The sequence below is a fragment of the Kiritimatiellia bacterium genome, from assembly GCA_026417735.1.
Lineage (GTDB): Bacteria > Verrucomicrobiota > Kiritimatiellia > PWTM01 > PWTM01 > CAACVY01.
The window spans coordinates 57672-115342 of the sequence record JAOACR010000020.1; the positions used below are offsets into that span (position 1 = coordinate 57672).

General features: G+C 67.5%; 49 protein-coding genes. 28 read left to right on the forward strand and 21 right to left on the reverse strand.

Annotated features, from left to right (window positions below):
• Nucleotides 1-16 precede the first annotated feature (16 nt).
• Complete coding sequence (locus tag N2652_10150; GenBank protein ID MCX7819546.1) at nucleotides 17-799, reverse strand: RsmE family RNA methyltransferase; 783 nt, start codon at nucleotides 797-799, stop codon at nucleotides 17-19.
• A gap of 107 nt (nucleotides 800-906) precedes the next feature.
• Between N2652_10150 and N2652_10155 the strand changes: the two genes are divergently transcribed.
• The 6 genes from N2652_10155 (at nucleotide 907) to N2652_10180 (ending at nucleotide 8298) form a co-directional block, all read left to right on the forward strand.
• Nucleotides 907-1335, forward strand: coding sequence for a glycine zipper 2TM domain-containing protein (locus N2652_10155; protein MCX7819547.1), 429 nt, complete (start codon nucleotides 907-909; stop codon nucleotides 1333-1335).
• Nucleotides 1336-1550: 215 nt separating this feature from the next.
• Entirely contained in the window at nucleotides 1551-2786 is a 1236-nt protein-coding gene (gene coaBC, locus N2652_10160; GenBank protein MCX7819548.1) for a bifunctional phosphopantothenoylcysteine decarboxylase/phosphopantothenate--cysteine ligase CoaBC, read from the forward strand.
• Nucleotides 2783-4474 carry an alcohol dehydrogenase catalytic domain-containing protein gene (locus N2652_10165; GenBank protein MCX7819549.1) on the forward strand — a complete coding sequence of 564 codons (1692 nt, stop codon included), beginning with the start codon at nucleotides 2783-2785 and terminating at the stop codon, nucleotides 4472-4474. The genes coaBC and N2652_10165 overlap by 4 nt, the downstream gene beginning before the upstream one ends.
• A 27-nt stretch (nucleotides 4475-4501) precedes the next feature.
• Entirely contained in the window at nucleotides 4502-5317 is an 816-nt protein-coding gene (gene srlD, locus N2652_10170; protein MCX7819550.1) for a sorbitol-6-phosphate dehydrogenase, read from the forward strand.
• Nucleotides 5317-6243 carry a hypothetical protein gene (locus N2652_10175; protein ID MCX7819551.1) on the forward strand — a complete coding sequence of 309 codons (927 nt, stop codon included), beginning with the start codon at nucleotides 5317-5319 and terminating at the stop codon, nucleotides 6241-6243. The genes srlD and N2652_10175 overlap by 1 nt, the downstream gene beginning before the upstream one ends.
• Before the next feature lie 36 nt (nucleotides 6244-6279).
• Nucleotides 6280-8298, forward strand: coding sequence for a PAS domain-containing protein (locus N2652_10180; GenBank protein ID MCX7819552.1), 2019 nt, complete (start codon nucleotides 6280-6282; stop codon nucleotides 8296-8298).
• Nucleotides 8299-8370: 72 nt separating this feature from the next.
• Here N2652_10180 and N2652_10185 read toward each other — a convergent pair whose 3' ends face one another.
• From N2652_10185 to leuS, 3 genes are all read right to left on the reverse strand, one after another.
• Complete coding sequence (locus N2652_10185; protein ID MCX7819553.1) at nucleotides 8371-8709, reverse strand: EF-hand domain-containing protein; 339 nt, start codon at nucleotides 8707-8709, stop codon at nucleotides 8371-8373.
• A 133-nt stretch (nucleotides 8710-8842) separates the two neighbouring features.
• Entirely contained in the window at nucleotides 8843-10030 is a 1188-nt protein-coding gene (locus N2652_10190; GenBank protein ID MCX7819554.1) for an agmatine deiminase family protein, read from the reverse strand.
• 98 nt (nucleotides 10031-10128) lie between these two features.
• Entirely contained in the window at nucleotides 10129-12636 is a 2508-nt protein-coding gene (gene leuS, locus N2652_10195) for a leucine--tRNA ligase (GenBank protein MCX7819555.1), read from the reverse strand.
• 161 nt (nucleotides 12637-12797) lie between these two features.
• On the opposite strand from leuS, the gene N2652_10200 reads away from it, so the two are divergent.
• From N2652_10200 to folB, 12 genes are all read left to right on the forward strand, one after another.
• Nucleotides 12798-13298 carry a Na+/H+ antiporter subunit E gene (locus N2652_10200; protein MCX7819556.1) on the forward strand — a complete coding sequence of 167 codons (501 nt, stop codon included), beginning with the start codon at nucleotides 12798-12800 and terminating at the stop codon, nucleotides 13296-13298.
• Entirely contained in the window at nucleotides 13295-13555 is a 261-nt protein-coding gene (locus N2652_10205; protein MCX7819557.1) for a monovalent cation/H+ antiporter complex subunit F, read from the forward strand. The genes N2652_10200 and N2652_10205 overlap by 4 nt, the downstream gene beginning before the upstream one ends.
• The gene (locus N2652_10210; GenBank protein ID MCX7819558.1) at nucleotides 13552-13842 is read left to right on the forward strand and encodes a monovalent cation/H(+) antiporter subunit G; all 291 of its coding nucleotides are present in this window, start codon (nucleotides 13552-13554) and stop codon (nucleotides 13840-13842) included. The genes N2652_10205 and N2652_10210 overlap by 4 nt, the downstream gene beginning before the upstream one ends.
• Complete coding sequence (locus N2652_10215; GenBank protein MCX7819559.1) at nucleotides 13839-14078, forward strand: DUF4040 domain-containing protein; 240 nt, start codon at nucleotides 13839-13841, stop codon at nucleotides 14076-14078. The genes N2652_10210 and N2652_10215 overlap by 4 nt, the downstream gene beginning before the upstream one ends.
• Nucleotides 14071-14493, forward strand: coding sequence for a PTS sugar transporter subunit IIA (locus N2652_10220; protein ID MCX7819560.1), 423 nt, complete (start codon nucleotides 14071-14073; stop codon nucleotides 14491-14493). The genes N2652_10215 and N2652_10220 overlap by 8 nt, the downstream gene beginning before the upstream one ends.
• Nucleotides 14494-14506: 13 nt before the next feature.
• Nucleotides 14507-14845 (forward strand): hypothetical protein, encoded by a 339-nt coding sequence (locus N2652_10225; GenBank protein ID MCX7819561.1) that lies wholly within the window; start codon nucleotides 14507-14509, stop codon nucleotides 14843-14845.
• Nucleotides 14842-15258 (forward strand): MnhB domain-containing protein, encoded by a 417-nt coding sequence (locus N2652_10230; GenBank protein MCX7819562.1) that lies wholly within the window; start codon nucleotides 14842-14844, stop codon nucleotides 15256-15258. The genes N2652_10225 and N2652_10230 overlap by 4 nt, the downstream gene beginning before the upstream one ends.
• Complete coding sequence (locus N2652_10235; protein MCX7819563.1) at nucleotides 15255-15509, forward strand: hypothetical protein; 255 nt, start codon at nucleotides 15255-15257, stop codon at nucleotides 15507-15509. The genes N2652_10230 and N2652_10235 overlap by 4 nt, the downstream gene beginning before the upstream one ends.
• Nucleotides 15509-15820, forward strand: a complete 312-nt coding sequence (locus N2652_10240; protein MCX7819564.1) for a cation:proton antiporter subunit C — start codon at nucleotides 15509-15511, stop codon at nucleotides 15818-15820. The genes N2652_10235 and N2652_10240 overlap by 1 nt, the downstream gene beginning before the upstream one ends.
• Nucleotides 15813-17315: a proton-conducting transporter membrane subunit gene (locus N2652_10245; protein MCX7819565.1), complete on the forward strand. Its 1503-nt coding sequence runs from the start codon at nucleotides 15813-15815 to the stop codon at nucleotides 17313-17315. Before N2652_10240 ends, N2652_10245 begins: the two co-directional genes overlap by 8 nt.
• Nucleotides 17316-17385: 70 nt before the next feature.
• Complete coding sequence (locus tag N2652_10250; protein MCX7819566.1) at nucleotides 17386-18624, forward strand: glucose-1-phosphate adenylyltransferase; 1239 nt, start codon at nucleotides 17386-17388, stop codon at nucleotides 18622-18624.
• Nucleotides 18621-19004 (forward strand): dihydroneopterin aldolase, encoded by a 384-nt coding sequence (gene folB, locus N2652_10255; protein ID MCX7819567.1) that lies wholly within the window; start codon nucleotides 18621-18623, stop codon nucleotides 19002-19004. The genes N2652_10250 and folB overlap by 4 nt, the downstream gene beginning before the upstream one ends.
• Nucleotides 19005-19025: 21 nt before the next feature.
• On the opposite strand, the gene N2652_10260 is transcribed toward folB, so the two are convergent.
• Both N2652_10260 and N2652_10265 read right to left on the reverse strand, forming a co-directional pair.
• The gene (locus tag N2652_10260; GenBank protein ID MCX7819568.1) at nucleotides 19026-19991 is read right to left on the reverse strand and encodes an aldolase catalytic domain-containing protein; all 966 of its coding nucleotides are present in this window, start codon (nucleotides 19989-19991) and stop codon (nucleotides 19026-19028) included.
• A gap of 48 nt (nucleotides 19992-20039) precedes the next feature.
• Nucleotides 20040-20663 carry a DUF1080 domain-containing protein gene (locus tag N2652_10265; protein ID MCX7819569.1) on the reverse strand — a complete coding sequence of 208 codons (624 nt, stop codon included), beginning with the start codon at nucleotides 20661-20663 and terminating at the stop codon, nucleotides 20040-20042.
• Nucleotides 20664-20775: 112 nt separating this feature from the next.
• On the opposite strand from N2652_10265, the gene proS reads away from it, so the two are divergent.
• Entirely contained in the window at nucleotides 20776-22302 is a 1527-nt protein-coding gene (gene proS / locus N2652_10270; GenBank protein MCX7819570.1) for a proline--tRNA ligase, read from the forward strand.
• A 2-nt stretch (nucleotides 22303-22304) separates the two neighbouring features.
• On the forward strand, nucleotides 22305-23804 hold the full coding sequence (locus tag N2652_10275) for a hypothetical protein (protein ID MCX7819571.1): 1500 nt from the start codon (nucleotides 22305-22307) through the stop codon (nucleotides 23802-23804).
• A 23-nt stretch (nucleotides 23805-23827) separates the two neighbouring features.
• Here the strand turns inward: N2652_10275 and cls are convergent, their stop codons facing one another.
• The 8 genes from cls to N2652_10315 all read right to left on the reverse strand — a co-directional run bounded on the left by cls (nucleotide 23828) and on the right by N2652_10315 (nucleotide 35644).
• A complete protein-coding gene (gene cls, locus N2652_10280; GenBank protein MCX7819572.1) occupies nucleotides 23828-25312 on the reverse strand; it encodes a cardiolipin synthase in 1485 nt (494 codons plus the stop codon).
• A gap of 25 nt (nucleotides 25313-25337) precedes the next feature.
• The gene (gene pyrF, locus N2652_10285) at nucleotides 25338-26045 is read right to left on the reverse strand and encodes an orotidine-5'-phosphate decarboxylase (protein MCX7819573.1); all 708 of its coding nucleotides are present in this window, start codon (nucleotides 26043-26045) and stop codon (nucleotides 25338-25340) included.
• A gap of 23 nt (nucleotides 26046-26068) precedes the next feature.
• The gene (locus N2652_10290) at nucleotides 26069-27436 is read right to left on the reverse strand and encodes a M48 family metalloprotease (GenBank protein ID MCX7819574.1); all 1368 of its coding nucleotides are present in this window, start codon (nucleotides 27434-27436) and stop codon (nucleotides 26069-26071) included.
• Complete coding sequence (locus N2652_10295) at nucleotides 27406-28089, reverse strand: peroxiredoxin (GenBank protein MCX7819575.1); 684 nt, start codon at nucleotides 28087-28089, stop codon at nucleotides 27406-27408. The genes N2652_10290 and N2652_10295 overlap by 31 nt, the downstream gene beginning before the upstream one ends.
• Before the next feature lie 49 nt (nucleotides 28090-28138).
• Entirely contained in the window at nucleotides 28139-28642 is a 504-nt protein-coding gene (locus N2652_10300; protein ID MCX7819576.1) for a ferritin-like domain-containing protein, read from the reverse strand.
• A gap of 132 nt (nucleotides 28643-28774) precedes the next feature.
• A complete protein-coding gene (locus tag N2652_10305) occupies nucleotides 28775-30190 on the reverse strand; it encodes an undecaprenyl-phosphate glucose phosphotransferase (protein ID MCX7819577.1) in 1416 nt (471 codons plus the stop codon).
• A gap of 67 nt (nucleotides 30191-30257) precedes the next feature.
• Nucleotides 30258-33134 carry a DUF6259 domain-containing protein gene (locus N2652_10310; GenBank protein ID MCX7819578.1) on the reverse strand — a complete coding sequence of 959 codons (2877 nt, stop codon included), beginning with the start codon at nucleotides 33132-33134 and terminating at the stop codon, nucleotides 30258-30260.
• Between the two features lie 35 nt (nucleotides 33135-33169).
• Nucleotides 33170-35644, reverse strand: coding sequence for an FAD-dependent oxidoreductase (locus N2652_10315; GenBank protein ID MCX7819579.1), 2475 nt, complete (start codon nucleotides 35642-35644; stop codon nucleotides 33170-33172).
• Between the two features lie 463 nt (nucleotides 35645-36107).
• Between N2652_10315 and N2652_10320 the strand changes: the two genes are divergently transcribed.
• From N2652_10320 to N2652_10330, 3 genes are read left to right on the forward strand one after another with little or no spacing between them, the layout of a single operon-like run.
• Nucleotides 36108-36686: an O-acetyl-ADP-ribose deacetylase gene (locus tag N2652_10320; protein ID MCX7819580.1), complete on the forward strand. Its 579-nt coding sequence runs from the start codon at nucleotides 36108-36110 to the stop codon at nucleotides 36684-36686.
• Complete coding sequence (locus N2652_10325; protein ID MCX7819581.1) at nucleotides 36683-37048, forward strand: hypothetical protein; 366 nt, start codon at nucleotides 36683-36685, stop codon at nucleotides 37046-37048. Before N2652_10320 ends, N2652_10325 begins: the two co-directional genes overlap by 4 nt.
• Before the next feature lie 9 nt (nucleotides 37049-37057).
• Nucleotides 37058-37327 (forward strand): hypothetical protein, encoded by a 270-nt coding sequence (locus N2652_10330; GenBank protein ID MCX7819582.1) that lies wholly within the window; start codon nucleotides 37058-37060, stop codon nucleotides 37325-37327.
• Here N2652_10330 and N2652_10335 read toward each other — a convergent pair.
• The 6 genes from N2652_10335 to msrB all read right to left on the reverse strand — a co-directional run bounded on the left by N2652_10335 (nucleotide 37314) and on the right by msrB (nucleotide 44078).
• The gene (locus N2652_10335) at nucleotides 37314-38105 is read right to left on the reverse strand and encodes a DUF3108 domain-containing protein (protein MCX7819583.1); all 792 of its coding nucleotides are present in this window, start codon (nucleotides 38103-38105) and stop codon (nucleotides 37314-37316) included. The genes N2652_10330 and N2652_10335 overlap by 14 nt on opposite strands.
• A gap of 95 nt (nucleotides 38106-38200) precedes the next feature.
• Nucleotides 38201-39457: a glutamate-5-semialdehyde dehydrogenase gene (locus tag N2652_10340; protein MCX7819584.1), complete on the reverse strand. Its 1257-nt coding sequence runs from the start codon at nucleotides 39455-39457 to the stop codon at nucleotides 38201-38203.
• Nucleotides 39454-40623, reverse strand: coding sequence for a glutamate 5-kinase (gene proB, locus N2652_10345; protein ID MCX7819585.1), 1170 nt, complete (start codon nucleotides 40621-40623; stop codon nucleotides 39454-39456). The genes N2652_10340 and proB overlap by 4 nt, the downstream gene beginning before the upstream one ends.
• A gap of 754 nt (nucleotides 40624-41377) precedes the next feature.
• Nucleotides 41378-41599, reverse strand: a complete 222-nt coding sequence (locus tag N2652_10350) for a hypothetical protein (protein MCX7819586.1) — start codon at nucleotides 41597-41599, stop codon at nucleotides 41378-41380.
• Nucleotides 41600-41739: 140 nt separating this feature from the next.
• Nucleotides 41740-43554, reverse strand: coding sequence for a hypothetical protein (locus N2652_10355; protein ID MCX7819587.1), 1815 nt, complete (start codon nucleotides 43552-43554; stop codon nucleotides 41740-41742).
• Between the two features lie 44 nt (nucleotides 43555-43598).
• On the reverse strand, nucleotides 43599-44078 hold the full coding sequence (gene msrB, locus N2652_10360) for a peptide-methionine (R)-S-oxide reductase MsrB (GenBank protein ID MCX7819588.1): 480 nt from the start codon (nucleotides 44076-44078) through the stop codon (nucleotides 43599-43601).
• A gap of 249 nt (nucleotides 44079-44327) precedes the next feature.
• Between msrB and N2652_10365 the strand changes: the two genes are divergently transcribed.
• The 5 genes from N2652_10365 (at nucleotide 44328) to N2652_10385 (ending at nucleotide 52985) form a co-directional block, all read left to right on the forward strand.
• The gene (locus N2652_10365) at nucleotides 44328-46076 is read left to right on the forward strand and encodes an NPCBM/NEW2 domain-containing protein (GenBank protein MCX7819589.1); all 1749 of its coding nucleotides are present in this window, start codon (nucleotides 44328-44330) and stop codon (nucleotides 46074-46076) included.
• A 110-nt stretch (nucleotides 46077-46186) separates the two neighbouring features.
• Nucleotides 46187-49663 carry an acyl-[ACP]--phospholipid O-acyltransferase gene (locus N2652_10370; protein ID MCX7819590.1) on the forward strand — a complete coding sequence of 1159 codons (3477 nt, stop codon included), beginning with the start codon at nucleotides 46187-46189 and terminating at the stop codon, nucleotides 49661-49663.
• 60 nt (nucleotides 49664-49723) lie between these two features.
• Nucleotides 49724-50287 carry a hypothetical protein gene (locus N2652_10375; protein ID MCX7819591.1) on the forward strand — a complete coding sequence of 188 codons (564 nt, stop codon included), beginning with the start codon at nucleotides 49724-49726 and terminating at the stop codon, nucleotides 50285-50287.
• Nucleotides 50284-51897, forward strand: a complete 1614-nt coding sequence (locus N2652_10380; GenBank protein ID MCX7819592.1) for a PEGA domain-containing protein — start codon at nucleotides 50284-50286, stop codon at nucleotides 51895-51897. The genes N2652_10375 and N2652_10380 overlap by 4 nt, the downstream gene beginning before the upstream one ends.
• A gap of 113 nt (nucleotides 51898-52010) precedes the next feature.
• Entirely contained in the window at nucleotides 52011-52985 is a 975-nt protein-coding gene (locus N2652_10385) for a putative porin (GenBank protein ID MCX7819593.1), read from the forward strand.
• A gap of 673 nt (nucleotides 52986-53658) precedes the next feature.
• On the opposite strand, the gene N2652_10390 is transcribed toward N2652_10385, so the two are convergent.
• Nucleotides 53659-55644, reverse strand: coding sequence for a glycoside hydrolase family 55 protein (locus N2652_10390; GenBank protein MCX7819594.1), 1986 nt, complete (start codon nucleotides 55642-55644; stop codon nucleotides 53659-53661).
• Nucleotides 55645-57671: the final 2027 nt, after the last annotated feature.

Here is a 57671-nt window from a genome sequence, read left to right on the forward strand (position 1 = left end):
CCTTTCGGCGGTGAAGTCACGCGGACCGCGAGTCCGACTGGCCGGGGTCTGCGCCGTCGATCGCCGGCGCGCAACGCGACCAGGCGCGGTCGCCGCCCAGCCGCCCGATCGCCACCAAACACGCGGTCTCCGTTCTCAGCAGCCGCGGCCCCAGATGCGCGCCCCGAAACCCCGCCGAGCCCAACTGCAACAGCTCTTCAGGCGCCCAGCCCCGCTCGGGGCCGACCGCGATCACGGCCGGCCGTCCCCCAACGCCGCGCAGCGGTTCAGAAAAGCTGGGATCCACCACCCACCGCTCTTCCTCGACCTCCGCCGCCGCCGTCACCTCCCGCAACGCGTCCTCCAGCCGCGCGCACACCTGCACCACCGGCGCGACGGTCTGGCCGCTCTGCGCCAGACCGTCCAGCAGCCGCCGGCGGATCACCGCAGCAGTCACCGCGTGACTCTGCAGGTATGCCGGCTCCACACCCGCCGAACCCGTCACCCACACCCGCTCAACTCCGAGCTCGGCCAGTTGTGCCCACAGTCGCTTCGCCGCTTTCGGGCGCGGCATCGCCAGCAACACCGAGACGCCCGTGCGGGGCAACGGAGGCTCACCAAACTGACAGCAAACGACCACCTCCCGCTCGTCCACCGTCTCCACTCTCGCCCACCCACGCCCGCCACCGAGCATCGCCGCGCGAAACACCGCCGACGGCCGGCTCCGCAACAGGCGCCGCACATGCACCGCACGCTCGTCTGTCAGTCGAGCACGGCCATCCGCGTCCACCTCAGCTGGCTCAATGATCAACCAGTTCATCCTTCCGTCCAACGCCGGCCCCACCCCCGGTGAATACTGATCGGATCGTTGCGTCAGTTCCAACCGGATGGCCCACCAACCAGGGCTGAGTCGGAAAGGAGCGCGTGATGAACCGCACACTTCGGTACGTCGCCATATCGACCGCGGCGGTACTCACCGCGGGGTGTGTCACCACCCGGACGGACCCCGCCGTCCAGGCCACCGCGCTGGGCGCCGGCATTGGCGCAGGCCTCGGAGCGATCCTCGGGCACAATCTTGGTGGCAGCCGCAACGACCGGGCGCTCGGCGCGGCCGCGGGCGCGCTGCTCGGCGGCGCACTCGCCCACCACCATGCCCAACAGGCAGCTCTCCAACAGCGCATCGATCATCTCCAGCAGCAGCAGCTGTACACCACCGTGTGGGTGCAGAATTCGAACGGCTCCCGCACGCCCGTGTTGCTGCGGATCACCGAGGGCGGCCAGTACATCGGACCTCGGGGCGAGTACTATCCTTCGATGCCCTCGGAGGAGCAGCTCCGAACCGTCTACGGAATCTGACCTCGGCCGCCCGGCGGCCGGGCTCCACCACCTCTGGCAGGGCGGGCTCGACGGCAGACGCCGGCGGGCCCGCCCGGTTCACACCTCTCTGTGGTGCGCGACTGCGGCGGCCCGATGAGAGCCGTCGCTGCCCCCATCCGCGCGACGCTCCGCCAGATCCTCGCGCCCTCGTATATTGAAGTCGGGCGGATGAATTCCTAGGATACCTTCTTCAAGTGAAATCATCCGGACACGCAGTCCACGTGCTGATTGGCGTCACCGGCGGCATTGCGGCGTACAAAACGCCGGAAGTGGTCCGGGCGCTCCTTCGCGCGGGTGTGGAGGTCACCGTGGCGATGACCCCCGCAGCGACGCGATTTGTTTCGCCGCTGACGTTCGCTGCGCTGACGGGACGCCGCGTCCGGCTCGAGCTGCTGCCGGACGGCACCACGGCGGATGGCGCCGACCTGTACCCTCATCTCGAACCCGCGACCCGTACCCACGTGTTTCTGGTCTGCCCCGCCTCGGCGAACGCGATCGCCCGTCTGGCCGCCGGATTTGCGGACGATGCGGTAACCGCCGCCGCTCTCGCGCTGCCCGCCGGTTGTCGCCGTTGGTTCGCACCCGCAATGCATCCCGCAATGTGGGCAAACCCGCTCGTGCAGGCGAACGTGCGCAAACTCGAGGCGGAGGGATGGCGCAGGATCGGCCCCGGCACAGGGCCAATGGCGTGCGGCGCGGAAGGCGAGGGCCGGATGGCGGAGCCGAACGACATCGTGGCCGCGGTGCTGGAGGAGACGCGGGACCTGGCAGGGCGCCGCATTCTTGTGCTCTCCGGCCCCACGCGCGAGCCGGTGGACGCGGTGCGATTCCTCAGCAATGCCAGCAGCGGCCGGATGGGACGCGAGATTGCGCTGGCCGCGGCCTCCCGCGGCGCAGCGGTCGTATTCATCAGCGGGCCGGTCGAGTCCGCGATGCTGCCCCAGCATCCCTCCGTTGAGGTGCGGCGCGTCCAGACCGCCAGGGAAATGCTCGCGGCCGCGCTCGCCGCGCCGCCGACCGATGCGGTGATCTTCGCCGCCGCAGTCGCGGATGCCGCACCCGCCCGGCCCGCCCGCGGCAAGCTGCCGCGCGAACGCCTGGGCCGCGCCATCACGCTGGTGCGCACGCCAGACATTGCCGCCTCGTTGCCGCGACGCCCCGGACAGTACCGCGTCGGCTTCGCACTCGAAACCCGGCCGGACCGGCGCCGCGCCGAGCGCAAGCTGCACACCAAACACTTTGATCTGATCGTATTGAACGGGCCGGAAAGCATCGGCGCGGACGTCGCGCGGTTCGCCTGCGCCGAGGCCGGCCCGCCAGTGCGCTGGACGGAATGGGGGCAACTCGACAAGCGCGAGTGTGCCCGGCGCATTGTGGAGTGGCTGGCACGCCGTCTCGGCGAAGGCCCAACCGCGACGGAGTTGCAATGACGATGCAGGTCCGCTACGTCCCATCGACGCAGAGGGCGATCCAGCTGGTTGGCCCCGATGAGCTGGTGCTGAACGAGTCGAAACCCGTTCCCGCGCCGGGACCGCACCAGTTTCTTGCCGAAGTCGTCGCCGTGGGCCTTTGCTACTCCGACCAGAAACTTCTCAAGCAGTTCTCCGCGCACGTGCGCAAAGGACCGGTCATCTCGGGGATTGACCCCGCCGTGCTCGCCGGATTTCCCGGTTATGTGCCGGGCGAGCAGCCGACTGTCCCCGGGCATGAACCGGTCGTCCGCATCGTCGCCGTCGGCCCGGGCGTGCACCGCTACAAGGTGGGTGAACGATATTTCATCCAGGCGGACTGGCGCTGGCTTCGCACCGAGGCCTCCAACGGTGCGTTCGGATACAACTTCGAGGGTGCGCTGCAGGAATACGTGCTGCTGGACGAGCGGCTGATCACCTCGCCCGAAGGCGAAAGCATGTTGCTGCGGGCGCCGGAGGGCGCGCGCTCCGCCTCCGCCTACGCGCTGGTGGAGCCGTGGGCCTGTGTCGAGCAGTCGTACCGCACCCGCGAGCGCCGCACGTTGCGGGAAGGCGGTCGGCTGCTGGTGATTGCGGACTCAACGCCGGACATCGAAAAACTGCGGCGGCTGCTCTCGTCCGGCCCGCGCCCCGCCCGGATGACCTGGGTCTCCTCGCGGCTGTCCGTGCCGGCCCGTTGGCCGGTGCCGGCCGAGCGGGCGAACAGCTTGTCCGAAACTCAGGGTGACCCCTACGACGACGTGATCTACTTCGGCCACGACCCAGACATGGTCGAGCGAATCTTCGCGCGGATGGCGAATGGCGCGCTGCTGGTGCTGGTGCTCGGCGGCTCGCGCTTCGGGCGCCCCGTCAATGTCGCGCTGGGCGCCATTCACTACCGCGGGCTTCGCATCGCCGGCACACGTTCGCACGACCCGGCCGACGCGATGCAGGCGATCCCGGACAGCGGCGAAGTGCGTCCCAATAGCCGCGTCCACGTCATCGGCGCAGGAGGCCCCATGGGCGTGATGCACGTGGTCCGGGACATCTGCGAGGGCATCGTGGGGTTGACGATGGTCGCCTGCGACCTGAGCGCACCGCGGCTGGCGGCGCTCGATCGCATCGCGCGGCCGCGCGCCAAACTCCACGGCGTCGTGTACGAATCCTACAACTCCAGTCGTGGACTGCGCAGCGGCCCGTTCGACTACTCCGTCGTGATGGTACCCTCCCCCGCACTCGTCGCCGCAGCGGTCGCCGCCTCCGCCCCCCGCGCGATCGTGAACATCTTCGCCGGCATTCCGGCGGACCACACCGGCCCACTGGACCTCGACGCTCTCGTCGAACGGCAGGTCTACCTGCTGGGCACCAGCGGTTCGGTGATGGACGACATGCGCGCGGTGCTCGCGAAGGTCGAATCGGGTTCGCTGGACACCAACGTCTCCGTCGCCGCAGTCGCGGGTCTCGACGGCGCGATCGACGGCATCCGCGCCGTGGAAACGCAGAGCATCGCGGGAAAAATCATCGTCTATCCCCACTGCCGGGGCCTCCCGTTGACCCGCCTGGAGGAACTTTCCGAACGATGCCCCGCCGCCGCCCAGCGCCTGGCCGACGGTGTGTGGACCCGCGAAGCGGAGGAGGCGCTTCTGGCCGCGTTCGCGAGCGCGCGTTGACCGTCGCGGCCCCCGGAGGATGTTCACATGAGCGAGCCGGTGCTGAGCGGGCAGATCGCAGTGGTGACCGGCGGCGCACAGGGCCTCGGCGAGGCGATTTGCCGCCGACTCGCTCGCGAAGGTTGCGACGTTGTCATCGCCGACGTGCAGGCCCGAGCCGCGGAAGCCACCGCGCACGCCATCGCCGCGGAGACCGGCCGCCGCACGCTCGCGATGCGCACGGACGTCACCTGCGAGACCGATGTCGCCGCGCTCTTCGAACGCACGCTCGCCGAGTTCGGCCGTGTGGACATCGCCGTCGCCAACGCAGCAATTCTCATTGCCGAACCGCTCGCGGAGGCCGACGCGGAGCGCTGGCGGGCGGTGATGACGGTGAACCTCTTCGGCAATTTCCTCACGTTCAAACACGCCGCCCGCGCAATGCTGCCCCGCCGGCGTGGCTGCATTCTGCAAATCAATTCCAAGTCCGGCAAAAAGGGCAGCGCCGCCAACTCCGCGTATGCGGCCAGCAAATTCGGCGGGATCGGCCTGGTGCAAAGCGCCGCACTCGAACTGGCCCCGCATGGCATCCGAGTGAATGCAATCTGCCCCGGCAACCTGTTGGACTCCCCCCTGTGGACCGACCCGGAACGCGGTCTCTTCGTGCAATATCTCCGCGCGGGCAAGGTTCCCGGCGCCCGAACTGTCGAGGATGTTCGACGGGCCTACATCGCGCAGGTGCCGCTGGGACGGGGTTGCACCTACGACGACGTCTGCAATGTGCTGGTGTTTCTCGCTTCCGATGCCGCCGCCTATATGACCGGCCAAGCGATCAATGTGACGGGCGGACAGGAAATGCGCTGATGCCGACTCCGACCCCGGCGCTCGAATATTTCACATTCTCCTACCCCTGGCGTTCGTCGGACTACTGCCTCATCGTGCGGCGCGGCTCGCGGGCACTCTACGGCGTTGCCGACATGATCGGCCATCCGCAGCGCCTCCGATGGCGCAACTACATGCGCGTGCTCAACCGTTACGTCGCCCAGTGTCTCGACGTGCCGCCGGATCACACTCTCGCCACCCTCGAGAGTCAGCTTCGGGACCACCTTCTGTGGCATGACCGACAGATCTTTAAGTTCCGGACCTCCCATGACCAGGGCGCGTTCGGGTTCTGCATTGCCGCCGCGCTGATGGATGGCCTCGGCGGCCGCCTGGTCTGGCTCGGCGACTGCCGCGCCTATCGAGTCCGGCGCGGCCCCCGTGGCGCGGACGGCCGCCGCACCTTCGAGGTTGCCTGCCTGACCAGCGACCACAATGGCCTCGGGGATCTCATCCGGACTCGCGGCGAAGTCACGCTCTTCCAGGCCGAGTTCCTGGAGGAAACCAAACGACTTGACGCGTTTCTGGGCCTCGGCGCAGAGGAGCACGTGCGAGAGCTGCTGAGCCGCTCCGTCCCGATCACCACGTTGCAGCCCGACGAATGCGTGATGCTGTTCACCGATGGCGTCTACGTCCCGCACCTCCGCGCCCAGCTCGATGCCGCAAACTTCCGGTTGGACCGCCAGATCGCCTATCTAGAGCCGTGGTTTGAGGCCTTCTTCGCCGACGCGGACCGTCGAATCCCGGATGATGAGTTCAACTACTGGCCGGAGTTGGCCACCATCCTCGTGGAAAGAACCCTCGAACTCATTCGGCGTCGCCGTCACTATCGTGACGACATGGCAATCGTCGGCATCTACCGAACCGACGAAGCCATTGCTCGTGCTCGGCCGGAGCTGACGCGGACCTAGCCAATCGAAATAGTTCGCCGAGAAAGGAACGTCGCGGTGGCCCTCCTTGACCAGACAGCGGACGCCAGCGAGAACCACCGACGGCCGGATTCACCCTCCACCGGCGCGACGACGTCCGTCCAAGCTGTGCCTGAGCTGCTCCGGCGGCTTGCGGAAGCGGCCAGCCTCGGTCTGGTGGTCTGCGATGCGGACGGCCGCATCCTCGAGTGCAACGGGGTGTTTGCGACCATGCTCGGCCGCGCGAGCAACGACATTCAAGGTCATTCCTTCCTCGACTTCACCGTTCCCGACGAGCGCGAGGCGGAAGCGGAGGCGTTCCGTCGCTTTGTGGCGTCCGGCCGTGACGCCGGACGCGTGGTCAAACGCTACGCGCTGCCCGATGGCAGCTGCGCATGGGCCGAGGTGTTCAGCGTCCCCGTCCGTGCGGCCGAGGGGCGACCCTTTCGACTGGTCGCCCTTACGCGCGACATTACCGAATCTCAACGCGTCGCAAACTCGTTGCGGGCGTCCGAGCTGGCGTACCTGCACCTCTTCCGCGAAACGACCGACGGCGTCGCGGTGTTCGACGTGGTCCGCGATGCCGGCGGCCGTGCCGCGGACCTCCGCTGCGTCGATGTGAACCCTGCTTTGGAGCGCATCACCGGCCGCCCGGCAACCCTTTGCATCGGACGACTTGCGGGCGAAGCGTGGCCGGCCCCCGCGACCGGATGGGTTCAGCGCCTCCTGACCGCTTTGCAGAGCGGAGGTCCCGCCCACTTCGAGGATCCGTTGTTCACCACCGACCGATGGTTCGACGTGCGGCTGGTCAGCCTTTCGCCGGACCGCTGCGCAATGTTTGTAACGGACATCACGCGCCGGATCCGCGAGGAGCAGGAGCGCCGGCAGATGATGGACCGGGCTCAGCAACTGCAGAAGCTCGAGAGCCTCGGACGGCTGGCCGGCGGCATTGCACACGATTTCAACAACATCCTGATGACCGTGCTCGGCGCCGCAGACCTCGCGCGCGCAGAACTCCCCCCGCACCATCCCGGCCGCGAACACCTCGACAACATCATTCACGCGGCCCGCCGCGCATCGAATCTCTGCCGCCAGCTCCTCGACTATGCGGGTCGCGGGCGCCTCACCACCGCAGACTTTTCGCTCAACGACCTCATTGAAGACATGGCGCATCTGCTCGCCATATCGCTCCCGCGCAACGTCCGTCTCGACTGCGAATTGGATCCAGCGCTGCCCATGGTTCGGGGCGATCCCTCCCGCGTGATGCAGGCGATCCTCAACCTCGTTACCAACGCCGCCGAGGCGATCGGCGAATCATCGGGCGTGATCCGGATCGCGACCTCCACGGAGCGCGTCATCACCGCGCTGGACGCCGGCCCCGGGACGCCGGACCCCCTGCCACCCGGCGACTACGTTGTGTTCGAAGTCACCGACACCGGAAGCGGCATCCCACCAGAAATGCTCAACCAGATCTTCGATCCGTTTTTCTCCACCCGGATGGAGGGCCGTGGGCTCGGCCTTCCCGCAGTGCTCGGCATCGTCCGCAGCCACGGCGGCGGGATCCGCGTCCGAAGCCGGGTGGGCGAGGGGAGTACCTTCCAGCTGCTGTTGCCCGCGGTGCGGCCGGTCGCCGCCGCCCACAGCGCGCCGTCGGGGGAGCCCGCCGCCACCAATCTCGATCTGCCGGTCTGGATCCTCGAACCGAACGAGCGGTCCCGTGATTCGATTGTCCGAATCGTGCAAACCTGCGGTCGTCGCCCGCGCGCCTTCGCCGCCAGGGAGGAGCTATTGAACGCGATCGTGGACGGCGTGAATATCGGATGTTTCATCGTATCGGCCGCAACGCTCTCGCCGAATGCCACCGAGCTTTTGCAGATGCTTCGTCGGCACGCCCCGATCGTGCTGCTGGGTGATCCCCCCACCCCGCTCGATGGCGGCGAAGCGGACGTCCGGCTGCCCTGGCCGTTCGTGCGCGCGGACCTCGCAAACGCACTGAACGCTGTGCTCGGAGCTCCCCGAACCGCCCGCTCGGCGCCACAGGCAGAGGGGAGCAGCTGAACAGTCGGAAAAAAACGCCCGCGCCGCCAAAAGGCGACGCGGGCGCGCGGGTCGGAGGAACGTGATCTTGGATCAGTTCGCCCCACCAGCCGCCGGCGGCTGCGCACCGCCCTTCTTCGGCTGCGGACGATTCTTCACCCACTCCGCAAACTCTTCTTTCGTCACCTTGCCGTCGCTGTTGGCGTCCATCTTCTTGAACACCGCCTCGGCCTTTTTCTTCGCCTCGTCGTCGGCCGGCGCGCGCGCCTTCACATACTCCTCGCAGGTAATCGCACCATCACCGTCGGCGTCCAGCTTCGAGAACGCCGGTCCGCCCCCCGGCCCACCTTTCCGCCCTTCGGGTGCCGCCGACGCGCTCAGCGCCCACCCTACCCCCACAGCTGCCGCGACCACCCACACACACCACTTCATCGCCACTATCTCCTTATTGCCCGACGGGCGCCGCGCTCTGGCTCCGGCCCGCCCGGTCGAGAGACCACGCACGCCCTGTCGGTGCCACTACTTCAGCAGACGGATCGCGGGCGCTTTTATTGTGTGAGGCCTGTTACGCCGAGACGGGGCGGATCGACGGCTGCTCGTGCGTCAAACAGTGCACGGAGCCCAGCCCCAGCAAAAGGTCCACCGCGTGAATCCCAACCACTGTCCGGTCCGGAAATAGGTCCGCGAGAATCCCCAGCGCGAGCCGGTCGCGCGGGTCGTTGAACGTCGGCACCAGCACCACCTCGTTCGCGATGTAAAAGTTCAAGTAGCTGGCCGGCAGACGACGCCCCTGATAGGTCAGCGGTTCGGGCATCGGCAGCGGCACCACCAGCGGACGCTGTCCATCCTGTAAGCGCGCCTCCTGCAACCGCTCCGCGTTCTCGCGAAGCGGGAGGTAGTTTTCGTCCCGCTCGTTCTGCTCGGTGGCCAGCACCAGGGTGGTCGGATTCACGAAGCGGCAGACGTCATCCACGTGGCCATGCGTGTCGTCGTCGCCCGCAATGCCGCGACTGAGCCAAATCGTTGTCGTCGCCCCCAACCAGCGCGCAAAGACGGCCTCATAGTCTGCCCGGGTGAAACCAGGATTTCGTACCTGCACGACCGGATCGAGCAGACACTGCTCGGTGGTGATCACCGTGCCGCAACCGTTCACATCGAACGCACCACCTTCGAGCACGACCCGGCGGCCGCCGTACATCGGTTCGAACCGCGGAAGCCCCAGCGCATCCGCCGCCCGTTGCGGAATCGCCGCATCTCGCTGCCAGTCGTCATAACGCGCCCAGCCTGTAAACGCGAAGTGCGCGATCGCCAGACCTCGCTCCGTCTCCACAAAAATCGGCCCAGCGTCGCGCGCCCAGCTCCGATCGCTCGGAATCCGGTGAAACGCCACCCGGTCCGCCGGCACCCCCTCCGCCTCCAAGACCGGCCGCACCCAACGCTCATGCTGCGCAGATCCCACCATGATGCACACCAGCTCCGAGGGAACCAGCCGGCGGACGATCTCCCCGAAGTCCCACTGCACCGCGGCAAGCTTGCCGGGCCAGTCCTTTCGACTGTGGGGCCAACATAGCCAGGTCGCCGCGTGCGGTTCCCATTCCGCGGGATGACGGCACCACCGCGGCCAATCGTTCAGCTCTGCGCCGGCGGCCGCGTCGCCGCGGGCGGTGGCACCGGCACCGGCGCCGCGCGGCGCTGCCGGACCGCCCGCGTCGCCAACCCCAAGAGCATCAGCGCCAGAATCACACACAACCATCGGATCTCCGCCGTACTCAATGTGAACCACGGCCGTAGTTTGTCCAACCCGGCCGCCCTCGACGACCACGGTCTGCGTGCCACCACCGCCCGGGCACCTCAGCGGGTCGAAATGCTGACGAGTCGTCCCGGCACTACGACGACCCGGCGGACCTCCGCGCCCTCGATCCACTTCGCCACCTGCGGATGCGCGAGCGCCTCGGCCTCGATCGCTTTCGCGTCCGCACCCGCGCTGACGCGGATCCGTCCTCGCACCCGCCCGTTCACCTGCAGCGCGATCTCCACCTCCTCGCGCCGCATCGCGGATGGATCCGCCTCGGGCCAGCGCGCCCGCAGCACGCTCTCCCCGTGTCCGAGCTCCCGCCAAAGCTCCTCGGCGATGTGCGGTGCAAAGGGCGAAAGCATCAGCACCAGCGCCTCCATCGCCTCCCGGTACACCGCCCGCCGCGACGCGGAGGTGTTCGGATCCACCCCAAACCGCTCCACCGCGTTGAACAGCTCCATCAGCGCCGCAATCGCGGTGTTGAACCGGAACGCGCCGTCCATGTCCCGCGTAATCTTCGCGATCGTCTCGTGCAGCTTCCGGCGCAGCTCCCGCTCCTCCTCGTCAAGCTCATCCGTTGCGACCTCCAGCCCCGCCGCCGCGGCCAGCGTCGCACGCGTCTCATACACGCGCCGCCACAACCGGTTGAGAAAGCGAAACGCCCCCTCGACCGCATCATCGTTCCACTCTGCATCTTTTTCGGGTGGACCGATGAACAGCGTGTACAGCCGCAGCGTGTCCGCCCCGTACTCCCGAATCAGCTCGTCCGGGCTGACCACATTTCCCTTCGACTTCGACATCTTGTGCAGCTGGCCGTCCGTCTCGCTGCGCTTGCAGATCATTCCCTGCGTGAACAGCGCCCGGAACGGCTCGACAAAGGAGAGATACCCAGCGTCGTGCAGCACCTTCACGATGAAGCGAGAATAGAGCAGGTGCAACACTGCATGCTCGACACCGCCGATGTACTGGTCGACCGGCAGCCACCGATCCACATCCGCCCGGTCGAACGGCCGGTCCCGCAGTCGAGGGTTGATGTACCGCAAAAAGTACCAGCACGAACACAGCCACTGCGCCAGCGTGTCTGTCTCGCGACGGCCGGGTCCGCCGCACCGCGGGCACACGGTGCGCACAAAACCCTCGTGCGCGGCGAGCGGATTGCCCTGCTCGATCCGGAAGTCGACGTCGTCGGGCAGCCGCACCGGCAGCTCCGACTCCGGCACCGGCACCGTGCCGCACGCCGAGCAGTGCACGATCGGAATCGGCGCCCCCCAGTAGCGCTGGCGGCTGATCAGCCAGTCCCGAATGCGGTAGGTCACCGCCGCAGCGCCGAACCCGCGCGCGGCCGCATATTCGATCACGTCCCGCATCGCTTCCCGGTTGCCGCGCCCGCTGAACGGCCCGGAATTCGTCATCACGCCGTCCTCGACATAGGCGGCGGTCATCGCGGCCGGATCCAGATCGCCGTCCGGCGGCCGAATCACCACCCGGATCGGCAGGCCATACCGCCGCGCGAACTCAAAGTCGCGTTGGTCATGGGCCGGCACGGCCATCACCACGCCGGTGCCGTAGTCCATCAGAACGTAGTTCGTCACCCACAGCGGCACTCGCTCGCCGGTGTACGGGTTCACCACGTGCCGGCCAGTGAACACACCCTCCTTCGGCGCGGTCTCAGCGGTCCGTTCGGCGGCGGGAATCGTCCGCTGCCGCTCCGCAAACCGCAGCACCTCCGCCTCGCACGAAGAACCTCGCACCACCTTCGCCAGCAGTGGATGCTCCGGCGCAATCGCGACGAACGTGACGCCGTAGATCGTGTCCGGACGCGTCGTGAACACCGGGCAGGCATCCCCCGTCTCCGCAATCCGAAACTCGATCCGCGCGCCCTCCGACCGGCCGATCCAGTGCGCCTGCATCGCGCGCACGCGCTCCGGCCATCGGTCCAGCAGCGCCAGGTCATCCAGCAGACGCTGCGCGTACTCGGTGATCTTGAAGAACCACTGCTCGAGCTCGCGCTTGCGCACCGGCCGCCCGCAGCGGTCGCAAGTGCCGTCTGGCCGAACCTCCTCGTTCGCGAGCGTCGTGCAAAAATCGCACCAGTTCACCGGCGCGAGCTTCCGATAGGCCAACCCGCGCTCGTACAGCTTCAGAAAAATCCATTGCGTCCACTTGTAGTATTCCGGATGACAGGTGGCGATCTCGCGCGACCAGTCGTAACCCACACCCCAGCTACGGATCTGTCGCTTCATCTGCGCGATGTTGGAGAGCGTCCAGTCCCGTGGATGCACGCCCCGGCTCTTTGCCGCGTTTTCCGCCGGCAGCCCGAACGCATCCCAGCCCATCGGTGTCAGCACCCTCCAGCCGCGCATCATCTGGTAGCGCGCAACCGCATCGCCGATGATGTAGTTGCGCCCGTGCCCGACATGCAGCGTCCCGGACGGATACGGGAACATCACCAAGCAATAGAACTTCCGCGTGCTGTCGGAGGTATCGACGCGGAACGCCCCCGTCTGCTCCCAGTACGCCTGCCAGCGCGCCTCGATCTCCGCAAAATTGTACTTTTCGTTCATACCACCCATGATTCCCGCGCGTCCGGTCCGTCGCCGGGCCGCCCGAATATACCGGAAAGGTGCGCTCGCCGCAGCCGCCGCAACGCCGACGGCGCTTTTCTTCTGCGCTGCCGCCGGCTACAACCTGCATGGGCCGACGCGGCGGCGGCGGTCCGCACCCGATGCACGCGAACCGGCTGCGTACAGCGGTACTGACCGCGCTCTGTCTGGCGGGTTGGGTCGCAGTCACCCGCGATCTCCATCCGGCCTCGCTCGCCGGCGCCGCGGCCATGGCGCTGGTCGCTGCACTCTTCGCCGCCCCGGTCTTTTATGAGGACAGCCCACTCGCCGGGCTCCGGCCCCGACCCGCGCTCGTCGCGCTCCCAGCACTGCTGCTGGTGCTGCTCTGGGAGGGCTACCGCGCGGGCATCGAGCTGATCGTGCGAATGTTGTCCGGCCGCTACCGGCCCGGCGTGGTCCGGCTCCGCACCCGTCTGCGCTCCCGACTCGGCCAAACCTTGCTCGCGAACTCGATCAACCTGGTGCCCGGTACCATCACCCTCTGGGCCCGCGACCGCCGGCTGTATGTGCACTGGTTCAACGTCGCCAGCCGCCACTCTATCCACGCGGGCCGCATCATCAAGGCACGCATCGAGCGGCTGCTTGAACGGACCGTCGGATGAACTGGACACTGCCCGTGCTGATGATCGGTACGCTGCTGAGCCTGGTGCGGATGTTCGCGGGCCCCACGCTGTGGGACCGCGTGATCTCGCTGCAGCTGGTCTCCGTGCACGTCGTGCTGGCCATGTGCCTGTTCGCGGTCGAGCATGGGCGCCCCTTCTATCTTGATGTCGCCGCGGTCTATGCGCTGCTGTCGTTCGCGGAAACTGTCGCGTTCGCCCGTCTCTGGGCGACGCCCGGGCAGGAGCCTCCCCGATGAGCACCGCGATCATCGCAGCGGGGCTCGCGCTGGTGCTGTTCGGCGCGCTGGGCACCGTGTTGCTGCCCGACCTCTACCTGCGGCTGCACGCCTCCACGAAATGCGGGGTCACCGGCGCGGCGACGGTGCTGCTGGGTCTTGCTGCGCGCGCGCCCAGCGTGGACGCCGCCGCGCGACTGGTGCTGATCGTCGTGCTGATCTTCGCAACTGCACCGATGATTCCGCACATCATCGCCGTCGCGCACGCTGCCGGGCGGCACGACGACGCCGAGGGGCCTTCGCCATGAGCCCCCGCGACATCGCGCTCACGCTGATGGCGCTGATGGCCGCGGTGGTGGTGTTCGCCCGCAAGCTGGTGCACGCGGTGATCGGCCTCAGCCTCTTCAGCACCATCCTCACGCTCCAGTACCTCTGGCTGCACGCGCCGGACGTCGCGATGACGGAGGCCGCGCTGGGCGCAGGCCTCTCGACGATCGTCTTTCTCGTTGCGCTCCAGCGCGCCGGAGGCAACTCCGATGGTTGAGTGGCGCGACTATCTGGTCCGCGCGCAAATCCTGCGGCTTCCACCCGCCGCGCGCGAAGTTCTCTTCGAACGCCTGATCGCGGCCGCCTGCGGACCAGGCGCGGCAACACCCCGCCCGCGCGCCGCGGAACTGCGCGAGCAGACGATCAGCCCCGGCGTCGTGCTCGTGCACGCCCGCCGCGATGACCTTGACCGTATCCGCCTCTCGATGGGCTTGCTGGTCCCGCCCGCCTCCCTCGGTCACGGCGCACCCGTCCACGCGCTGGTCTGCGCACTGATCCCCGAACCTCGCAGTCGCGAGTACCTCACGCTGCTCGCGCGCCTCAGCCGGTTGCTCGCCGCCCCCTCCGGCTCCGCCGCGTTTCGCTCCGGCGAGCCGGACCGCGTCGCCACCGAACTCGGTCTGGCCCCGTGAGCAGAGGTGTCCGATGCTGCTGCTGCTGATCCTCAAGGACGAACGGCGGATCGAAACCGTCGTCAACGCGCTGATCGAGCTCGGTTTGTTCGATGCCACCATTCTGGACGGCGAGGCGGTCGAAAACCTCGCGACGCAGACCCTTCCCCTCTTTGCGGATGTAGGCCGGTGGTTCGGACACAATCTCGCGTACCACCGCGCGCTGCTGATCGTGCTCCCCGAGCGCCGTGCGGCCGAGGAATTTGTCGACCTTTGCGCGCGCGACGGGTTGAACCTGCGGGACCCGCAGGTCGCGGTGATGGCGCTGATCCCCGCCGAACCTTTTCCTCCGCGCGGAGAACCATTGGGATGATTGACCTTCGCGACTCTCCGCCGCTGGACACGACGCTCCGGCTGCTGTTCCCCTTCGTGCTGGTGTTCAGTTTCCAGTTGTTTTCGTATGGCGCGAACTCGCCCGGCGGCGGTTTCCAGGCAGGTGTCGCATTCGGAACGATCGTCGTCGTGCTGGACCTCGTCTGGCGTCGCCGCGCCTATCCCGACCGTATCTTCGAGCGGATGGAGCTGGCGGGTCTGCTGCTGCTGGGCGGACTTCTCCTCGCCGGCTGGCTTCGCACCGGCCGCCCCTTCCCCGACCCGGCCGCCTGGACCGGGCCGGGACTGCTGTTCTCCAACATTCAGATGTGGTCGCTGAACCTCGCCATCTTCTTGGAGGTCGCCGGTTCGATCGTGCTGATTGTGCGCCGGTTGCGGGAGCCGGGGAAATGAACGGCGCTCGCACACGAACGATCACCGCCGCACTCGTGGTGGGGTTGGCCCTGTTGGCATGGCGGGCCGCTCCCCCCGATGTGGCCCCGCCCGCGCACGCGACCGCCGAGGTCGCCGCGCTCGCCCGCCGATGGAACATCCGCAACCTCGTCACCGCGATCTACCTCGGTCCGCGCGCGGCCGACACCTTTCTGGAAGTCATGGTGGTGACGCTGGCGGTCGTCGGCCTGCGGGCGCTCGGAGAACCGTGATGAGCGTGCTCATCATCGCACTGGCGCTCTATGGCTTCATCGCCTCGGACCATCTGGTCCGCAAGGTGATGTGCATCGCCCTGATCGAAAGCACGATCATCCTCGCCTTTCTCGATGCGGGCTACGCGGCGCGCGGTCGCGCACCGATTCTCGATCCCGCCGCCGAAATCGCGATGGTGGACCCGCTCCCGCAGGCGCTGATGCTCACCGCGATCGTGATCGGAGTTTGTTTCAATGCGCTCGCGCTGGCGCTGATCGTTCGCGTCGGGCGTCAGCGTGGCACCATGTCCGGCTCGCAGCTGCATGACTGACCCGCGCCTGCTGACCGCGTTCCCACTGGTACCCCTGTTTGGCGTGATCGCGGCGCTGGCGGCGTCGATGGGCGGCCGCGACATCACGCGGTGCGTCGTCCGCATCACCGCCGCGCTGCAGGGGGCCGTGGGCCTCGCGCTGGCCGTCGGCGCGTGGCGGCACGGCGAAATTCGCCTGGCCCTCGGTGACACGGTGCTGGCGATCGAATTCGCGTTTGGTGCCGACCGGATCCCGTTGCTGTCCGCCTATCTGCTGCCGCTGGGGGCGGCCGCCGCCCGCGCGGGGGACCTGGCCTCGCCCGCGATGCGGTTGCTGCTGCTGCTCTACCTCGGTGGCTGCAGCGGCCTGATCGTCACCGCGGACCTCTTCAATTTTTTCGTGTTCTACGAGCTGATGATGATGGCCGCCTACGTGCTGGTCGGCGCAAAAGGCAGCCTGTACGCGTCGGTGAAGTACATGCTCTTCGGCGCGCTGAGCTCGTCGCTGCTGCTCGGCGGCATCGTGCTGCTCTACGCGACCGGCGCCGGTTTCCGCGAGCCGCTCGACCCGGCGTTCCTCGCCGCGGAGCCGCTGCAGCAACGCTGGACCCTGCTGCTGCTGGCCAGCGCGTTCCTGATGAAGAGCGCGTTCGTCCCCGCCTGGACATGGGTCGCCACCTGTCACGCCGCCACCGTAACGCCCGTCTCCGCACTGCTCGGCTCCTACACCCTGATGGCCGGCCTCTACGGTCTGCAGACCCGTGTGCTCGCGCCCGCCGCCGCAGCGGTATTGCAGGATCTGTTTGGCTGGATCGAAGCACTGTCCATCGCGACGGTGTCGATCCCGAGTCTCTTCGTGCTCGTCGAGGCGGAGCCCAAGCGCTGCGTCGCGGCCTCGTCCGTCGTCGCGGCCGGCTTTGTCGGCTGGCTGATGGCACGTGGCCGCGCAACGGAGGCCATGCTGTTGATCGCGGTTCACGCAGCGGGGAAGACGCTGATGTTTTACGCGCTTGACGGAATGCAGCCGGAGGGGCGCGTGATCGCGCTGCGACGCCGCGCCGCGGTGGTGTTCGTCATCGGCACCATGCTGGCGGTCGGCCTGTTTCCCACGCCGGTCGGCGTCTGGAAAAGTGGGCTCGCCGACACGCTGCCGGCAACGATCATCGTCAGCACCGCAACGGTGCTGACGCTCGCTGGCCTGTTGAAGTTCGGTATTCGGCGGGGTGGCCAGCCACCGTCCGCCGGGCTGCTCGCCGCCGCGCTGGTCGCGCTCGCGGCCGCGACCGCCGCGGCGGCCGGCGCGGGCCTGCTCGCACGACCGCTGCCCAAACTGATCGCGGACGCGATCGCGATTGCGGCCGCACTGCCGCTCGCGCGCCAGCTGAATCGGCTTGACGCCGCCTGGAGCCCGCAGTGGCGCCGCCGCCCCTACCCCCACCTGAACGCCGAGCTGCTCGGCGCCGCGACGCTGCTGGCCACCGGCGCCATTTGGCTCATTCTGCCGTACGCCCGATGAATGCGCCGCACCATTGACACCGCGCAGCGCGGCCGTCATCCTGTTCCCGGGACCTGAGAGGCGGCTTCCAATGAACGTCGTGTGCGTGATCATGGGCGGCGGCGCAGGCACGCGGCTTCAGCCGCTCACCCGCGACCGCGCGAAGCCCGCGGTGCCGATCGGCGGCAAGTACCGACTGGTCGACATCCCAATCAGCAACTGCCTGAACAGCCGGCTGCGCCGGATCTATCTGCTGACGCAGTACAACAGCGTTTCGCTGCACGAGCACGTCGCCAACACCTACCAGTTCGACCAGTTCCACCGCGGCTTCGTCCGCATCATCGCCGCGCAGCAGACGCCCGACTCGGAATCCTGGTACGAGGGCACCGCTGACGCGGTGCGAAAGTCGTTCCGCTACTTCATGGACGAGTCGCCCGACCTTATCCTCGTGCTCTCCGGCGACCAGCTCTACCGAATGGACTTCCAAAAGGTGATCGAACAGCACGTCGCAAACCGGGCCGACGTGACGATCGCGACCAAACCCGTCCCCCGCTCGGAGGCGGGCGCGCTCGGGATCATGCAGGTCGGACCGCATAACCGTATCCTTCGCTTCGTCGAGAAACCCGGCGACACCCCGCTGCTCGACGAGTTGCGCGCCCCGATGTACAGCGAGGAGCGTTACCTCGCCAGCATGGGCATCTACGTGTTCAACCGACCGGTGCTGCAGGAGCTGCTCGCCGACCCCGAGCGCACCGACTTTGGCAAGCACATCATCCCGGCCGCGATCGACCGCTTCAACGTGCACAGCTTCATCTTCGAAGGGTACTGGCGCGACATCGGAACCATCGGTGCCTTCTGGGAGGCAAACCTCGAGCTCACCGAACCGCGGCCGCCCTTCTCCTTCTACGAGCCCCGCGCGCCGATTTACACTCATATGCGGTTCCTCCCCTCCTCAAAGATCAACTGCTGCGACCTCAACCGCACGTTGCTGGCGGAGGGCTGCATCATCAGCGGTCACCGTATCCTGCACTCGATCATCGGTGTGCGCGCGGTGATCGGCGAGGGTACCGTGATCGAACACTCGGTCATCATGGGCGCCGACTACTACGAGCACGAGCGCGATCCCGCCCCCGCCTCCCCCCGCCTCGGCATCGGACGCGACTGCTTCATCCGCAATGCGATCGTGGACAAAAACGCCCGAATCGGCGACGGCGCCTACATCTCCCCGGACGGCAAACCCGATGGCACCGTCACCCCACAGTACACCGTCCGCGACGGCGTGATCGTGATTCCGAAAAACACCGTGATTCCCCCCGGCACGCGGCTGTGACCGATCGGATTCTCATCCGCGACCTCGCGTTGCGGTGCGTCATCGGCGTCTACCCGGAAGAGCGCCGCGCGCCGCAGGACGTGCTGATCAACATCGCGCTCGAAACCGACGTTCGTGCCGCCGCGCGCAGCGACGCGCTGAACGACGCGGTGGACTACAAGGCCCTCAAAAAGGACATCGTCGCGCTCGTCGAGCAAAGCTCCTTCCGGCTGCTCGAAACGCTCGCGGACCGCATCGCCGCGCTGTGCACCTCGCGCCGCGGCGTGCGCCGCGCGACGGTGACGGTGGACAAGCCCGGCGCGCTGCGCTTCGCCCGCAGCGTCGCGGTCGAGGTCGTCCGCTCCCGCCGCCCCACGCGCCGAACTTCGCGCCCGGAGTGAGCCGTCGCGAGCGCGACGGGGCTACTCCAGCATCCGGTCGTAAAACTCCACGATCCGGTTCGCGCGGTCGCTCTCCATCCACGCCATGGACTCGCGCGGATGCCGGTTGAGCGCGCCGGAAATTGCGTGCGGGATGCTGTAGCCCCACGGGATCCGCTCGTGCAGCGGAAAGAGGTGCCGCTCCACACACTCCAGAATCGGCCGCACCCGGAACTTCGGGTTTTTCAGGAACATCAGCAGCAGCTCGGTCGGGCAGTTGCCGGCGCCGCGGCCGAGCCCGTGGATCGTCACATCGAGACGGTTCGCGCCCGCAATCAGCGCCTCAATCGTGTTCGCGTACGCCAGCTGCATGTTGTTGTGCGCATGGATGCCGACCTGCCGGTCGGGGCCCGCATAGCGCAGAAACAACCGCACATAGTCCCGGATCTGCTCCGAATAGAGCGCACCGAAACTGTCCACCACATACAGTACGTTCACCCGCGTGGACTCGACCACTTCCGCCAGCGCGGTGCGCAGCTCCGACTCCGGCACTGTGGACAGCGCCATCAGGTTCAACGTGGTCTCATACCCCTTGTCCGCGGCGTCCTTCAGCATGTCGATCGCGATCGGAATTTGATGGATGTAACAGGCCACGCGGATGCAGTCGAACACGCTCTTTTCCTTCGGCAGGATATCGCGACGGTAGTCGGTGCGGCCCGCGTCCGCCATCGCGCAGAGCTTCAGCGGCGGTGGTTCCTCGCCAATGATCCGCCGCACGTCGTCCTCGTCACAAAACCGCCAGGGGCCGTGCTCGTCGCGCGCGTAGAGCGCCTTGTCGGCCTTGTAACCGAACTCCATGTAATCCACACCGGCGGCGCAGTTGGCGCGATAGACCGCGCGCGCGAACTCGTCATCAAACCGATGATTGTTCATCAGCCCGCCGTCGCGCAGCGTACAGTCGAGCACCTTGATCGAGGGACGGTAAGTGACCCACGAGTCGCGGTGCATCCCATGGCGGGTTTCCGGAGGCATGCGAACTTCCGAAGCCGCGGCGGTTCAGGGCAGCGGCCGGATACGGAGATTGCGGTACCAGATCGTGCTCTTCGGGTCGTGTCCCTGCAGCGCGATCGTGCCCGCGGACAGCCGCCGTCCCGGCATGTTGGCGGGCGGCGTCCAGTCCGGCGGTTCCGTCCAGTCGGTCGTCACCCGACCGTTGATCGTGATCGTGATCCGCCGGCCCTCCACCCGGATCCCATACTCGAACCACTCCCCGTCCGGCACCGGCGAGGTGTTCATCACGTCCGCCACCGCATACAGCCCGCCTGTCTTCCGCGGGTCCTTGTGCGTGTTGTTGACCTGACACTCGTAGCCGACGTCTGGCCAGCCCCGCTCCTGAAACCGCGTGTGGATGTAAATGCCCGAGTTCGCGCCCGGCTCCGTCTTCACCTCGCAACGAAACTCGAAGTTCGTGAACGACGCCTGGCCGTCCGCGCCGACGTAGAACAGGTGCGCGCGCCCGCCGGAGACGCGCAGCGCGCCGTCCACCACCGTGAACACGTTCGACGTCTCCTCGTTCGACCGCCACCCGCTCAGCGTGCGGCCGTCAAACATCGAGATCCACCCCTCCGCGGCCCCGGCCACCGCCGCGCCCATCAGCCAGCCGACCATCATCGTCTTCATGCGACCGATCTACACGACTTGAAGCGTTCTGTCGAACCGCTTTCTCCGCCCCGGCTTGACCCCGCCGCGCCCAGCCGTATCGTGAGCGCCCGACGCTGATGGAGCCGGAACTATGAACAACATCGACCGCACCGCGATTTCACCGACCCGCGCAGAGGACTATCCCGAGTGGTACCAGGCGGTGGTCCGCGCGGCCGAACTCGCGGAGACCAGCCCGGTACGCGGCTGTATGGTGATCCGCCCCTGGGGTTACGCGATTTGGGAAAACATCCGCGCCCGGCTCGACGAACGCTTCAAGGCGACCGGCCACGTCAACGCGTACTTTCCGCTCTTCATCCCGCTCAGCTTCCTCCAGAAGGAGGCCGAGCACGTGGAGGGCTTCGCCAAGGAGTGCGCGGTCGTCACCCACCACCGGCTCGAGGCCGGACCCGACGGCCGCCTGGTGCCGGCCGCCCCGCTGGAGGAGCCGCTCGTCGTGCGGCCCACTTCGGAAACCATCATCGGCGCGATGTTCGCGAAGTGGGTCGAGAGCTGGCGCGACCTCCCCATCAAAATCAACCAGTGGGCGAACGTCGTTCGCTGGGAACTGCGCACCCGGCTGTTTCTGCGCACCGCCGAGTTCCTCTGGCAGGAGGGCCACACCGCCCACGAAACCCGCGACGAAGCGTGGGAGGAGACGTTGACGATCCTCGAGCTCTATCGCCGCTTCGCGGAAGAGGTGCTCGCGATCCCCGTCCTCACCGGCGAAAAAACCCCCGGCGAACGTTTCCCGGGCGCGGAGAACACCTTCTGCATCGAGGCGATGATGCAGGACCGCAAAGCGCTGCAGGCCGGCACCAGTCACTTCCTCGGTCAAAACTTCGCGCGCGCGTCGGAGATCATGTTCACCGCCCGCGACCGCTCCCGGCAGTACGCGTGGACGACCTCCTGGGGGGTCTCCACGCGCCTGATCGGCGGTCTGGTGATGACCCACGGCGATGACAACGGCATGGTCGTGCCGCCACGCGTCGCGCCCGCCCACGTCGCAATCCTCCCCATCGTTCGCCGCGATGACGATCGCGCCACCGTGCTGCCATGGTGCGAGCGCCTCGCCGCGGAGCTACGCGAGCAGCGCTTCGACGGCCGCCCCGTCGAGGTGATCGTGGACACGCGGGAAGATAACGCCGGGGAACGCGGCTGGGCCTGGATCAAACGCGGCATCCCTGTCCGCGCCGAAGTCGGTCCCCGCGACATCGCGAAGGACGCCGTCTTCGTCGGCCGCCGCGACCGCGCCCCGCGCGACCGTTGCGCGGTTCCGCGCGCCCAGTTCGTCCACACGATCGCCGCCACGCTCGAGGAAATCCAGCGCGGACTGCTCGAGCGCGCGCGCGAGTTTCGCGACACCCACACGCACGCGCTGGACGATTGGAACGAGTTCCGCGCATTCTTCACGCCCGCAAACCCCGAAAAGCCGGAAATTCACGGCGGGTTCGCCCGCGCACACTGGTGCGGTTCGTCCGACTGCGAGCGCGCGATCAACGAGGAGCTCTCCGTGACGATCCGCTGCCTGCCCACCGGCTACGGCCAGGGACCCGCCGGCGCCTGTATTCGCTGCGGTGCGCCGAGCCGGGACCGGGTCGTGTTCGCCAAAGCGTACTGAACATGTCCAGGGATCGGACGCTGCACCGCCAGGGCTATCCCATGCTGGGAAGGCGATCCCGCCGCGGAGTGCGGACCGCGATCGGGCTGCTCGCCGCAGCCGCCGCCTGCGCCACCGAACCGGAGGACGACGCCGCGCTCGCAACGCGCGCCCGCGAGGCGCTCCGCCGCGCGACCGCGTTCATCTCCTCGATCGCGACCGAAGGCGGTTACCTTTGGAGCTACTCGGTCGATTTGCAGCAGCGCTGGGGCGAGCGGCCCGCACGACCCACCGAAATCTGGGTGCAGCCACCGGGCACGCCCACCGTCGGCCTCGCGCTGCTGGAAGCCTGGCGGGCCACCGGTGACCGTCTCCACCTCGAAGCCGCCGAACGCGCGGGGGAGGCCCTCGCGCGCGGCCAACTCGCCAGCGGGGGCTGGGATTACTCCATCGACTTCGAACCCACCGCGTTCGCGCGGGCGTACCGGCGCACCGACATCGGCCGGATTTCCGTCGAGGAGGCCGCCCGAAGGCACAACCGCTCCACCCTCGACGACGACACGACCACCGCCGCGCTGCGGTTTCTGTGCGCGTTAAGCCATGAGCCGACCGTGGCCGACGCCGCACGCCGGGCCGCGATCCGGCAGGCCTTCGAGCATGGTCTGCGGGCGCTGCTCGCCGCACAGCATCCCAACGGCGGCTGGCCGCAGCGATTCGATGGGCCCGCGCCGGACACAAACGCCGCACCCGTCCGCAGAGCGCGTGTTCCGGACCCGGTGCCGCCGTACCGCCGGGAGCCCTACCACGGCCACTACACGCTGAACGATCACGTCCACGCGCAGGTGATGCACTCGCTCCTGGACATTCACGCCGCCACCGGCGATGCCCGCTGCCTCACCGCGGCGCGACGTGCCGGCGAATTTCTGATTTTGGCGCAGCTTCCGGAGCCGCAACCCGCGTGGGCGCAGCAGTACAATCGCGAGATGGAGCCCGCCTGGGCGCGAGCGTTCGAGCCGCCCGCCGTCTGCACCGCCGAAAGCGTCGGCGCGATCCGGGCGCTGATGCGTCTTCACCAGGTCACCGGCGACGACCGCTTTCTGGCTCCGATCCCCGCCGCGATCGAGTGGTTGGAACGGTCTGCGATCAGCTCGAACCGGTGGGCGCGCTTCTACGAGCTGCGAACCAACCGGCCCGTCTACGGCGACCGCGATGGCCGCATTCACTACACCCTTGCCGAGCTCAGCGAGGAACGCCGAACCGGCTACGCCTGGGAGGGAGACTTCGGCGTGCCCGAGCTGATCGCAGCCTGGCGCAGGCGCCGCGCGCCTTCGGAAACTCCGGACGCCCCCCGCGGTGCCGGCGCCCGTGAGCGCGCCGCTGCGATCGCCGCGATCGCGGCGCTCGATCCGCAGGGACGGTGGCTGCGCAACAACCGGATCGAGACCGCCGAATTCTGCCGTCGCGTGCACGCGATCGCCCGATGGCTGGCCGCGACGCAGCCGGCGCCCCCCCACGCCCGCTGAGCACCGCGCCCCCCGCGCGCCGCTCACAGCACCGGCGAAAGCAGTGCGGCCGCCCGCTCCAGCCACCGCTGCCCCGCCGGACGCTGCAGCCAGGCCGCGGTCGCGATCGGCTCGCCGCACGCAAACTCGGCCAGCGCCGCCGCTTTCAGCCGCCCGATCAAGTCCTGCCCCCACACCAGCAGATTCGTTTCATAGTTCAGACGCAGGCTGCGCGAGTCCAGGTTCGCGGAGCCCACCATCGCCACCTCGTCATCCACGATCAGCGCCTTCGCATGCAGAAAGGGCGGCGACCGCTCGACAATCTGCGCGCCCGCGGTCAGCAGCGGCTCGTAAAACGAGCGGCCCGCCCAACCGGCGTAGACGTGGTTGTTGTACTTAGGAAGCAGCAGCTTCACCTCGATGCCGCGCAGCGCGGCGACGCGCAGCGCCCGCAGGATGTCCATCGTCGGCACGAAATACGGCGTCACGATCACGACCTGCCGGCGCGCGGCGGCCAGCATCGCGAAGAGCACGTCCGGCAACGTGGCGCCCTCCTCCGAGGGCTCGCCATTCACCACACGTGCGAGCGTCCGCCCCGCGACCGGCTGCGGAGGAAAGTGCTCCGCGCACAACAATCGTTCCGCCGCCTCGCCGGTCATGAAGTGCCAGTCGTTCAGAAACGAATACTGCAGCTCCTGCACAACGGGGCCCCGCACTTCAAAATGAAAGTCGCGGTCGGCGGGACGCCCAGACCGCGTCACGTTCACATCGGATATGTTCATGCCGCCGGTAAACGCGACTCGGCCGTCGACCACCAGGATCTTGCGATGGTTGCGCAGATTAAGCTGGAACTGCCGGCGCCACGGCTTCGCGAGCGTCCAACCCGCCAACCGCAGCCGGGGATGGGCACGGCGCCAGCGGCGCACAAAGCCCGAGAGCACCGAGGGCGTCGACCCGAAACGGTCGAAGAGCACTCGCACCTCGACCCCTGCCCGTGCGCGCTCCAGCAGCAGGTCCATCAGCCGGCGGCCGCTATCATCGTGCGCGAGAATGAACGTCTGCAGGTGCACATGGGAGCGCGCCGACGCGATCGCATCGAAAATGCGGGGGTAGGCCTCGTCGCCGGTGATCAGCAGCTGCAGGTCGTTGCCATCCAGCAGCGGTTCATCCGGCAGCAGCACGTCCAGCGCGCGATGCAGCGCTCGCGCCCACTCACCCTCCGGCAGCGCACAGCGGCAGTCGCGCACACCGCGCCAGTCGGCCATCGGACGCTGCGCCGCCTCCTGCGCACGGCGCGACTCACCGAACGCCCGCCGCGCACGGGCGCGCAGCCGCGATTGCGCGGCGATCCGGTCCACGCCGAGCACCACGTAGGCGACCACGCCCACGACCGGGAAGGACCAGATAACCAACAGCCACAGCAGCGCGGAACTCGCCTCGCGCTTGATCCGCACCGCGTGCAACGAGGCGGCGAGCGCAGCGAGCAAATGCAACACATACGCGAGCTCGAGCCATAGCGTCGTGCTCATGCCGCAACCGCCAGGCGCGCCCGGATCACTCCGAGACCGCCGCCGCGATGTCCGCGAGCACCGCGCGCGAGGCCGCCGCCGGATCCGGCGCCTCCAAAATCGGTCGCCCCACCACCAGATGCGTGGCGCCCGCGCGGACCGCCTCCGCGGGCGTGCCGGTCCGGCGCTGATCGCCCGGCGCATCACCGGGCAGACGTATCCCCGGCGTCACCAGCAGCACCGCGGCTCCGAACCGCGCGCGCAGCTCTCCCGCCTCCCGCGGCGAGCACACCAGACCGTCCGCGCCGTGGTCCAGCGCCAGCCCGGCGAGCCGCCGGACCACGTCCGCCGGATCCCCACGCCAACCCATCCGCTCCACTTCGGCGGTGTCAAGACTGGTCAGCAGCGTCACCGCGACGATCCGCGGCCGGTCCGCACCGAATTCGCGCGCCGCCGCACACGCCGCCTCCACCATCGCGCCGCCCCCCGCCGCATGCACGGTGAGCAGGCGCACACCGTGCGCGGCGGCCGCACGCACCGCGCGCGCGACCGTCCGGGGAATGTCATGCAGCTTGAGATCGAGAAAAACCGACTTGCCCCGGTTCCGCAGCGGCTCGATCGCAGTCGGCCCGGCGGCCGCGAACAGCTCCAGCCCCACCTTGTACCAGCCCACCTCGGCCGGCAACGCATCCACGATCGACCCGATCCGATCCGCGCCGGGCACGTCCAGCGCCACCACAAGTTCCGGCCTCATCGCAGGCCGCCCGCGCACCGCCGTCATCGCCCCTCCGGCCGGATGACGCCCCACTCGACCAGCCGCCGCCGCGCATGCTCCGCCTCCGTGCCGCCCCCGCCCGCCTGAAGGAACTGCACGTAACGGCGGGCGGCCTCTTCGCGCCGATGCATGCGCTCCAGCGCAAGCCCGTCGAGGAAGGCAATCTCCGCATCGCCCGGAAGCCGCCGGTCGAAGTCCGTAAAGCACTGGTGCGCACGCTCCGGCTGGCCCAGCTGCAGCGAGACGGCGCCGAGGACCGCCATCGCCTGCGGCTCCTCTGGGTCCACTGCACGCGCGCGTTCCGCGAATTCCCGCGCCTCGCGATGACGCCGTTGCGCGGCCAGCAGCGTTGCCATTTTCAACAGCGCCTCGTAGTCCTCCGGCGCCGCGGCGAGCGCGCGCGCGTAGGCGGTCTCCGCGTCACGCCCGCGGTTGGCGCGCCGCGCCTCGTCGCCCTCCTGGATCGCGCGGATCGCCGGTGCCATCGCGCGCAGCGGCGCGGTCTCGTCCAGATAGCGTTCCCGACCCAACGGCAGGCCCGCGCCCGCCGCCCAAGTGGTGCGCGCGGCCTGCTCGGCCGTGTCGCGCCGCTCGCGGCTCATGGGATGCGTCGCGAACATCAGCTCGAGTGCGGAGGGCCGCTCGCGTTCCTGCCGCACCAGCAAGTCCATCAGCCCGACCATCCCCTGGGGGTTGTAGCCGGCCTTCACCATGTACTCCATACCGAGCCGGTCGGCCTCGCGCTCGTCCTCGCGGCTGTAACGCGCCAGCAGCGCACCTCCCGCCACCGTCCCCAATCCGGCGACCACCGTCGCGGTCCGCTCATGGCCCGCCTGCTCCACCGCGATCGCCGCACCCGCGACCGCCAGCTGCGTCAGAATCGCCGATGTCATCCGCCGCGCGGTGTGCCGCGCACACACATGGCCGATCTCATGCCCGAGCAGGCCGGCCAGTTGCGCCTCGTTCTCCAGATCCAACAGGATCCCGCGCGTCGCCGCAATGCTGCCCCCCGGAAACGCGTACGCGTTCACATAGGACGCGCGCACCGCCCGGAACGAATACGGCATCGTCGGCCGATGGCTCACCCGCGCCAGCTCCTCGCCCACCGAGCTGACATAGCGCTGCACCCGTGGCTCGCGCAGCAGACCAAAATCGCCCGAAAACTGCCGCGGCGCATTCTCCCGGTCCAGCCGGATTTCATCCTCCGGCGAGACCAGCGAAAACTCCGAACGCCCGGTCACGGGGTTCGTGACGCAGCCCATCACTCCCACCGCCACGGAGCCGACCGCGGCCGCGGCCAAAAACTGCCGCCGGCTCAGTTGCGGTGCACCGCCGCGCATCACTCCACCGACGGCAACCGCTTCAGACACAGAAACCAGTCCAGACAACGCACGTCCGACCCCGGCTGCTCCATGCGCTCCCTCGCCGCGCCGCAGGAACCCGGCGCCGGCAGGATCACGTCATCCCCCGGCTGCCAGTTCGCGGGCGTCGCGACCCTGTACCGATCCGAGGTCTGCAGCGCAATCAGCATCCGGAGAATTTCATCGACGTTCCGCCCCAACGTGAGCGGGTAATACAGGATTGCACGCACGATCGCGCCGGGGTCGATGAGGAACACTGCGCGCACCGCTTGCGTCGTGCTGGCGCCGGGCTGCAGCATGCCGTAGGCGCGGGCAATCTCCATCGTCAGATCGCTGATCACCGGGAAACGGACTTCGACGTTCTTCATCCCCCGGTATTCGATCCGCTCCTGAATCGTCCGCAGCCAAGCGATGTGGCTGTAGGTGCTGTCAATCGAAAGGCCGAGCAGGCGGCAATTCCGCCGTTCAAACTCCGGCTGCATCGTCGCGAAGGTGATGAACTCCGTCGTGCAAACGGGGGTAAAATCGGCCGGATGGGAAAAAAACACGACCCACTTGCCGGCGAAGTCCTGCGGGAAACTGATCCGCCCCTGCGTCGTCTCCGCCTCAAACGGCGGCGCCCTCTCGCCGATCAGGGGCAACCGACCCGTCGACTCGCTCATCGCACCTGCGCTCCTCCCGCTGGTGGCGCCGCGGCCGGGCGCACGGCCGTCAGCGTCCCTGCCGCGCGATCAGCAGCTCAAGATCCTCCTTCAGCGCCTGCAGATCCTCCTCGTGCTCGACCTCGTCGGAAAGGATTTGAACCGCCAGGTTGTAGGTGACCGGATCGGCGACCTGCGTCGCCTCGATGAGCTTTTTGTAGGTGACAATCGCGCACTGTTCTCCGCTGATGTTCTGGTCCAGCAGCTTGGAGACATAGGGATCCGCGGGCGCATCGTAGCCACAGCCGGAGAGCTTCAGCCAGTCGGCCGGCGTCAGCGCGGGCGTGCCGCCCAACTGGATGATGCGCAGCGCCAGCATGTCGGCATGGCGCAGCTCATCGGCGGCGTGCTGCGTCAGCTCCGCCATCACCGCGTCTTTCATCGGCCCCTTCGCCACCTTCGCTCCGAGCCAGTACTGGTAGTAGGCGAGCCACTCGTCCGCGTACGCGCGATTCAGCATGTCCAGCAGCGCACCGACGTCCATCCCGACAATCTCGCGACCTTTCGTGCCCATCGCTCTCTCCTTTCCACATCGCCGGCGGCGACCTTGGCACCAGAAGGCGCCGGCGGCAGTCGATTTACCACTCAGTCTACACCATCGCCCTGGCCACCGCGACCGGCCGCGAGGAACAGCCGTTCCACAGTCTCAGTACGCGTTCTGCCGTGCGGTGAGCGTTCGCACGAGAATCTTGAAATCCAGGGCCAGCGACCAGTTCTCGAGATACCACAGATCGTACCGGATCCGCTCCCGCAAATCCGTTTGGCCACGCAACCCGTGGATCTGCGCCCATCCGGTCATTCCCGGTTTGCCGGCGTGGCGCCACATGTACCGGCCGATTTCGTCGCGGAACTTTTCCACAAACTCCGGTCGTTCCGGTCTCGGCCCGACGAGGCTCATCTCCCCCTTCAGCACGTTCCACAACTGGGGCAGCTCATCGAGGTTCCATCGCCGGAGCCACGCGCCAAACGGAGTCCGCCGCGGATCGTCCGGTCGCGTCCACACCGGTCCGGTCGCCGCCTCGGCATCCGCCACCATCGTTCGCAGCTTGTACAGAGTGAACGGTCGCCCCCCCTCGCCGCAGCGGATCTGCCGATAGAACGCCGGCCCGGGGGACGTGCGTCGGATGATGATCGCCGCCACCAGCAGCAGCGGGGCCGCCAACAACAGGCCGATCACGGCGCCCACCACATCTTCGATTCGCTTCAGCACGCGGTTCCAGAAGCGGTCAAGCGGCCATGGCGCCATGCCCAACAGCGAAATGTCACCAATCTGACGGACGTCCACCCGGCTGGTCAGCAGACGGAACGTGTCCGGCACCATCGAGAAGCCCGCAAGGCGACGGCCCGCCTCGATCACGATCTCCTCAAGCTGATCCGCGGTGAGCACCGAGGGGCTCGCGACGATCACCTCGTCCACCTCCCGCGCGTCCATCACCCCCGCCAGGTCCGTGACCTCGCCGAGCACCTCCTCCGGCCGGATCGCCGGCGGCGGCGCAACGGGTTCCGCTCGCAGAAAACCGATCACCCGGGCGCGGTGCCGCGGATCGCGGTGCAGCTCGTCACGCAATTGCGCGGCCAGCGGCCCCGCGCCGATGATCAGTACCGAGCGGTGCCTCGCCTGATGCCGCGCCCAGTGCCGCTCGAGCTGAAACAGGATGTTGCGCTCCACCAGCACCAACAGCGTCACCGTCCCAAAGCCGAGGCCCGCCACGAGGCGCGAAAACGGTGGTTCGCTGCGGATCACAAACGCCAACGCCAGCGCCAGCAACGTCCCAATCCCGGACGCGCGGACCAGCCGCGGAATCTTGTCTGTGAAATGCCCGTCCTGCGGCCGTCGGTACAAACCGAGCGCCTGAAACAGCAGCGCGTAGATCAGCGCGATCACCCCCGCCGCATAGACGTACATCGCCCGCGGCGGATGCCCGCGCGGAACCGGGATCCAGCCGGAGTCGAAGCGAATCCAGACCGCCAGCAGAAATCCCGCAAACACCGCGACCACGTCGGCGGCGACCGCCACCGCGCTGCACATCGCATCGAAGGTGTCTCGCGCGCGTCCCCGCATGCGCGCATGGTAGCCGCGCCCGGCCGCTGTCTCAAGAAACGATGCCCCGAACGTCGTCGCGCCCGCCTCAGTCCGACGCGCCGGTGGCCGGCACCACCAGCACCCGGTAATCGTACGGCGGTAACACCACGGTGCAGCGCGCGGGCAACTCCACCCAGTTCGTCACGACGGACCCGTCGCTGCCCCGCAATGCGGCTGGACGTGTCGCCTCCAGCGGCGCAAACTCGGCCGTCTGCTCCCGGTCTGTCGGGTTCGCGAAAAACGTCGCCACCGCGCCGCCGGGTGCCCGAAAGCGTCCAACCGCGACATTCGGCACGCGGACCACGACGCGCCGCCCCCCCCCCAACGTCCCCGTTCCCCGAACGGTGTAGGACTCCTCTCGCCAGTCGCAAACAACTTCGGGCGGACGAAGCGTCTCGCCCAGCAGCAGAAACTCCGGATACGTGCCGAACGCGGGCGCAAACCCCAGAAACGCCTCGGTCATCGGAGGGCGTCGTCCCGCGGGTGCCTCCACCGGCACCAGCAGCGCAAAGGGGCACGGGATCAGTCCCCGCACGAGCGCGTTGGCCATCGCCTGCGCACGCAGTCCCGGACTCGGCACCGACCCCGCCGGCCCCTGACCCTGCACCATCGCCGCTGCAATGGCGGTCACGTACTCGTGATAGAGGTACGAGAAGAGCCCCACCGTCTCATCCCCCGGCGTCGCGTGGTCAGCAACGCCGAACTGGCGGCTCCAGAAAGTCGCCATCTGGGGAATGATCATCTCGCCGCAGTTTTCTGTGAGCAGCCCCACGGCACGGCCGGTTGCCGCGATCGCCCCCCGAATTCCCGCGCACAGGTTCGTAAAGTCCCGCCACATCCAGGCGCCCCACCCCGGAGGATGATCGTGCTGCGCCGAATAACACGCCGCCGCCTGGCGCCCGCCAATTTCTTGGTCGAAGCTGATCAGCGGCACGCCCAGCTCGGCCACGCGCAGAAAAATCTCCCGAATGGTTCCGCGCGCCGCCGCACAACCGTGGCATAGCGCGACCGACCAGCCTCGCCAGTCGCCCTGCGTGCCCACCTTGTGGTAGTTGTCCAGAAACCATGGCGAGCCGTCCGGCGCCGCAATCACCATCTCTCGGCGTCGCTCGAAGTCCGCAGTGTCGTCGAACGCCGGTCCGTTCCGCGTCGCCGCCCGCCGCACCACCCACCAGAACCCCGAGGTCAGAAACGCGACCGCGTCGCCCTGCTCGGAAAGCCGTCGGATTGCGGCCTCCCACGCCTCGTCCGAGGGCACCGTCGGAAAATAGTTGATTCCCGCCCACAGTCCTCGCCGCTCCCAACCATACGGCACGATCAGCATGTGGGGCACGCGAAGGCGTTCCCGCCATTCCCGCGCCAGCTCCGGAAGCTGCTCGAGATCCTCGCCAAAGACACCGTTGTAGCCCCGCTCACCGGCGATCGGATAAATCACCCCCGCCGAACCGCGCAGAAGAAACTTTGGTACGTCCTTGCGCTCGACCAGCGGCCGCGCACACCAAAACTGCCGCTTCGCCCACGTCTTGTACAGGTCCGCCGCATCCCGCCAGTCGCCCCGAAACGCACCCAACCAGAGGGGATAGGGCAACACCACATCCCCCCGCACCTGCGGTCGGTCGTGGGCCCAGCTCAACGTGAACTGACGGTTTGAGCGCGTGACCACCGACAGTTCCTTCATCTCACCGCCGGTGTCCCGCGCCGCGCTCAACAATCCGCCAGCGTGGTCATACACCGCCATCATCTGAACGGCAGCATCACCGGGATGTCGACCACCCAGCCGCCGGTCGCGAGCCGCCGGCGCCCGCACGACAATGCCGTCGGTGTGACTGTGCGGAATGAGCAGATGATCGTCGGCCCCCTCTTCCCCCAGCGCCGTCGCAAGCGGAAGAACCGGGCACTCCACCCGCGACACAATCACCGTCGGGCACTCCACCGCGAGGCGGATCAAAATCCCGTCCTCGGCCGCCTGGAAACGGACCCGTACCGCATGAATGCCGACAGGACCATCTCGAAACTCCGCCTCGATTTCTCCCGCGCCCGCCGTTCGCCATTCCACGCGGCGGAACTCCTCGGCAGTGATGTCTCGAGCCGGCCCTCCCGGCCATTCCACCCGCTGGAGCCGAAACAATGGCTCCCTGCGCGATGGATCGAGAAACTCAAGTCCGCTCTCCTGGTGAGTCAAGCGAAGCCACCGCCCCCGGCGGAGATCCAGCGCGCCGGCCAGACCGCCACCCAACACCACCACGCACGCCCCAGTCTCCGACACCAACGGACCGGCCGCCGTCGGCGGCCACGGTTTCACGACGGGAGACGGAACCAGCAGATCCAGGCCATCCGAGAGGGCGGGTTGCCGTATCCGCGCATTGTCCACCCACGCCGTCGCACGAGAGTTCCCCTCCGACGCCAGCCAGACGCCCACCGCCAGCCCCGTCACCGATACCGTCGCCACCGACGCATGCACCTGCCAGCCGCCGGGCTCTGGGCCCCCGTCCGGCCATGCCATCGCTGCGACAACCCCCGGCGCACACGCAAACCGCACCCGCGCCCAGCCGCTGGTCCAGTCCGGTGCGGGTACCCCCGCAGAGGAGACTGCCTCCGCCTTCGCCGGGCTCCATCGCCCCACCGCCAGCTCGGTCGGCGTCATCCGGGCATACACAAACCCGCCGGTCTGCATGCCGTAGAGGTACAACGCGGGGGGAGCGCCGCTGGATTCAGCCAGATGAACCCGGCATTCCACCACCGCACCCTCCGGAGAGGGCGGTGAACCGAGCGCGCGACGGGTGTGATGGGGCCGGGTCGCCACAATCTCGACCACCGGTGCGGGATCGGACTCGGCGGTCTCTCGCGTTCCATCGGGCGATTCCACCGCCGGTGTCACCCCGACGGCTCCGACGAGGAGTCCCACGACCATCATGCCCCTCATCGCCAGGCCTCCCCGCACCCCGCCCACTGCACCCCTCAGATGAAAAGCGCCCCACCCGAGCGCTCCGCCTCGGCCAGAAACGTCGCAACGCCGCCGAACTCCACGCCGTCGATGAGTTCCTCCGGCTTCAGCCCCATGACCTCCATCGACATTGTGCACGCGATCAGTCGCGCACCCCCCTTGCGCGCCGATTCCATCATCTCCGGCAAACTCGCCACGCGCCGCTGCCGCATCACATGCTTCATCAGCGCGGTGCCAAGCCCGCCCATGTGGAGCTTCGAAAGCTTCAATGAGGTCGCACCACACGGCATCATCCTCGCAAACATGCGGTCCAGCAGCGTCTTGCCGGCGGGCGTCCTCGCAGGGCGCCGCCGCAGTGCATTCAGTCCCCAAAACGTAAAAAACATCGTCACATTCCCACCCATCGCGAGCACGCCGTTGGCGATCACAAACGCCGCCAGCACACGGTCCAGATCACCCGAGAAGACGATAATGGTCTTGTCTCGAGTGGCGGGCGCGACCGCCGAAGAAGTGACCGGCGCCGCCACCGGCACCCCGCCCTTTCGAATCCGCGCCCTCACGGCTCCTGCCTCCCCCTCCCTCAGCTCCAACAGTGAATGGCCAGCATGCTCGCACCAGGCACGAATGTCCGACCGGAAACCCGGATCGGACACGCTCACCACCAGCTCCTCCCCCGACTTCATCTGCTCAATCGTCTCCCGCACCTTCAGAATCGGACCCGGACACTGCAGTCCTCTGCAGTCGAGTTCCCGCACCATGCCGACCGTCGTCGCGGGCGCCTCCATTTCTTCTTCCGCGTACGGGAGTGTTGCCACCGGCTCCGTTTCTGGTGTGGGCGTCAGCGCCCGGTGCACGCATCGGAAAGTCGTCAGGCCACCCGCCAGCGTCGCCACGTCGCGAAAACCGGATTGAACCAGCACGCGATAAGCGAGGTAACTGCGGAACCCGACCTTGCAATAGAGCCGCACCGGTTGATCACGGTCCAGCTCGCCCAGACGGCGCCGAAGCTCTCCAAGCGGCAGGTTGCGCGCTCCTGGGATGTGCCCGCTTTCAAACTCCGCCGGGCTCCGCACATCGAGAATCAACATCCCTTCCGTCCGCTCGGGAAACTCCTCCGCGTACCAGAAGCGGACGTCGCCCCGCAGCAGATTTGATGCGACAAAGCCCGCCATGTTCACAGGGTCCTTGGCCGACCCGTAGGGCGGCGCGTACCCCAGCTCCAGATGCTCCAGATCGTACACCGTCAGCCCGGCGCGCAGCGCGGTCGCCAGCACATCGAGCCGTTTGTCCACGCCATCGTAGCCCACCACTTGGGCGCCAAGGATCCGCCCCTCCTTCGGCGAGAAGAGCAGCTTCATGTGCATCGGCGCGGTTCCCGGGTAGTAGCCCGCGTGGCCGGAGGGGTGGAGATACACCTTGCGATATTCAATGCCTGCCGCGCGCAGATTTTTCTCGGTCGCGCCGGTCCCGCCGGCGGTCATGTTGAACACCTTCACGATCGCGGTGCCCTGCGTGGAGCGGTACGCGCTCGACCGGCCGGCAATGTGGTCGGCCGCAATGCGCCCCTGCCGGTTCGCAGGCCCCGCCAGCGGCACCGTCCACCGCCCCGGCAGCACCGCATGCGGCACCTCCACCGCGTCGCCCACCGCATAAATGTTTGGGTCGGACGTACGCATGTGTTCGTCCACCACGATCCCACCGCGGGGGCCGATCTCGAGCCCCGCGGCCGCCGCCAGGTCGCTCTCCGGCCTCACCCCCGCAGCCAGCACGATGAAATCAGCGGTGAGCACCTCCCCGTTCTTCAGCTCCGCCGAGATTCGACCGCCGGGCGACTCGCGGACCGCCGCCGCAGCGGTGCCCAGATGCAGCCGCACGCCCCGCGCGCGCAGATGGTCCTCCAGCGGCGCCACCATTTCGCGGTCCAACGGGGGCATGATCTGGTCCACCATCTCCACCACATCCACCTCGAGCCCCCGCTGCCGAAGATTTTCCGCCATCTCGACGCCGATATAGCCCCCTCCGATCACGATCGCCGAGCGCGCTCCGCCATCCACCCGACGCCGGATCGCGTCCATGTCCTCGACGTTCCGCAAGACGTGCACACGGGGATCGTCCATCCCCGGCAGATCGGGGCGCACCGGGCGCGCACCCGGCGCCAGCACCAGCACATCGTACGGCTCGTCGTACTCGGTGCGGTCGGCGAGCCGGCGGACCCGCACACGCCGAGCCGCCCGATCGATCGCCACCGCCTCCTCGCCCGTGCGCACCTCGATGTTCAGCGAACTGCGCAGGCTCTCGGGCGATTGAATCAGCAGCAGGTTGCGGTCTCGGATCACGTCGCCAATGTGGTAGGGCAGCCCGCAGTTCGCGTACGAAACATAGCGGGTCCGTTCGATCACCACGATCCGCGCCGACTCATCCAACCGTCGCAGCCTGGCCGCGACCGATGCGCCCCCTGCGACTCCGCCGACGATGACGACCTTGTTCACGCTCGTAGTCTCCGCGATCGTGCTGCCGTTCGGGACCCGCAACCTACCCCCTCCCGCCGCGCTCCGCAAGACGACGACACCGCCCAGTCCGCAGACCTCCGTCCGCGATACCGGCGGCCCGCATACCACCCCATCGTCTCCCTCGCTCAGAATCCGGCTGACGGGGAATCTCAGAGCTGTTCAGCTGCATGGTCCGCTCGGATCCCATCCGCACGATGCGGCCAGAATTCGTCGCGCTGCCCGCCGCAGGATTGCCGGTTGTGCGACCGATGGAACACGCGCGTTTGCTGCGTTGACAACGACACCCACGGCCAATCGCCCGGCGTGCGGACCATCGCCCGCACGGCGGGCGCCAGGAGGCCCTTGGCCAGAGGAGAAAGTCACCGCAAAAAGGCAGAGCCGCCCTCGAATCCCGGGCTGCCTCGTCTTGCGGGCAATCGATGGCTCTTCTACAGTCTGCTCGATGACGGCGTCAGACCACTCCTCGGAGACCGTCTGGTCGAGAATCGAGATCGCCCGGGGCGACATCACCCGCTTCTCGACCGACGCGATCGTCAACGCCGCAAATACCAGCCTGCTGGGCGGTGGCGGTGTCGATGGCGCCATCCACCGCGCCGCAGGTCCCGAACTGTTGGAGGAATGCCGGCAGCTCGGCGGCTGCCCCACCGGCGATGCCCGCATCACGCGGGGTTACCGGCTGCCCGCTCGCTACGTGATCCATACGGTTGGGCCCGTCTGGCGCGGCGGCGCCCACGGCGAAGCCGAGCTCCTCGCCTCCTGCTACCGCCGCTCGCTCGAGCTGGCCGCTGCGCACGGGCTGCACACCATCGCCTTCCCCTCCATCAGCACGGGCGCCTATCGGTACCCTCTGGAGGCGGCCGCTCGCATCGCGTTGCAGACCACCGCCGCAACGCTCCGGCACCTCCCCCAAATCGAACGCGCCATTTTCGTGTGTTTCACCGAGGAGGACGCCGAAGTGTATCGCCGCGTCCGTACCGATCTGATCCGATGCGAATCCGCACAAGGAGAGTCATCCCGATGAAACTGCAACTGCCCGCCCTCGTGCTGCTCGCCACGGCCGTGATCGCGCTGGCGGCGGACCCGAAGAAAAAGGACGAGAAGAAAAAAGCCCCTCCACCACCCCGAAACGCGGTCGCAGAACTCGCCGCGAAAGCGAACCGCCCGACCCTCGTCGGCATCGTCGAGGTGACCAAAAACGACAAAGGGTTCCTGCGCGCCACCTTCACCGCGGATGACGGCCAGAAATTCACGATCATCAATCCCGCGATCGTGGAGGAACTGAACGGCCAAAAGGTGAAAATCGTCTACGCGGATCTGAAAACCGACCCGAAGTCCAAAGCAAGATCGCTGCGCGTCGAAGAAGTGCAGAAGCTCCCCCGCTAGGCGCCGCACGTGGACGCCGCCCGCAACACCTGGGGTGCGAAACTTCGGCGGACGCTGACCTGCTGGCTGCCGGTCGCGCGCAACCGACGGGGGCAGTGCCGGTCGTGCGGTCTCTGTTGCGAACTGCCGAACGTCTGCCCCTTCCTGCGCTTCCGCCCAGATGGCCGCTCGATGTGTGCCATTTACCGATGGCGCCCACTGAACTGCCGCAAATATCCGAGGACCGCCGCCGAACATCTCACGCGGCCGGAGTGTGGCTTCGACTTTATCGTGACCTAACCGCCATACGGCCATCCGTCACGCGCGTCGCCACCAGCGTCACCAATGGCGAAACCAGCTGCAGCCGGGCGATCGCGTGTGGCGACTCCGCCTCCAGCCACACCACATAGCGGTTGCGCTCGAGCCGGCGACCTCCCCGCCAGACTTCCGGCTCAAACCGCCGACACCGTACAACGCCACTGGCCAGCGCCACGGGTTCCGGGCCTCGCTCCCCCGGTACGACCTCCACCACGTCCCGCCCAACTGCCACGCGCAAGCGCTCCGGCCGCCGCCCGAAGGACAGCTCGCGACGGAACCACCAAATCGCCCCGCCGACGTCCCACAAACCACCGCTGAGCGGCACGTCAGACAACGGGTCCCGGTCCGAGACCGCGCGCCGCAATACCCCTGCGCCGCGGTCAAATCTGAGCCACTCGGCGACAATCCGCCTTCGCTCCACGCAGCTCCACGTTGCGCGCAGCGGCTCAAAGGCTTCCGGGTCCATCACGGACTCATAGAACCCATCCAGCGAAAACACGGGCGAGAGAGCGCGGTTGGAGCGAACCCGCCCGCAAAGGACCAGGCCGCACTCCGGGCTCTGCGCCCCTTCCGGCGCCCACTCGGTCCAGATGTGCAGTTCACCCACCGGCAGCACGCCCCAGCGAATCACAAAAAGATCGTGCTCGCCCACCGGTGGTATCATCCCCGGTTTTTCTTTTCGCCGCTCCCGTACGACCGCCGGGCCGTCGCGCACGGGCGGCGCGAACGGGTAGTCCTCAGCGCCGAGAACCAGTGCCACGCCGAGCTTCGCGGCCACAACCTGCGCGATTACGCCGCGCGTCCGAGGACCGGCTCTCCTTGCCAGCCGCTTCCCCCGCACGCGTCCGAAGACATTCATTCCCGGATTTGGCCATTCCCGTGCACGACGTACTTGTAACTGGTCAGCTCCTCGAGCCCCATCGGACCGCGCGCATGGATCTTGTCGGTACTGATCCCGATCTCCGCGCCCATGCCGAACTCGCCGCCATCGGTGAACCGGGTGGAGGCGTTCACATACACCGCGGCGGAGTCCACCTCGTCGCAGAAGCGGCGGGCCGCCTCCTCGTCCGCGGTGACGATCGCGTCGGAATGGTGGGAGCCCCACGTTTCGATGTGCCGGATCGCCTCGCCAAGATCGGGCACGACGCGCACCGCAAGGATCAGGTCGTTGTATTCGGCTGCCCAGTCCTCGTCCGTGGCCGGCTTCATGTCCGGCACCAATTCGCGCGAACGCGCGCAGCCCCGGAGCTCCACGCCCCGCGCGCGCAGCATTGCCGCGCACCGCGGCAGAAACGCCGGCGCAATGGCCTCGTCAACCAACAGCGTCTCCATCGCGTTGCAGACCGACGGCATCTGACACTTCGCGTTCTCGACGATCCGCAGCGCCATCTCCAGATCGGCGTCCTTGTGGACGTACACGTGGCAGACGCCCTTGTAGTGCTTGATCACCGGCACGCGGGCCTGCTCGGTCACCGCGCGGATCAGTCCCTCTCCGCCGCGCGGGATCACCAAATCCACCCGGCCCTCGAGCTGCACGAGCTCGCGGATCGCATCCCGGTCGGGCGTTTCAATCAACTGGATCGCAAAGGGTGGCAGGCCCCGCCGCATCCCCCCCTCGATCATCGCATCGGCAATCGCACGGTTGCTGCGCATCGCCTCCTTGCCGCCCCGCAGAATCACCGCATTGGAGGTCTTCACGCACAGCACGGCGGTGTCGGCGGTCACATTGGGCCGCGACTCGTAGATGATCGCAATCACACCGATCGGTACCCGCACCTTCTGGATGATCAGCCCGTTCGGCCGGATCCATCGGCTCATGCGGGCACCGATCGGATCGCGCAGCCCCATCACAGTACGGATACCGCGCACCATCGCCGCCATGCGTTTTTCGGTCAGCTGCAGGCGGTCCACCATCGCCGGCGGCAGACCGGCCGCGCGCGCCGCTTCGACGTCCTGCCGGTTCGCCTCAAAAATCGCGTCCCGCCGCGCTTCGATCTCCGCGGCCATCTCCCCGAGGATCGCGTTCTTGCGGCGAGAGTGCAGCCGCGCCAGCTCGCGCGCCGCCTCGCGCGCCCGCTCTCCGATTTGGACGATGTCGTCGTGAAGGCTCATGGTCGGTTCGCTCCGGTGTCGCCCGCCAGCACGATCATGTGATCGCGATGGACGGCTTCCTCGTAGGGACAGGCGCCCAAAATTGCGGCGATCTCCCGCGTCGGTCGACCCTGAATCCGTCGCAGGTCGTCTGCGCTGTACGAGCACAGGCCGCGAGCGACGGTCTCGCCAGCGGTGTTCCGGATGTCAATCACCGCCCCGGGTTTGAACTGGCCGTGCACCGCGCGGATCCCGACCGGCAGCAGACTACGTTTGTGCTCCACCAGCGCACGACACGCGCCGTCGTCCACCACCACCGCGCCCGTGGGCCGATGGAAGAAGCCGATCCAGCGGTCCCGGGCGGTCCAGCGCCGCGCACGGTCCGGGCGGCCAATCAGCGTACCCACGTCCTCCCCGTGCGCGACCCTCACGATGTTGCCGGCCACACGGCCGTCCGCGATCACCACCGGAATCCCCGCCCGTGCCACGTTGTGGGCCGACTTCAATTTCGAGTCCATGCCGCCCGTGGAAATCTCGTTCGCAGATCCAAAAACCATTTTCAAGTGCGCCGGTGTCACCGACGGCAGCCAGGGCACCCGCTCACGGCTTCCGTCCGGGCGCGGCGCCTGCAGGCCGTCCACGGTGGTCAGCAACACCAGCAGATCGGCGTCGACCAGCAGCGCGACGAGCGCGGCCAGAAGGTCGTTGTCGCCAAACTTGATTTCCTCCACCGCGACAGTGTCGTTCTCGTTGATGATCGGGATGATCCGGTGCCGGAGCAGGTTCGCCAGAGTCCGACGGGCGTTGAGGTGCCGCTCGCGGGCCGCCAGCGCGTCGTGCGTGAGCAGAATCTGCGCAATCGTGCACCCGTGCCGCGCGAATGCGCGCTCGTAGAGCGCCATCAGCCGGAGCTGGCCGACCGCGGCGGCCGCTTGCAGGTCCGGCAGAAACCGTGGCCGCCGCTTCCACCCCAGCACCTCCATGCCCGACGCGATCGCACCGGAACTGACCACGACCATCTCCCGCCCTTCGGCGCGCAGGGCCGCGACATCGGCGGCGAGTGCGCGGAAGCGACGCGGGTCGGGCCGGCCATCGTCTCGCACAAGGACCCGGCTGCCGACCTTGACGACGATCCGCTTCGACTGCCGGAGCCGGGCGCGGTCGGGCGATAGAACTTCAGTTGGCATGAAGAGTATTATCGTATAACACGAGACACCCCCCTTCGAAAAGGCAGCGGGCTGCGGAGAGCGCGGTCTCAGCGCAGCGCCGTTGAAAACAGCCGCGTGCCCGCCCTCTCGCCCCGGGACGCCAGCCGCGCAACGAGCTCCAGACGGTGGACTCGCGCCTTGACGTCAGAGGGCCCCGGCCGTGCGCACCCCAGGTGTAGGAAGATGACGCAGTGGCCCTCCGCCGCCAGCCCGCTGCGCAGCCCCCCGCTCGCGCGCCTCCGCCATCGCGCGCTGCATCAGCCGCCGCACATCCGCGCGCCACGCCCACCAAGTCCGATCCGGCATAGGGACGCTGGTGAGCCGGCTCGAGGATGCCACCCAAACACACCTTCCGGTCCCGGTGTCGGGTGCTAGATGTGCTCGCACATCGCGCTCCCGACTGTCGACCAACGGCCCCCCGAACCATCGGTGGTCGCCCAAGGCGGGCACGCGGCGGTCGAGATCCTGGACCGTTAGAAACAGCCGCAACTGTTCGGCATGGCGATCAGGAACTGTCGGAACGTCCTGCGTCAGAACACACCGGCCCCTCACCTCGATTCCGAACCCCAACGCCGACGTCTCTCCCAACCGGGCGGGATTCGCCAGCGACTCCTGAACCAGCAGATGAGGCCACGGCTCTCCGGCTTCGCGCAGACGACCGCGATGCCGCGCCCACCCGTTCATCGCCAACACGAGCGCGCCGTTCCCCTCCACGACGGCGCAAGACGTTCCATTACAGGCGCGAAAACTCTGCCGCGACGTGCATCGGTGCGCGAGCGTCAACCGCAAGCGGCTGTTCCACTGCGCCACTTGCCCGCATCGGCTCCGCCTGCAGGCGTCCCGGCGGAACACCCCGCGCCACCTGCCGGCCCGGCCCCGGCGAAAGCAGCACGAAGCCCCGCTCGAACCGGAAATCCGCGAGCGACATCCCGCCATAGTGCCGCGGAACACCCATCACCACACCGGCCATACACGTGAACGCGCCAGCAAACGAACGCAGAAGCCGAGGCCCTCCTCCGCGGCCTGTGACCGAGCTCGGTGCTTCGACCGCGTGCGCGGTCTGCCTGCCATGGGGTTGACTGCCCTGGCCCTCGCCTACCGGAGTGCGCGTCGCAAAACGGACGCCCCGATCTCCGCCCCATCCACCGCCAGCAGCGCCGAGGCCGCCCATGGCTCTTCACCGACAAGTTCCCGCCGTTCCTCCTTCGCGAGATCTGCGCAGACCCTCAAAATCGTTTCCGCACCGCTCACCTCGACCCGCACATGGTCGCCAGCGGCCTCCACGCCGATGCGAGCGGATGCAAACGAGCGGCGAAAATCATCAAAGCCGCGGTCATCCAGCCCCTCGGCCACACGCGCGTAGACCGCGACCGCCTGCCGACCGGCTGGCGGCGAGGTCGAGTGCACCCACGTCAGGCGTCGAGCCCCCCATTGGCTTCCGTCATCCACAACCTCGACCGTTCCGCCGTCCGCCGCGGCAGTGCCCCATACAAACCGAATGCCCGCTGCCGCATCGCCTTCGCGCAGGAACACCGGCATCGTCGGCCGCGGCAGTTGCAACCGGCCTCCCACCGCCACCGGTCCGCCCTCCGCCCCAATGTAGAGAGGAAGGTCGGCCGGCAGTACCCAGTGAGAAAGCCAGCACATCAGATTGGTGCCAGAGCGGCGGAATGCGCGACTGCGATCACTGGCATTGGCACTGGCCAGCAACAGCGCCTCCGGTCCGCGTTGCACTGCCGCGACGAACGGATACACGTGGTGCGCCTTCATGTGACCCCCGCCCGTGCGATAGGGATGCTTGCCGTAGGGGTCACCGCGTGCATCCATCAGGAACGAAACACCAACGCGCTCCATCCCCGAAAACAGCACCACAAACACCTTGTCCATCGAGTCCTCGTAGGCCGCTCCGGACGTCCCCAGCGAAATCCGCCGCCCCACCCACTGGGCGACGCGAAAGGCCGGATCCGCGCGCCACCGCCCCCGCACCATCCGAGGAGCGCGAGCGACCAGGTCATTGGCCGCAGGCGGCGGCGCCACCCAGCACGCATCGTGAAACCACGGCGTGCGCGACGGCTCGCCGGCATCCGCCGATGGCCAGCCCGCCCGAGCCGCCCACCGGTTCAGTCCGCCGATGCCGCGCAACGCGTCATAGTCACGACTGTGCGGCCCCCCCAGCCGTCCGGCGGGTGGAAACCAGTGCGCCGCGGTTTCTAACCAGAGAAAGTCCATCCCCGCCCGGGCCGACATCCTTGCGACTTCCGACGTAGAGTGTCGCGCAATCAGACCCAGGTTCTCGAGGTTGACGGCGTAGTACGTCGGGCTCAGGTACTCCGTCACGCCATTCGTCAAGGTGTGCCGAATCCATCGATCCAACATTTGATAACCCTCGGCGGCCAGATCCGCGCGCCCGAGCACCTCCCCCAGCGCGATACAGTTCCATGTCTTTTTCAGAAAAATGTTCGAGTAGTCCGTGGACACTCGATGCCGTCGCACTCCCTCCGCCGCATGGTGGAAGGTCTCCTGCAGGATCGCAGAGGCGCGCGACGAGAGCCGCCCCCGGAAGTATTTCCACAGCAGAACCGCCCGCTGCATCGAGAACTCGACGCAGTTCAGGTCCTCCGGCCCCGGGTCCCCCCAGTACCACGCCAAATTGCCGTAGGTGCGCGACGCGGGATTGCGGTCCTGCTTCCGGGCGCCGTGTTCCACGGCTTGCTCGATCCACTCTGCCGGCGCACCCGCCGCCGCCGCTTCAAGCGCAAATGCATAGAAGTCGCGGGTGCCAAAGCGCACGGGCGGATTGGATACCGAACGCCACCACTGCTCCAGCGCCGGGGAGACCGCGCCGTTTGAACACAGCGCGAAGGTCATGACGATCCCCACCGCCAGCCCTGACGTACCCCCTCTGCGCATCGCTCTCCGCTCCTGCCCCCTCCGCTGTCCCACAACCGAGCGCCTCAGCGACCTGCCCGCCCCTCGTTCTCCGGTTCGAACGCGAGTGCCGCCGAGTTGATGCAGTATCGCAGACCCGTCGGCGGCGGTCCGTCCGCGAACACATGGCCAAGATGTGCGTCGCACAGCGCACAGCGGATCTCGGTGCGTACCATGCCGTGGCTGCGATCCTCCAACTCCCGCAGGTTCGCCCGGTGGACCGGCTTCACAAAGCTTGGCCAGCCGGTCCCAGATTCGAACTTATCGTCGGATCGAAACAGCGCAAGCCCGCAGCCGACACACCGGTAGAGTCCACGGCCCTTGTGCCGGTAAAACTCACCGGTGAACGCGCACTCCGTACCGCCCTGTCGCGTCACACGGTATTGCTCCGGCGTCAGACGACGCCGCCACTCCTCGTCGCTGCGTCGGACCACCGGCCGGCGCACCAGCGCATTGGACTCGACCAAAAAGACCTCGACCTCATCGCCCGAGCGCGTGCGCGACATTGCCGACCGCTCTCCGAATGCCAGCGGCACGAGCACGATTGCCGCCAGCAGCGCGCCGGCCGCACCGGCGGCCACTGTTGGCCCCCGGCCCCGACACGCGGCAGCATCGCATCGTTCGCTGAGCACCATGCCCGCACTATCGCCGACCTCGCGTCGTCGGTCAACGGGAACGCCCCACGGCACCGCGGCGCGGCCCGCCGTTCCGCCCGGTTGCACTTTCCGACCGTTCCGATATCGTGCGCGGCTGCAATGCGACCGCTCGGTTCCGTGTTCTGCGCCCTAACTGTGGGCACCGCCGTTTCCATCGTCACACCCGCGCGCGCCACCGCGACAGGTCCCCCAACCCGCCCCCCACCGGTCCGCGTGGTCTACTTCGTTCCTGCCGATCGCGAACCGCTCTCGAATCGAGCGGAACGCCTGACCCGCACCCTCGAGGACGTCCGCCGCTTCTACCGGGACGGTATGGCCGCCGCTGGGTTGGGGCCGCTCACGTTTGACCTTGAGCGGGATTCAGACGGCCGGGTGGTGCTGCACGAGGTCCGCGGGCGGCATCCGTCCGACGCCTATGGCCGGAACGACGCCGCCAAAGTCCGCGATGAGGTGCGAACGGCGCTGGCCGCGCGCGGCATTGATGCGGACCGCGAACTGCTGCTGATCGTGCAGGTGCTGCTCCGCTGGCAGGACGGACGCGCAATCGAGGTGGGGCCCTACGTCGGCGGCGGCGACGGCCGGTTTGGTGCCGCGCACGTCTACGACGATGAACGGCTCGACGCTAGCCGGCTCGCCTCGAGGGAGCCCGGCGGCTGGTACGGCGGTAAGCCCTGCTCGATCGGCCGGTTCAACACGCACTACATCGGCGGAATCGCCCACGAGCTCGGGCACGCGTTTGGGCTGCCGCATGACCGCGAGACCGCGGAGGACCGCGCGATGCGCGGCCGCTCGCTGATGGGCAGTGGTAACCACACGTACGGCGAGGAGCGCCGGGGAGAGGGGCCCGGCGCTTTCCTCAGCACGGTCAGCGCGATGCAGCTGCGGTACGCACGCGCGTTCGCCGGCGACCTGCCCGATGCGCATGTGCGACCGACGGCGGAGTTTCCCTCGTTCGAGGCGGACTACTCCAACGGCGCCGTCGTCCTCACCGGCGTGGTCACCGGCACGCCCCCCGTGTGGGCGGTCGCGGTGTGGAACGACCCGATGTGGATCGCGGGCGACTACGACGCGGTGGCGTGGGGCAGTCCAACGGATCCGCAGGGGCGTTTCCGGCTCGCCATTCGCGAGCTCGAGACCGGCCGTTACGAGCTCCGCCTCCGCGCCCTGCACACCAACGGTCGGACTTCCCTTCGCCGTTTCACGTACACCGTGGATGCCAACGGTGTGCCGGATGTGATCGCGCTGCGAACCGCGCTACCCCTCGCGTCAGCGGTGCAAGCGTGGCTGCAGCGCGACGAGGCGGCAGTGCGCCGGCTGGCGTCAACGGTCATGAGCATCGCGCCGGCCGGTCATGAGTCGTACCGCAAAGCAGCTCACCTGCTCGAGCGGCTGGCGCCAGCGCCCCCCGGACCACCACCCGCCGTCCGGCCACCGGACGTCACCCGCGTGGAACTTTCCCACGCAAAAATGACCGAGGCCTCCGTCGGCTGGGGGCGGGTCATGCGCGACGAGGCGCCGGAGGTCGTGTTCATCGAGCTGAATGGAGAATTTGTTCCGCGCGGTCTCTGGGCCCATGCGCCGGCCCGCCACGTGTTCGATCTCGGCGGGAGATGGCGCTGTTTTCGGTCCCGCTGCGGCGTCCACGATCACGGGCGCGGCACGGTGCGGTTCGTGGTGCGCGCGGACGGCCGTGAGCTGTACCGCTCTGCGACCATCCGGGCGGGCCAAGCGGTCGGGATCGAGCTCGACGTCAGTGGCGCGCAGCAGCTGGAGATGATTGTCGAGGACGCCGGCGATGGTCGCAATGGGGACTGGGGCGTCTGGGCGGACCCGGTGGTTGAGCGCTGATCCGGTGCGTCAACTGAGTTCCGCCGCCCGGCGCCACCGCCTCGCGGTTCGCTCCGCCCGCGTACTTGCCGCCGGAGGGGCACCGCGTTAGGTTGGCGAAGGTTCGACCGATGACGCCGACGGGTCAGCGTGCGGGCATCTGCAACGGCGGCGCGCCGTCACCGACCGCCGGCGATCTGCGGCTGCCCCGCTCGTTCCACTGGCTGAACGCGACACAGTTTCTTGGCGCGCTGAACGACAACCTCTTCAAGCTGCTGGTCACCTTCGCGGTGATCCGGCTGCTCGGCGAGTCCGCCAGCGAACTCGCGGCCGGTCTGGGTGGCCTGCTCTTTGCGCTTCCGTTCCTGCTCTTTACGCCGGCCGCCGGCGTGCTCGCGGACCGGATCAGCAAGCGCAACATCCTTGTCGGCGCTAAGGCACTGGAAGTCGCCGTGATGCTGGCGGGCGCATTTGCGCTGGCGCAGCAGAGCGCGCCGATGCTGTTCGGCGTGCTGTTCCTGATGTCCGCGCAAAGCGCGCTGTTTGGTCCCGCAAAGTACGGCATCATCCCGGAAATCGCCGGCCGCGAGCGGCTGTCACGCGCGAACAGCCAGATCGTGATGGCCACCTACCTAGCAATCATCATCGGCACGTTCGTGGCGCCTGGTTCGGTACGACTGCTCGGCAACCGCGTCGCGCCGGCCGGATGGATCTGCGTCGCGGTCGCAGTGGCGGGGCTGCTGACCTCGTTCGGGATCGAGCCCACACCGGCGGCCGGCGTGCGGCGCCGGCCCTCCTGGCTGTTCTGGTCCGATGTGATCCGGCCGCTGCGGTCGGTTCGTGAAGACCGCTATCTGCTGCTGGCGATCGCCGGTCTCGCCTACTTCTCCATGGTGGGCGCATACCTGCAACTGAACTTGATTCCCTACGGAATCCGCCACCTCGGATGGAGCGAGGTGGACAGCGGTTTTCTCTTCGTTGGTGCCGCGGTCGGTATCGGGCTTGGCGCGGGCCTCGCGGGATGGTGGTCGGGCCGGAACGTCGAGTTCGGTGTGGTACCGCTCGGCGCGGCGTTGTTGGCCGCCAGCGCGATCGCGATCGGTACCACGGCCCGTCCCGCCGTCGCGGCGGTGTCTGCGGTAACCGCCGGCATTGGCGCCGGACTGTTCGTGGTGCCGCTGGAGGCCTTCGTGCAGATGCGTTGCCCGCGGGACCGGCTCGGCGGCGTGCTCGCCGCGAACAACTTCCTCAGCTGGATCGGCGTGCTCGCGGGTTCGGGCCTTCTGCTCGCGATGCACCGGTGGGCCGGCCTGCCGGTCGCGCGCGGTTTCCAGGCGGTCGGCGCACTGACGCTGCTGCTGACCGCGGTGACGCTGGCCGTGCTTCCGGATTTTCTTGCAAGGTTCGCCGCGGTGGTGGTCACTCGCACGGTCTATCGCGTGCGCGCACTGGGTCTGGAAAATCTGCCGATCGAGGGTGGCGCGCTGCTGGTCGCAAATCACGTCAGTTATCTCGACGCGCTCCACATGCTGGCCTGTCAGCAGCGCCGCATCCGCTTTCTGATGCATCGTCCGATCTACGAGCAGCATCCGCTGCGGCCGATCTTCCGGCTGATGGGCTGCATTCCGATCGCGCCCGACGACCCGCCGCGCCGTCTCGTCGCCGCGTTGCGGGAAGCACGGGAGGCGCTGGACCGCGGTTTCCTTGTCTGCGTGTTCGCCGAAGGGGCACTGACGCGGTCCGGCTTCATGACCGCATTCCGTCCCGGCTTTGAACGCATCGTGCGAGGCAGTCAGCACCCGGTGATTCCAGTGTATCTCGGCGGCACGTGGGGTAGCGTGTTCAGCCGCTACCGACCGCGCGACCATGCGCGGGTGCCGGTGCGCTTCCCTCGCCAGGTCACCGTCGTGTTCGGTCGGCCGATGTCCCCCGACTCCACCGCCGCAGAAGTTCGCGCGGCGGTGCAGGAGCTGTCGGTCGTGTATTTCAACGACCTCAAACCGCGCCGCCGACCACTCGGTCACGCATGGGTTCGCGCGGCTCGGCGCAACTGGCGACGCATAGTGATGACGGACACGCTCGGCCGGCGATTGACCGGCGGCCGCGCGCTGATCGCCAGCATCGCGCTCGCGCGCCAGCTTGCTCCGCGGGTTCGCGGCCATCCGGCGGTCGGCGTGCTGCTGCCTCCCAGTGTCGGGGGCGCCCTCGCAAACTTGGCGCTGGCGCTGCTGCGAGTGCCGTCGGTCAACCTCAACTTCACGGTCTCGGCCGAGGCGTTCCGCTCCGCGATCCGTCAGGCCGGCGTGCGCACTGTGGTGACATCGCGCGCCTTTCTGGAAAAAATCCGGCTGCCGGCTGAGCTGCCCGGACCCGCGTACCTTGAGGATCTGCTGGCGGAGCTCACGCCACTGCGCCGGCTGGCAGCTGCCGCGCTCGCGCTGGCCGCCCCAGCCGTCTGGCTGGGCCGGGCGCGAAAGTTCGAGGCGGACACTCCGGCCACCATCATCTTTTCCTCCGGCACCACCGGCGAGCCGAAAGGCGTCGTGTTGAGCCACCACAACCTCCTGTCGAACGTGGAGGGCCTGATGCTCGCGTTCCGCGCGCGGCGCGACGAGGCGCTCGCCGCGACGCTGCCCCTGTTCCACTCGTTCGGGTATACCTGCGGCGTGTGGTTTCCGCTGCTGGCGGGCATCACCGCGCACTACCATCCCAACCCGCTCGACTCGGCGCGCATCGCGCAGATGATTCGCGAGGAACGCTGCACGGCGCTCTTCGCGACGCCCACGTTCCTGCTGGGGTACCTGCGCCGCGCCCAGCCGGAGGATCTGCGCACCCTCCGCTGGCTCATCACCGGCGCCGAAAAACTGCGGGCCCACGTCGCCGACGCCTTCGAACAGCGCTTCGGCATCCGGCCGCTCGAAGGCTACGGCACCACTGAGCTGTCGCCAGTCGTCGCACTGAGCGTCCCGCACGTGAGGGACGGGGATCTGGTGGAAACCGGTTGGAAGAGCGGCAGCGTCGGTCGGCCGATCCCCGGGGTCGCGCTGCGCATTGTCGACCCCACCACCGGTGCACCGCTGCCGCCGGGCGAGACCGGCCTGCTGCTGGTTCGCGGCCCGAACGTCATGACCGGCTACCTCGGCCGGCCCGATCTCACCGCGGAAGTATTGCGCGACGGCTGGTACGTGACCGGGGACATCGCCTCCCTCGACGAGGACGGATTCCTGTACATCGTGGACCGCCTTGCCCGCTTCAGCAAAATCGGCGGCGAGATGGTCCCGCACATGGTGGTCGAAGAAGCGCTCCAGCGCGCGTTAGGGGAACCGGCCGAGATCGCAGTGGCAGTGACCGCGGTGCCGGACGAACGCCGGGGGGAGCGCCTGGTGGTGCTCTACACCGATGCGGCCGGCGATCCAAGCCGGCTGCATGCCAGCCTCGAAGCCGCGAATCTTCCCAATCTCTGGAAGCCCGCATTGACCGACTACCTGCGGGTCGAGCGGATCCCGGTCACAGCGACCGGCAAGCTCGACGTCCGACAGCTGCGCCGGCTCGCGGAGAAGTTGGCGACGAGCGAGGCGTCACGCCCTATCAGCGGTCTTGGCGCCTGAGCGGCGACCGAGTTGGCCACCAACGCTGCACTGGCTACGATTGGCAAGGGAATTGCCGTCATGAAACGTCTGGCACTCTGGATCGCCCGCAGCGCAACAGTCGGAGCGCTGCAAGCGTGTGCAGCGGACGCCCTCCCACCGCGCGAGTTCGAAGTGAAGCTCGACGGCGAACCGGTCTCCGGCAAACAGGTGGTCACGGTGCGGTTCACCCCCATGCAAAGTCGCACCTACGACATGCTGACCTTCGAGTGCGTGCTGCGCCAGGAGTACATGCAGACCGACTCGGCGGGGCGCACCCGCCGGCGGGTGGTCGAGCCGGCCGTCTTCACTCACCGCGAACGGGGGGTCAAGTTCGTCGAGGCGCTCGACAAACACATCAGTTTCTGGGTGCCCATTTCAGTCGAAAGACTCCGAGAAGCTTTCGGAGAAACCCTGTTTGTGGCCAGCGCGCCCGTCACCATCCACAAGGTCGTGATCCGCGCATACCATAACGGCGACGTCGTGTGGACCGTCGAGAGTCCACCCGGTGCCGGCCCGAAGACCGCCCCGGCAGACGCAGCCGGCAGCGGTCCGAAGCGCGATAAGTACGGCCTGCCGGAGTTCCGGGGAGGCCGGCGGCCATGATGCGCGCAGTCGCGATCTGGCTGGGGCTGGTCATTGCCGCCTACGGCGCAACAAGCGTGGACCAAGCGCTATACGGCCCGGAGATGATGGCACTGCGAGCAGCCATCTCGAACGAGCTCGCGGCCGCGGAGTCGCGCACGCGTGAAGGGCGGGCCCAGGTGCTTCGACAGGCGCTTGCGGACTGGGAGACTGAGCTGGCGGAACGCAGACGCACCCGGAACATCCGCGGCATTGCCGTCGCGGAGGACGCTCGTATGGCACTGCAACGAATGCTCGAGGAACTCGAGAAGACCGGGCGCGTCGAATGGCCCTCTTCGCTGCGCCGCGAGCTCACTGAGCCGTTCCAGCGCCTCCGCGACCGTATGGAAGGGGCAGAGCGGACCGGGGCCGACCTCGTGGCGGCAGCGGAGCGAGCAGCGCTGGAACGGTTCCGAACGGCGGCGTCGCGGGTCGGCGTCTCGCTCCCACAGGAGCCGGACGCGCTCCGCGCGCGCTTTCACGCATGGCTGCGCGAGCCGCCGCCCTCTCCTCCAGCCGCAGCGCCCGGAACTGCGCCGGTCGCCCGCTCCGAGGCCGAGCCGCCAATCGCCGCGGCTCCGAGACGGACCGAGCCACCAGAGTTCTTCGCGCAATCCCGTCCGGGCGCCGACTGGATCGATGTGGGGATCTGGCGAGCAGAGTCGCGGGGCCCCGATGTCTATGAAATCACGGTCTTTGGCCCGGCAGGTGAGCGACGGGGCGAAAAGAGCAATCCCGTTCTGGGCCGTACGACTGCGTGGTCGTGGCGCCAAAATCGCGAGGTGATGCCCGGCGCTTATTCTTGGCGGCTGCGCCGCCTGGGTACGGCGGACGTGGTCGACGTCATCGAATGGCCCTCGCCGTCGAACGACGGCCGGCTCATCTTCCGCACGCGCATGCCCTCCCGCTTGCCCGCAGAGACCGCGTTCGAGGTCCAGTACTCCACCTCCAGGCTCGTCTCAGTCGACATCCGAACCGACCCTCCTGGCGCACTGATCGAAATCAACGGTCAACCTCACCGCGAAGGACTTCGGGAAGTGCGTACGCCCGCCACGGTCCATGTGGTGCCCGGTACCATTTCCATGAAGCTGTCGCTGGACGGCTACCAGGACGCCGTCGCACCGGCGCTGCGCGTGGACTCAAACCGAACGATCACGGTAAAACTCGCTCCGCTGAAGGACCTGCCCGGCCGTACGGTCACCGTGGATGCGCAAAGCGTCTGGACGGATTCCGGCATCGCGGTGCGCCGTGGCGACCGTGTCCGTCTTTCCATTGAAGGCGAATGGAGCTGCGGAGCACGGGGCGAGATGACCGGTCCGCAAGGGTACGATCCGCGCGATCTGCGCTTCAGCCACTATTACCTTGCCGGCTCGGGCGCCCCCAAACAGTTGGAGTCGGCACCCTATGGCGCACTGCTGGTGCGGATTGGAACGAACAGCCCGATGGCGGTCGCCGGCAGTCGGGGGTTCGTCGCATCCGCCGAAGGCCCCCTGCTCTTCGACATCAACGAGTCGACCGACCCTTCGCACCGCCGCAACAACCGGGGTGCACTGAAGCTGAAGATCAGCGTGCAGCCCGGCGGCGCCCCGTGAGCCGCGCGCCCCCCCTCGCGTTGCGGATTGCGGCTCTGGCACTCCCATGGTGGGCCACAGCCGATGCACGGTCTGCGACACCGTGGCGCTTGAGCGGCGATTCGCGGTTACGGATGGAGTGGCGCGAAACGAAGGTCGGAGATTCCACGGTTCGATGGCGGCTCCGACTTCGAGAAGAGTTCCAGCTCGAAACCGAGGAGGGCTGGACGCTCGCGCTCGGACTGGCCACCGGCCGGCGGGGCGATCCCCGCGATCCAGACTGGCTCTTCGGCGACCGCGATGGGCAACTGCTGATCCGTCCCTCTCCCGCCTGGGTTCGATGGCGTCCGCAACGCCGAGATATGCCCTCGCTCACCGCAGGGCGTATGCCGATGCCGCTGCTGAGGGTGAACGATCTGATTTTCGACGGAGACTGGCACCCCCTCGGCGCGTCCCTTGAGAGTCAGCTCGGTGAAGCGACGAGTCTCTTACGGTCGCACGCCGGCACGTTTTGGCTGGCGGATATGGGCGCGCCGTCGTGGAGGTTGCACACCGGACAAATCGCGTGGGACCGCGCACCATCGCGCGACTGGCGCACACTGGTCGGCGCCTCGGTGGTTTGGCATGTGGACGCGGAGGAGCGCTCTCCGCCCATCGCTCCGCCGCACGCGGTCGGGAACACCCTCCGCTCCGACCTGCCTGGCGATCCCTCGCGCTTGGCAACAGACTTTCACCTGATCGAGGGCTTTGCGTTGGTCACATGGGATCCATGGTTGCCGGTTTCGATGTGCGCGCAGGGGGTGGTGAACACCGCCGCATCGGCCGAGCGAACGGGTTGGCTCATTGGAGTCTCCGCGGGTGCCGCGCGGGCGGTCCGCGGCGTTGAGGCGGGATGGTCCTACAGGGAGCTGCGCGCCGACGCGGTGCCGGCGAGCCTCGCGGACTCGGACTTCGGCGGCACCGCTCTGCACGCGCACCGCATTCACATTCGATGGCAGCCCCTCAGAAATTTGTGGTTGACGCTGGCCTGGCGGTCCACCCGTCCCCTCTCAAGTCGCGGCCCACCGCCAACCGAGCTCTGGCAGGCCGACCTGCTTCTCCGATTTTGAGCTCGCGCGTCCGCAAAGACTTCGCCTCGATCTCTGACAGCCCCTTTGTTCTCAGGACCACATCAATCTGGCGGCGAAGCTCGGCCGAAAACATTGAAGAGGCCGGCTGTCCGGCAGAATTCTCGCAGCCGATGAGTCCCACGATCCCCGACGTAGCATCTGCGCCCCAAGGTGATGCAGCCCCTAGGATGCAGTTGCCGTTCTGGCTGTCTTTGCCAGATGCCCGTGATGAGCTTGTGACGGCCCTTGAGAATTCCTGCGGTTCAGAGGTCCGATGCGGCAGCTCTCTACCCTCCCGAAGCCCCCCTTGTGCGTATGCATGCGGCGGCCGATCAAAACGCGTCCAGAGGGCAAACAATGCCTCCGACGGACGCCCGCGAGAGCGTGGCGGGCGGTGGGCGACTGACCGACGTGAGAAGGCGTGCCGCCACCAGGGTGCCGACCACTCGCGCAACGGCTGAACCGGCGAGAACCGGTCTCGTCTACCCAGCCTTCTGCCGACCGTCGAGGAATGCGTCATCGCGAATCACACCTGAGCGCGATGACGCTTCGCCCATGTGCACACGATGCTCGGCTCTGACGGTACCCAAAAGCAGACTGGAGAAAACCCCGGTCAGGGCGTCCCGATTAGCCAATCCAACCGGAAACTTTGACGTCTTAAAGAAAACTCGTTTCACGGCTCCCTTTTCCCGTCGGCACCGCCGCCCACCGCCGACCCCCACGGCGTCGTCAGTGGTGCGGCTTCGCCCGACCGCGGGGGATAAGCGACCAGTAGTGGTACCATGGCCCCTTGGCCGCGGCCATAGGCCTGCCCCTTCAGCATCCGCCGTTCCTCGCCATTCCGGCGCTCCACCAGAATATCGAACGGAGCGTTTCGGCGAGTGACCCATTCGCCGACCGTCGCGGAAAGCCGTCCTCCACTTTCGACGATAAACATCTGCTTCGGCGAGATGTCCGCCTTGTTTGCATAGATCAAGCCACCGAGGATTTCGAGGCTGCCACCGTTGCGCACCCGCCCGATTGTGGGGTCGTTTTCTGTTTTCAGCCCCAAGATCCACAGTGTGCCGCCGTCCACGTCCAGCCGCGGTTCCTCCCAGCCCTCGGGGTTGACCTGGCGACCAAAGACGCGCGTTCCGGCAGCAACCTTGATGCTCTTCGCCCGCACGTCGTGCAGAAAGGTGTCGCCTGCGCCTGGATAGGTTTCGACCTCATAAAACGACATGTGACGAATCACCAACCGGCGCGCTGATCGCTGCTCGAAACGCGGCGCGGTGTACCACGAGTTGAATCGCTCGATCACAACGACGGGGGCCGCGCCGTCTTCCATGATGAACAGAGGCACTGAAGTCTCTTCCTGAAACATCGTGCGCTGATTGTTGTGCGCGACGACTGCACCCAAATTCGCCTCGCAGCCGATGAGGCGCCGGAGGTTGCCGCGCAGCCGGATGGTGCCGTGGACCGCATAGTCAGCCAGACCAGGCTTGTGCGGAAAATAGATGGTGGTCGCCCCCGAATCGATCGCCCGCTGCAGCGCGGGTGCCCAGTTCTCGCGTTCAAACTTCTTCCCGTCCCCAACGCGTCTGAACGTAACTTTCTCAGGGGGGCCAAAGTCGGTGACGCTGACCCAGCGATCTGCTGGGTCCCACGGAACATCGGGGGTCTCCTCGGCCGGCAGCCGCAGCGAACGCGCAGGCGAGGGAAACAGCGAGAGCGGCTCATGCGTGACGAACTCCTCCACGCTGTCCTTCGCCACACCGCGGCCGTGGCCACTGGCGTTATCGAGAAGTCGTTCATAACCAGGCGCGCGCACATCTCGCAAAAACATCGCGGCGAACTGCTCGTTGATGAGCGCCGCCCCTCTCGTGCCGGGCAAACCCACAAGCTCGCTTTCGATCAGCGTCACTAGACCCGGGCCGCTCAAGTTCACAATCGCAGGTACGGCGTTCCGGCTTGTGAGTCTCCGAAAGCTAATGATCTGACCCGCGTTACGAATACCGGCCACCCGCTGCCCTTCCAACCGAATGTGCTCAAAGGTGACACTGTCCACCGGATGCTGCGTGAAGATGCCGACATCGAAGCCACGGATGGTCACGTGTTCGATAAGGCACGGCCCCTGTTCGTTGGTATACCCGAGATCGAGGCCGATGACGCCGCGTCCTTCCGGATCGCCGGAGCGGATTGTGACGCGGTGCATCCCGCCCTGGTTGTTCGCAATGAAACGCACGCCGATGGCACCGGGGTTGCCGCGGCCCGTGTCGAGAGTGAGATTACGCAGACCGTTGCGAAAGCGCTGAGCCGGCGCCTTCCCCGTCCAGATCATGGACTGCGGATTGTTGGGATCTCGGAATCCAGGGCAGTTGTCAGCCAGTTGGAGAATAGTGCCCTCTTCGCTTTGGCCCTGAAGCACCTGCCGTTTTTTTCCGCGGCCCCAAACAAGCATCTGCGAAATGATGTAGCGTCCGTTGGGGACATAGATGAGATGGTTTTCCGGCTCCTCCCGCAGCGCCCGTTGGAAAGCCTCCGTGTCATCCGTGACACCGTCGCCCTTCGCACCGTAATCGCGCACGTTGGCCACTCTCGCACCCGGCGGAAAAACGATTTCCTCGGAACGCGGAGAGTCAGCCAGCGCTACCCACAACGCTACGGCGAAACCTAACATGAACCTCCGCATGTTTATTCTCCCAAATCGGGACTTCCCAGCCATTCGAAAAGTCTCCCAGCACGCCCTGCGCTGGCAGCGCGACCATTCTACTTTGTGCCCCCAGAGCATGGCCAACGGCTCCCCGTTCCCTCCCTCGGCCCCAGCATGACGCGCTGTTGCACAGCGCATCGTCACCTGGCGACCGAGCCCTCACTCTCGCCCGCGGCGACGCGCCACGGGGTGGTGGGCGCATGCAATGGAGGGGTCCCGCAGGACCAAAATTCGATCCGGTTGTGCACCGCCGCGCCACTCATGTGGTCCTTCCACCGCGGCACGACATGTTCGTGGCCCGGATCCCTGCGCAGAACCGCGGAAAGACACACAAGCCGGCCGGCTCCTTAAACACTCCTTATCGGCAGCCGAAGCGCTCCCTCCGAGTAGTTTCGCAGTTTTCTTCCGCAGCGGGGCCTTTGCATGCTGCGCCGCCGTTCCCTCAATGCTGCTCACCGAACACTTCACCCTCAGCGCCCAGTATGGTGCTACTACGCCGTTCCTGCGGCACACCTCACACTCGTACACCGGCACGCCTTTGCGCGTCCCGCGCGGCAGCTTCCCGGCGCCAAGACATTTCCCGCACGGGAATGCCTGCAAATACGTTCCATGACTATGGTCGTCCTCCCCCTCCCCACGCGCAGCACTGCAACCCCGTCGTACCTGAGCAGTTCGGGCATACGCACCGCCCTCCAGCCCCGACAGTACCCTGCACAGCTCCAGCCGCAACGGCCGCTCTGATGCCAGATTGGGCGACGGGCCGCCGTTGGGCGCCCATTTTTCCGAGACCAACGCACATCGGACAACGATGCCGCGCTAATCCGCCGCCTTTGCCCGGCAGTTTTTGGGCGCTGGAGTAGTTCTCACACTCGAACGCCTTCGGCTAGCTACCCTCGCTCCGACGACCCTTCCCCATACCCAGGCACGCCGGACACTGCACCTCGTCCTTGCCGAAGCACCGGTCTCAAATTCACTCACTTATCCCTCGTTAGCCAGGGCGCATACGTGCGCAGTCTTCTTTCATCGGGTCGGCATGATACCTGCCTGAGCAGAGTTTCGGTGGTCCTGCTCCAGTAGTGTGGGCCCGGACTCAGATGCGGCCTTCAGCGGTGGAGCATCTGCGGAGCGGCTTCGGCAATTTCGGGCTTCGCCGAACTTTCCTGCTCGTAGCTGATTGACTGGATGAGCCAGTGCAAAAGCGACATGCTGATTTGTTGAGCCAAGACGGCCTCACGCGCCCGAAAAGCTGGCGCTCGGAATCGCTTCTCGGCCGCCCTGCTGAATCAGGTCCGAACATTTTTCTCCCTCCTTGGTATGCAGCCTGTCCGGGCCTATTCCCACCAGTGCATGGTCTCCCTCCCCCAGCCGTTTCCGGCGACCGAATTCGAAGAGTTGAGTGTCACTGTAAGAAACACGTGTCTCCTCGCCGAGGCGGACCGGCCGCTGGGGATCTCCCGCCGATAGCGCGACCGCGGGCACCTTGTAGCACGTACGCGGTCACGATCTCGGCAAGGCTAACGTCCGCCTCGCCGCGCAAACCGCATCCGAGCAAATACGAGAAGGCGCCGCTCACGACTGAGAGATCCCATCACTGAGAACTCATGCTCATCCCGCTGGCCCTTCATCCGTCCTCACCAGCTCCTCGGTAGGCTCCTGTTCGCCCTCGGAGAGGCTCGCCCTATCCCCCACCTTCCGCCTCTCGGACACCTTCGCGGATCGGCTTGACCTCCTCGGTTCTCGGCCGCTGGTGGAGTGACGCTTCGCCACCAAGCTGAGGCTTGATGGCACAAAGATACCCTCGACTCGGCAATGGCACCCCAAGGCGCCCCCCACCTAGTGTTGGAATCTCGCACTACCCCAGCCATAACCTTCCCCATGTGGAGCTCAAGCTCCTGCATCCGGGCATCAACACGTACTCTGTGACCCCCAATGGTGCTTCGCCTGGCTGCCCCCAGCCCGCGATCGGCGCATACTCTACAGCCAAGCCAATAAAC

What these genes read in the sequence shown, in the direction of transcription:
- N2652_10275 (MCX7819571.1), top strand. Translation starts at nt 22,305, where the DNA reads ATGTCCAGGGATCGGACGCTGCACCGCCAGGGCTATCCCATGCTGGGA.
- srlD (MCX7819550.1), top strand. Translation starts at nt 4,502, where the DNA reads ATGAGCGAGCCGGTGCTGAGCGGGCAGATCGCAGTGGTGACCGGCGGC.
- N2652_10200 (MCX7819556.1), top strand. Translation starts at nt 12,798, where the DNA reads ATGCACGCGAACCGGCTGCGTACAGCGGTACTGACCGCGCTCTGTCTG.
- N2652_10300 (MCX7819576.1), bottom strand. Translation starts at nt 28,642, where the DNA reads ATGGGCACGAAAGGTCGCGAGATTGTCGGGATGGACGTCGGTGCGCTG.
- proS (MCX7819570.1), top strand. Translation starts at nt 20,776, where the DNA reads ATGAACAACATCGACCGCACCGCGATTTCACCGACCCGCGCAGAGGAC.
- N2652_10165 (MCX7819549.1), top strand. Translation starts at nt 2,783, where the DNA reads ATGACGATGCAGGTCCGCTACGTCCCATCGACGCAGAGGGCGATCCAG.
- N2652_10340 (MCX7819584.1), bottom strand. Translation starts at nt 39,457, where the DNA reads ATGAGCCTTCACGACGACATCGTCCAAATCGGAGAGCGGGCGCGCGAG.
- N2652_10215 (MCX7819559.1), top strand. Translation starts at nt 13,839, where the DNA reads ATGAGCCCCCGCGACATCGCGCTCACGCTGATGGCGCTGATGGCCGCG.
- N2652_10325 (MCX7819581.1), top strand. Translation starts at nt 36,683, where the DNA reads ATGAAACTGCAACTGCCCGCCCTCGTGCTGCTCGCCACGGCCGTGATC.
- N2652_10210 (MCX7819558.1), top strand. Translation starts at nt 13,552, where the DNA reads ATGAGCACCGCGATCATCGCAGCGGGGCTCGCGCTGGTGCTGTTCGGC.
- N2652_10175 (MCX7819551.1), top strand. Translation starts at nt 5,317, where the DNA reads ATGCCGACTCCGACCCCGGCGCTCGAATATTTCACATTCTCCTACCCC.
- N2652_10240 (MCX7819564.1), top strand. Translation starts at nt 15,509, where the DNA reads ATGAGCGTGCTCATCATCGCACTGGCGCTCTATGGCTTCATCGCCTCG.
- msrB (MCX7819588.1), bottom strand. Translation starts at nt 44,078, where the DNA reads ATGTCGCGCACGCGCTCGGGCGATGAGGTCGAGGTCTTTTTGGTCGAG.
- proB (MCX7819585.1), bottom strand. Translation starts at nt 40,623, where the DNA reads ATGCCAACTGAAGTTCTATCGCCCGACCGCGCCCGGCTCCGGCAGTCG.
- pyrF (MCX7819573.1), bottom strand. Translation starts at nt 26,045, where the DNA reads ATGAGGCCGGAACTTGTGGTGGCGCTGGACGTGCCCGGCGCGGATCGG.
- N2652_10355 (MCX7819587.1), bottom strand. Translation starts at nt 43,554, where the DNA reads ATGCGCAGAGGGGGTACGTCAGGGCTGGCGGTGGGGATCGTCATGACC.
- N2652_10380 (MCX7819592.1), top strand. Translation starts at nt 50,284, where the DNA reads ATGATGCGCGCAGTCGCGATCTGGCTGGGGCTGGTCATTGCCGCCTAC.
- N2652_10310 (MCX7819578.1), bottom strand. Translation starts at nt 33,134, where the DNA reads ATGAGGGGCATGATGGTCGTGGGACTCCTCGTCGGAGCCGTCGGGGTG.
- N2652_10350 (MCX7819586.1), bottom strand. Translation starts at nt 41,599, where the DNA reads ATGGGTGTTCCGCGGCACTATGGCGGGATGTCGCTCGCGGATTTCCGG.
- N2652_10320 (MCX7819580.1), top strand. Translation starts at nt 36,108, where the DNA reads ATGACGGCGTCAGACCACTCCTCGGAGACCGTCTGGTCGAGAATCGAG.
- N2652_10305 (MCX7819577.1), bottom strand. Translation starts at nt 30,190, where the DNA reads ATGCGGGGACGCGCGCGAGACACCTTCGATGCGATGTGCAGCGCGGTG.
- N2652_10155 (MCX7819547.1), top strand. Translation starts at nt 907, where the DNA reads ATGAACCGCACACTTCGGTACGTCGCCATATCGACCGCGGCGGTACTC.
- N2652_10260 (MCX7819568.1), bottom strand. Translation starts at nt 19,991, where the DNA reads ATGCACCGCGACTCGTGGGTCACTTACCGTCCCTCGATCAAGGTGCTC.
- N2652_10370 (MCX7819590.1), top strand. Translation starts at nt 46,187, where the DNA reads ATGACGCCGACGGGTCAGCGTGCGGGCATCTGCAACGGCGGCGCGCCG.
- N2652_10390 (MCX7819594.1), bottom strand. Translation starts at nt 55,644, where the DNA reads ATGTTAGGTTTCGCCGTAGCGTTGTGGGTAGCGCTGGCTGACTCTCCG.
- N2652_10150 (MCX7819546.1), bottom strand. Translation starts at nt 799, where the DNA reads ATGAACTGGTTGATCATTGAGCCAGCTGAGGTGGACGCGGATGGCCGT.
- N2652_10365 (MCX7819589.1), top strand. Translation starts at nt 44,328, where the DNA reads ATGCGACCGCTCGGTTCCGTGTTCTGCGCCCTAACTGTGGGCACCGCC.
- leuS (MCX7819555.1), bottom strand. Translation starts at nt 12,636, where the DNA reads ATGAACGAAAAGTACAATTTTGCGGAGATCGAGGCGCGCTGGCAGGCG.
- N2652_10205 (MCX7819557.1), top strand. Translation starts at nt 13,295, where the DNA reads ATGAACTGGACACTGCCCGTGCTGATGATCGGTACGCTGCTGAGCCTG.
- N2652_10265 (MCX7819569.1), bottom strand. Translation starts at nt 20,663, where the DNA reads ATGAAGACGATGATGGTCGGCTGGCTGATGGGCGCGGCGGTGGCCGGG.
- N2652_10220 (MCX7819560.1), top strand. Translation starts at nt 14,071, where the DNA reads ATGGTTGAGTGGCGCGACTATCTGGTCCGCGCGCAAATCCTGCGGCTT.
- N2652_10385 (MCX7819593.1), top strand. Translation starts at nt 52,011, where the DNA reads ATGGAGTGGCGCGAAACGAAGGTCGGAGATTCCACGGTTCGATGGCGG.
- N2652_10375 (MCX7819591.1), top strand. Translation starts at nt 49,724, where the DNA reads ATGAAACGTCTGGCACTCTGGATCGCCCGCAGCGCAACAGTCGGAGCG.
- N2652_10190 (MCX7819554.1), bottom strand. Translation starts at nt 10,030, where the DNA reads ATGGTTGTGTGTGATTCTGGCGCTGATGCTCTTGGGGTTGGCGACGCG.
- cls (MCX7819572.1), bottom strand. Translation starts at nt 25,312, where the DNA reads ATGAGCACGACGCTATGGCTCGAGCTCGCGTATGTGTTGCATTTGCTC.
- N2652_10185 (MCX7819553.1), bottom strand. Translation starts at nt 8,709, where the DNA reads ATGAAGTGGTGTGTGTGGGTGGTCGCGGCAGCTGTGGGGGTAGGGTGG.
- N2652_10250 (MCX7819566.1), top strand. Translation starts at nt 17,386, where the DNA reads ATGAACGTCGTGTGCGTGATCATGGGCGGCGGCGCAGGCACGCGGCTT.
- N2652_10295 (MCX7819575.1), bottom strand. Translation starts at nt 28,089, where the DNA reads ATGAGCGAGTCGACGGGTCGGTTGCCCCTGATCGGCGAGAGGGCGCCG.
- N2652_10230 (MCX7819562.1), top strand. Translation starts at nt 14,842, where the DNA reads ATGATTGACCTTCGCGACTCTCCGCCGCTGGACACGACGCTCCGGCTG.
- N2652_10235 (MCX7819563.1), top strand. Translation starts at nt 15,255, where the DNA reads ATGAACGGCGCTCGCACACGAACGATCACCGCCGCACTCGTGGTGGGG.
- N2652_10225 (MCX7819561.1), top strand. Translation starts at nt 14,507, where the DNA reads ATGCTGCTGCTGCTGATCCTCAAGGACGAACGGCGGATCGAAACCGTC.
- N2652_10245 (MCX7819565.1), top strand. Translation starts at nt 15,813, where the DNA reads ATGACTGACCCGCGCCTGCTGACCGCGTTCCCACTGGTACCCCTGTTT.